Source organism: Stenotrophomonas sp. P2112 (assembly GCF_041897515.1).
Taxonomy (GTDB): Bacteria; Pseudomonadota; Gammaproteobacteria; order Xanthomonadales; family Xanthomonadaceae; genus Stenotrophomonas; species Stenotrophomonas sepilia.
Genome location: NZ_CP169216.1, coordinates 3,250,255 through 3,307,032, shown reverse-complemented (window position 1 = coordinate 3,307,032; position 56,778 = coordinate 3,250,255). Strand labels below are relative to the sequence as shown.

46 protein-coding genes and 1 riboswitch (2 of these 47 cut by a window edge) are annotated in these 56,778 nt (G+C 67.2%); of the genes, 29 read left to right on the top strand and 17 right to left on the bottom strand.

Annotated features, from left to right (window positions below):
• The 4 genes from mrcB to tsaB all read left to right on the top strand — a co-directional run.
• Window positions 1-2,400: the 3' portion of a penicillin-binding protein 1B gene (gene mrcB / locus ACEPA4_RS15325; RefSeq protein WP_053500600.1), read on the top strand. The gene continues 27 nt to the left of window position 1, outside the view; only the last 2,400 of its 2,427 coding nucleotides appear in the window; the start codon falls outside the window, past its left edge; the stop codon is at window positions 2,398-2,400.
• Entirely contained in the window at window positions 2,397-2,933 is a 537-nt protein-coding gene (locus tag ACEPA4_RS15320; protein ID WP_050562713.1) for a hypothetical protein, read from the top strand. The genes mrcB and ACEPA4_RS15320 overlap by 4 nt, the downstream gene beginning before the upstream one ends.
• Window positions 2,934-3,530: 597 nt before the next feature.
• On the top strand, window positions 3,531-5,588 hold the full coding sequence (locus ACEPA4_RS15315; RefSeq protein WP_262090289.1) for an ATP-dependent DNA helicase: 2,058 nt from the start codon (window positions 3,531-3,533) through the stop codon (window positions 5,586-5,588).
• A gap of 9 nt (window positions 5,589-5,597) precedes the next feature.
• Complete coding sequence (tsaB, locus tag ACEPA4_RS15310; RefSeq protein ID WP_053501251.1) at window positions 5,598-6,311, top strand: tRNA (adenosine(37)-N6)-threonylcarbamoyltransferase complex dimerization subunit type 1 TsaB; 714 nt, start codon at window positions 5,598-5,600, stop codon at window positions 6,309-6,311.
• Window positions 6,312-6,884: 573 nt separating this feature from the next.
• Here tsaB and ACEPA4_RS15305 read toward each other — a convergent pair.
• Window positions 6,885-7,769 (bottom strand): energy transducer TonB, encoded by an 885-nt coding sequence (locus ACEPA4_RS15305; protein ID WP_065178182.1) that lies wholly within the window; start codon window positions 7,767-7,769, stop codon window positions 6,885-6,887.
• Window positions 7,769-8,716, bottom strand: a complete 948-nt coding sequence (gene gshB, locus ACEPA4_RS15300; RefSeq protein WP_065196658.1) for a glutathione synthase — start codon at window positions 8,714-8,716, stop codon at window positions 7,769-7,771. Before gshB ends, ACEPA4_RS15305 begins: the two co-directional genes overlap by 1 nt.
• A gap of 240 nt (window positions 8,717-8,956) precedes the next feature.
• Here gshB and pilG point away from each other — a divergent pair, with 240 nt between their 5' ends.
• The 7 genes from pilG to ACEPA4_RS15265 all read left to right on the top strand — a co-directional run bounded on the left by pilG (window position 8,957) and on the right by ACEPA4_RS15265 (window position 20,946).
• Window positions 8,957-9,358, top strand: a complete 402-nt coding sequence (gene pilG, locus ACEPA4_RS15295; protein WP_005418455.1) for a twitching motility response regulator PilG — start codon at window positions 8,957-8,959, stop codon at window positions 9,356-9,358.
• 18 nt (window positions 9,359-9,376) lie between these two features.
• Complete coding sequence (locus ACEPA4_RS15290) at window positions 9,377-9,739, top strand: PleD family two-component system response regulator (protein WP_005410717.1); 363 nt, start codon at window positions 9,377-9,379, stop codon at window positions 9,737-9,739.
• Window positions 9,739-10,269, top strand: coding sequence for a chemotaxis protein CheW (locus tag ACEPA4_RS15285; RefSeq protein WP_065178184.1), 531 nt, complete (start codon window positions 9,739-9,741; stop codon window positions 10,267-10,269). The genes ACEPA4_RS15290 and ACEPA4_RS15285 overlap by 1 nt, the downstream gene beginning before the upstream one ends.
• Before the next feature lie 41 nt (window positions 10,270-10,310).
• Window positions 10,311-12,347, top strand: a complete 2,037-nt coding sequence (locus ACEPA4_RS15280) for a methyl-accepting chemotaxis protein (protein WP_049415562.1) — start codon at window positions 10,311-10,313, stop codon at window positions 12,345-12,347.
• Between the two features lie 100 nt (window positions 12,348-12,447).
• Window positions 12,448-19,161, top strand: a complete 6,714-nt coding sequence (locus ACEPA4_RS15275) for an Hpt domain-containing protein (RefSeq protein WP_262090292.1) — start codon at window positions 12,448-12,450, stop codon at window positions 19,159-19,161.
• Complete coding sequence (locus tag ACEPA4_RS15270; RefSeq protein WP_095379270.1) at window positions 19,148-20,485, top strand: chemotaxis protein CheB; 1,338 nt, start codon at window positions 19,148-19,150, stop codon at window positions 20,483-20,485. The genes ACEPA4_RS15275 and ACEPA4_RS15270 overlap by 14 nt, the downstream gene beginning before the upstream one ends.
• A complete protein-coding gene (locus ACEPA4_RS15265; RefSeq protein WP_065178187.1) occupies window positions 20,482-20,946 on the top strand; it encodes a chemotaxis protein CheW in 465 nt (154 codons plus the stop codon). The genes ACEPA4_RS15270 and ACEPA4_RS15265 overlap by 4 nt, the downstream gene beginning before the upstream one ends.
• A gap of 88 nt (window positions 20,947-21,034) precedes the next feature.
• Here the strand turns inward: ACEPA4_RS15265 and ACEPA4_RS15260 are convergent, their stop codons facing one another.
• A complete protein-coding gene (locus tag ACEPA4_RS15260) occupies window positions 21,035-21,772 on the bottom strand; it encodes a 16S rRNA (uracil(1498)-N(3))-methyltransferase (protein ID WP_065178188.1) in 738 nt (245 codons plus the stop codon).
• Window positions 21,763-23,154: an adenosylmethionine--8-amino-7-oxononanoate transaminase gene (gene bioA / locus ACEPA4_RS15255; protein WP_065185422.1), complete on the bottom strand. Its 1,392-nt coding sequence runs from the start codon at window positions 23,152-23,154 to the stop codon at window positions 21,763-21,765. Before bioA ends, ACEPA4_RS15260 begins: the two co-directional genes overlap by 10 nt.
• Before the next feature lie 77 nt (window positions 23,155-23,231).
• Between bioA and nudE the strand changes: the two genes are divergently transcribed.
• The 7 genes from nudE to gcvH all read left to right on the top strand — a co-directional run bounded on the left by nudE (window position 23,232) and on the right by gcvH (window position 27,974).
• Window positions 23,232-23,795, top strand: coding sequence for an ADP compounds hydrolase NudE (gene nudE, locus ACEPA4_RS15250; protein ID WP_005418435.1), 564 nt, complete (start codon window positions 23,232-23,234; stop codon window positions 23,793-23,795).
• Window positions 23,792-24,595 (top strand): 3'(2'),5'-bisphosphate nucleotidase CysQ, encoded by an 804-nt coding sequence (gene cysQ / locus ACEPA4_RS15245; protein ID WP_053499520.1) that lies wholly within the window; start codon window positions 23,792-23,794, stop codon window positions 24,593-24,595. The genes nudE and cysQ overlap by 4 nt, the downstream gene beginning before the upstream one ends.
• A 13-nt stretch (window positions 24,596-24,608) precedes the next feature.
• The gene (gene mazG / locus ACEPA4_RS15240) at window positions 24,609-25,448 is read left to right on the top strand and encodes a nucleoside triphosphate pyrophosphohydrolase (protein ID WP_065185423.1); all 840 of its coding nucleotides are present in this window, start codon (window positions 24,609-24,611) and stop codon (window positions 25,446-25,448) included.
• Window positions 25,445-25,774 carry a YnfA family protein gene (locus ACEPA4_RS15235; protein ID WP_053499515.1) on the top strand — a complete coding sequence of 110 codons (330 nt, stop codon included), beginning with the start codon at window positions 25,445-25,447 and terminating at the stop codon, window positions 25,772-25,774. Before mazG ends, ACEPA4_RS15235 begins: the two co-directional genes overlap by 4 nt.
• A 136-nt stretch (window positions 25,775-25,910) precedes the next feature.
• The gene (locus tag ACEPA4_RS15230) at window positions 25,911-26,213 is read left to right on the top strand and encodes a DUF962 domain-containing protein (RefSeq protein WP_065178192.1); all 303 of its coding nucleotides are present in this window, start codon (window positions 25,911-25,913) and stop codon (window positions 26,211-26,213) included.
• Between the two features lie 159 nt (window positions 26,214-26,372).
• Window positions 26,373-27,485, top strand: coding sequence for a glycine cleavage system aminomethyltransferase GcvT (gene gcvT / locus ACEPA4_RS15225; protein WP_005418427.1), 1,113 nt, complete (start codon window positions 26,373-26,375; stop codon window positions 27,483-27,485).
• Window positions 27,486-27,578: 93 nt separating this feature from the next.
• Window positions 27,579-27,974 (top strand): glycine cleavage system protein GcvH, encoded by a 396-nt coding sequence (gene gcvH / locus ACEPA4_RS15220; protein WP_005418426.1) that lies wholly within the window; start codon window positions 27,579-27,581, stop codon window positions 27,972-27,974.
• 292 nt (window positions 27,975-28,266) lie between these two features.
• Here the strand turns inward: gcvH and ACEPA4_RS15215 are convergent, their stop codons facing one another.
• Complete coding sequence (locus ACEPA4_RS15215; RefSeq protein WP_139727521.1) at window positions 28,267-28,638, bottom strand: hypothetical protein; 372 nt, start codon at window positions 28,636-28,638, stop codon at window positions 28,267-28,269.
• Window positions 28,639-28,749: 111 nt separating this feature from the next.
• Here ACEPA4_RS15215 and ACEPA4_RS15210 point away from each other — a divergent pair, with 111 nt between their 5' ends.
• The gene (locus ACEPA4_RS15210) at window positions 28,750-29,256 is read left to right on the top strand and encodes a hypothetical protein (protein ID WP_032954412.1); all 507 of its coding nucleotides are present in this window, start codon (window positions 28,750-28,752) and stop codon (window positions 29,254-29,256) included.
• A gap of 64 nt (window positions 29,257-29,320) precedes the next feature.
• Here ACEPA4_RS15210 and ACEPA4_RS15205 read toward each other — a convergent pair whose 3' ends face one another.
• The gene (locus ACEPA4_RS15205; protein WP_005418424.1) at window positions 29,321-30,235 is read right to left on the bottom strand and encodes a LysR family transcriptional regulator; all 915 of its coding nucleotides are present in this window, start codon (window positions 30,233-30,235) and stop codon (window positions 29,321-29,323) included.
• A gap of 114 nt (window positions 30,236-30,349) precedes the next feature.
• Between ACEPA4_RS15205 and ACEPA4_RS15200 the strand changes: the two genes are divergently transcribed.
• Entirely contained in the window at window positions 30,350-31,108 is a 759-nt protein-coding gene (locus tag ACEPA4_RS15200; protein ID WP_139727519.1) for an SDR family NAD(P)-dependent oxidoreductase, read from the top strand.
• 146 nt (window positions 31,109-31,254) lie between these two features.
• Here ACEPA4_RS15200 and ACEPA4_RS15195 read toward each other — a convergent pair whose 3' ends face one another.
• Window positions 31,255-32,655, bottom strand: a complete 1,401-nt coding sequence (locus ACEPA4_RS15195; RefSeq protein WP_065185425.1) for a serine hydrolase — start codon at window positions 32,653-32,655, stop codon at window positions 31,255-31,257.
• Between the two features lie 285 nt (window positions 32,656-32,940).
• On the opposite strand from ACEPA4_RS15195, the gene ACEPA4_RS15190 reads away from it, so the two are divergent.
• Both ACEPA4_RS15190 and ACEPA4_RS15185 read left to right on the top strand, forming a co-directional pair.
• Entirely contained in the window at window positions 32,941-34,269 is a 1,329-nt protein-coding gene (locus ACEPA4_RS15190; protein ID WP_005418421.1) for an NTP/NDP exchange transporter, read from the top strand.
• A gap of 42 nt (window positions 34,270-34,311) precedes the next feature.
• Window positions 34,312-34,662 carry a DUF1304 domain-containing protein gene (locus tag ACEPA4_RS15185; RefSeq protein WP_005418419.1) on the top strand — a complete coding sequence of 117 codons (351 nt, stop codon included), beginning with the start codon at window positions 34,312-34,314 and terminating at the stop codon, window positions 34,660-34,662.
• A 509-nt stretch (window positions 34,663-35,171) separates the two neighbouring features.
• Here the strand turns inward: ACEPA4_RS15185 and ACEPA4_RS15180 are convergent.
• The 3 genes from ACEPA4_RS15180 to ACEPA4_RS15170 form a co-directional block, all read right to left on the bottom strand.
• Entirely contained in the window at window positions 35,172-35,639 is a 468-nt protein-coding gene (locus tag ACEPA4_RS15180) for a hotdog fold domain-containing protein (RefSeq protein ID WP_262090299.1), read from the bottom strand.
• A gap of 76 nt (window positions 35,640-35,715) precedes the next feature.
• Window positions 35,716-38,193, bottom strand: coding sequence for an acyl-CoA dehydrogenase (locus ACEPA4_RS15175; RefSeq protein WP_005418415.1), 2,478 nt, complete (start codon window positions 38,191-38,193; stop codon window positions 35,716-35,718).
• Window positions 38,190-39,107 (bottom strand): alpha/beta fold hydrolase, encoded by a 918-nt coding sequence (locus ACEPA4_RS15170; RefSeq protein WP_164093665.1) that lies wholly within the window; start codon window positions 39,105-39,107, stop codon window positions 38,190-38,192. The genes ACEPA4_RS15175 and ACEPA4_RS15170 overlap by 4 nt, the downstream gene beginning before the upstream one ends.
• A 153-nt stretch (window positions 39,108-39,260) precedes the next feature.
• On the opposite strand from ACEPA4_RS15170, the gene ACEPA4_RS15165 reads away from it, so the two are divergent.
• Window positions 39,261-39,863 (top strand): TetR/AcrR family transcriptional regulator, encoded by a 603-nt coding sequence (locus ACEPA4_RS15165; protein ID WP_005418411.1) that lies wholly within the window; start codon window positions 39,261-39,263, stop codon window positions 39,861-39,863.
• A gap of 141 nt (window positions 39,864-40,004) precedes the next feature.
• On the opposite strand, the gene ACEPA4_RS15160 is transcribed toward ACEPA4_RS15165, so the two are convergent.
• The 3 genes from ACEPA4_RS15160 to ACEPA4_RS15150 all read right to left on the bottom strand — a co-directional run bounded on the left by ACEPA4_RS15160 (window position 40,005) and on the right by ACEPA4_RS15150 (window position 45,124).
• The gene (locus tag ACEPA4_RS15160) at window positions 40,005-42,893 is read right to left on the bottom strand and encodes a TonB-dependent siderophore receptor (RefSeq protein ID WP_053496147.1); all 2,889 of its coding nucleotides are present in this window, start codon (window positions 42,891-42,893) and stop codon (window positions 40,005-40,007) included.
• A 372-nt stretch (window positions 42,894-43,265) separates the two neighbouring features.
• Window positions 43,266-44,114 (bottom strand): hypothetical protein, encoded by an 849-nt coding sequence (locus ACEPA4_RS15155; RefSeq protein ID WP_005418409.1) that lies wholly within the window; start codon window positions 44,112-44,114, stop codon window positions 43,266-43,268.
• 116 nt (window positions 44,115-44,230) lie between these two features.
• Window positions 44,231-45,124, bottom strand: coding sequence for an Hsp33 family molecular chaperone HslO (locus ACEPA4_RS15150; RefSeq protein WP_005418408.1), 894 nt, complete (start codon window positions 45,122-45,124; stop codon window positions 44,231-44,233).
• 77 nt (window positions 45,125-45,201) lie between these two features.
• Between ACEPA4_RS15150 and mtgA the strand changes: the two genes are divergently transcribed.
• From mtgA to ACEPA4_RS15130, 4 genes are all read left to right on the top strand, one after another.
• The gene (gene mtgA, locus ACEPA4_RS15145; RefSeq protein ID WP_005418407.1) at window positions 45,202-45,951 is read left to right on the top strand and encodes a monofunctional biosynthetic peptidoglycan transglycosylase; all 750 of its coding nucleotides are present in this window, start codon (window positions 45,202-45,204) and stop codon (window positions 45,949-45,951) included.
• Between the two features lie 61 nt (window positions 45,952-46,012).
• Window positions 46,013-47,032, top strand: a complete 1,020-nt coding sequence (locus ACEPA4_RS15140; protein ID WP_065178200.1) for a glycosyltransferase family 2 protein — start codon at window positions 46,013-46,015, stop codon at window positions 47,030-47,032.
• Entirely contained in the window at window positions 46,992-47,423 is a 432-nt protein-coding gene (locus tag ACEPA4_RS15135; protein ID WP_005418405.1) for a CBS domain-containing protein, read from the top strand. The genes ACEPA4_RS15140 and ACEPA4_RS15135 overlap by 41 nt, the downstream gene beginning before the upstream one ends.
• Window positions 47,424-47,793: 370 nt before the next feature.
• Window positions 47,794-48,708, top strand: a complete 915-nt coding sequence (locus ACEPA4_RS15130; protein ID WP_065185430.1) for an IS110 family transposase — start codon at window positions 47,794-47,796, stop codon at window positions 48,706-48,708.
• A gap of 187 nt (window positions 48,709-48,895) precedes the next feature.
• On the opposite strand, the gene ACEPA4_RS15125 is transcribed toward ACEPA4_RS15130, so the two are convergent.
• From ACEPA4_RS15125 to ACEPA4_RS15110, 4 genes are all read right to left on the bottom strand, one after another.
• Window positions 48,896-50,869: an AsmA family protein gene (locus tag ACEPA4_RS15125; protein WP_262090300.1), complete on the bottom strand. Its 1,974-nt coding sequence runs from the start codon at window positions 50,867-50,869 to the stop codon at window positions 48,896-48,898.
• An 82-nt stretch (window positions 50,870-50,951) separates the two neighbouring features.
• Complete coding sequence (locus tag ACEPA4_RS15120; RefSeq protein WP_005418403.1) at window positions 50,952-51,590, bottom strand: hemolysin III family protein; 639 nt, start codon at window positions 51,588-51,590, stop codon at window positions 50,952-50,954.
• Window positions 51,591-51,749: 159 nt separating this feature from the next.
• Complete coding sequence (locus ACEPA4_RS15115) at window positions 51,750-53,354, bottom strand: peptide chain release factor 3 (RefSeq protein ID WP_005418402.1); 1,605 nt, start codon at window positions 53,352-53,354, stop codon at window positions 51,750-51,752.
• Window positions 53,355-53,420: 66 nt separating this feature from the next.
• Window positions 53,421-54,305: a M23 family metallopeptidase gene (locus tag ACEPA4_RS15110; protein ID WP_005418401.1), complete on the bottom strand. Its 885-nt coding sequence runs from the start codon at window positions 54,303-54,305 to the stop codon at window positions 53,421-53,423.
• A gap of 147 nt (window positions 54,306-54,452) precedes the next feature.
• Window positions 54,453-54,571, top strand: a riboswitch (SAM riboswitch).
• 76 nt (window positions 54,572-54,647) lie between these two features.
• On the opposite strand from ACEPA4_RS15110, the gene ACEPA4_RS15105 reads away from it, so the two are divergent.
• The gene (locus ACEPA4_RS15105; protein WP_005418400.1) at window positions 54,648-55,679 is read left to right on the top strand and encodes a homoserine O-succinyltransferase; all 1,032 of its coding nucleotides are present in this window, start codon (window positions 54,648-54,650) and stop codon (window positions 55,677-55,679) included.
• Window positions 55,676-56,778, top strand: the 5' portion of a protein-coding gene (locus ACEPA4_RS15100; RefSeq protein WP_065185433.1) for an O-succinylhomoserine (thiol)-lyase. The gene runs 133 nt beyond the window's last position; the window shows 1,103 of its 1,236 coding nt (coding positions 1-1,103); the start codon lies at window positions 55,676-55,678; its stop codon lies off the right edge, out of view. Before ACEPA4_RS15105 ends, ACEPA4_RS15100 begins: the two co-directional genes overlap by 4 nt.

Genomic DNA, 56,778 nt, shown 5'->3' with positions numbered 1-56,778 from the left:
ATCGACGATTTCGACGACGACCAGCAGGACAGCGGTCCGCTGTGGCGGCGCCGGCTGATCACCTGGAGCATGGCTGCGGTCGCATTGGGATTGGGTTTCCTCATTCCCTATACGCTGTACCTGAACCAGCAGGTGACCCAGCGTTTCGGCGAGCTGCGCTGGCAGATTCCGACGCGCGTGTATGCGCGCCCGCTGGTGCTCACCCCCGGCAAGGCGATGGATGCGTCCACGCTGAAGACCGAACTGGCCGCCTCCGCCTATCGTGATGACGGGCAGGGCAAGGAGCCGGCCACCTATGCGGTGAACGGCGGTCGCTTTGTGATCTCCAGTCGTGGCTACAACGACGTCGATGGCCGGGTGGCGCCGCGCCGGGTGGAGCTGTCGCTGGCCGATGGCGGCGTGGCCTCGCTGCGCGACGCCGACAGCCGCAAGGCACTGAAGGCCGCGCGGCTGGATCCGGCGCGCATCGCCACGCTGTACGGCCAGAAGCAGGAAGAACGCCGCCTGATCCGCATGGACGAGGCGCCGGACCTGCTGGTGACCGGCCTGCAGGCAGTGGAAGACAAGGACTTCAACCGCCATCACGGCATCGACCTGTCAGGCATCGCGCGCGCGGTGTGGGTGACGATCCGTTCCGGTGGCCAGAGCCGCCAGGGCGCTTCGACGCTCACCCAGCAGCTGGCCCGCAGCGGCCTGCTTGGCATCGGCAAGGAACAGACGCTCACCCGCAAGTTCAATGAGGTGCTGTACGCGCTGATCATGGAAGCGCGCTACGACAAGCGCACGATTTTCGAGGCGTATCTCAACCAGGTGTACCTGGGCCAGCGCGGCAGCCAGGCGATCCATGGCATGTCCTCCGGCGCCGAATTCTGGTTCGGGCGTGACCTGCAGTCGCTGGAGACCGAGCAGATCGCCCTGCTGATCGGCCTGGTCAAGGGGCCGTCCTTCTACGACCCGCGGCGCAACCCGGAACGCGCGCTGGATCGCCGCAACTTCGTGCTGGGCAAGCTGCACGACGCCACGCTGATCGACGATGCCGAGTACCAGCGCGCGCTGAAGGCTCCGCTGGGCGTGCCCAAGACACCGGGCCTGGTGGCTGCCAACCGCTTCCCCGCCTACGTCGACCTGGTCCGCCGGCAGCTTGCGCATGACTATCCGGAATCTGCGCTGCAGGGCGCGGGCCTGAGCGTGATGACCGGCATGTCGCCGTCCGCGCAGGCCTATGCCGAAGGCGCGGTGACCCGCACCATCAAGTCGCTGGAAAGCCAGCGTCGCCCTGAGCTGCAGGCCGGCATGGTGCTGACCGACGTGCACAACGGCGACGTGCTGGCGGTGATCGGCAGCCGTGAGGTGTCCGAGGTCGGCTTCAATCGTGCGATCGAGGCGCAGCGCCCGGTCGGTTCGCTGCTCAAGCCGTTCGTGTACCTGCTGGCCCTGGCGCAGCCTGACCGCTATTCGCTGGCCAGCTGGGTCGATGATTCGCCGGTGACGGTGCAGCTCGGCCGCGGCCGCAACTGGAGCCCCGGCAACGCCGACAACCGCAGCCACGGCACGGTGCGCCTGATCGATGCGCTGGCGCATTCGTACAACCAGGCGACGGTGCGCTTGGGCATGCAGGTCGGCCCCGAGCGCGTGACCCAGCTGATCCATGTGCTGGCCGGCATCAAGGCCGAGGCCAATCCGGCGGTGATCCTCGGCTCGACCGACCAGAGCCCGTATGCGATGGCGCAGCTGTACCAGTTCCTCGCGTCCGGTGGTGAGATCCAGCCGTTGCACGCCGTGCGTGGCGTGCTCGATCCGCAGGGCAAGCTGCTCAAGCGCTACGACAAGACCCCGGCACCGGCACAGGAAGGCGATTCGATTGCCGCCAACCTGATCAGTGTCGGCCTGCAGCAGGTCGTCGCCAGCGGTACCGCGCAGCGGCTCAATGCTGATGGCCTCGGCCGTCTGCAGCCAGCCGGCAAGACCGGCACCACCAACGATGGCCGTGACAGCTGGTATGCCGGCTACACCGGCGACCACCTGGCGGTGATCTGGATCGGCAACGATCAGAACCAGCAGGCCGGCCTGTATGGCGCCACTGGCGCGATGCGGGTCTGGTCGGGCATCTTCCAGCGCCTGCCGAGTGCGCCATTGCGGGTCAGCAACAAGGGCCTGGATTGGCAGCCGGTGGCTCCCACCGGTCTCAACAGCACCGATGAAGGCTGCCCCGGCGCGCGCCGTTTCCCGTTCGTGGTGGGCTATGCGCCTGCCTATGCGCCGTGCGCGCCGGCCGCGTCGCCCGAGGGGCAGGGCGAGGCTGAAGGCGAGGGCGGTGGCTGGCGCAGCTGGTTCGGCCTGGACCGCAAGCCGGAAGCACCCGCCGAACCTGCCGCCACCCCTTCTCCCCCGAGCCGATGATGCCGATGAACATGCGTACCCTGCTGCAGCCCCTGGCCCTGACCGGCCTAAGCCTGGCCCTGGCCGCCTGCGTGAGCAGCGCGCCGCCGGTAGTCAAACCGGTCGACACCACCACGCCGGCGCAGCGCCTGGCGGCCGTGGATGCTGCAGCGGGTCCGGACGACAAGGAACTGTCGGTGCAGCCGCTGCGTGATTCGCAGGTGGAAGACCTGAGGCTGGCCGCACAGGCGCAGCGCCAGGCCAACGACCTCGCCGGTGCCGCCAGCAGCCTGGATCACGCGCTGGAGATCGTGGCCGGTGACCCGGCGGTGCTGCAGGAGCGTGCCGAACTGGCGCTGCTGCAGGGGCAGTGGGCACAGGCGGAGACGTTCGCGCGCAAGGCCGTGGATCTGGGCTCGAAGACCGGGCCGCTGTGCCGCCGGCACTGGGCGACGATCGAGCAGTCGCGGCTGGCGCGGGGCGAGAAGGAGAATGCGGTGTCGGCGCATGCGCAGATTGAGGGCTGCACAGTGCCGGGGATCAAGCGTTACTGAGTTTTCAGCCAACGGCACAGCCCCTCGTGGCTGGCTGCTTGGCCGAGTAAAGCAAAAGCCGCGCTTGGCCGGGCGGGGTGGGTTCGCGGGGGACGCCGTGAACCCGTCCCTGGGGGCTTAGCCGCGGCATCCATGCCGCGGACACCCCCGCGAACCCACCCCGCCCGGCCTCTGACAGTTCCCGTGTGCGTCCAGCCACGGAAAAGAAAAAGAAAATCAAAAGCGGGTCGCGCCCTGCGCGCACTCGTTGTGGGGTCGGATCCGTTTTCCGCAGGAAAACGGCTCCGACCCCTTCTTGTTTCCGTTCGACCCACCGCTTCTGAATCAGTCGAGCAAGCGCGACGCCACGAAGCACGTCCATCCGTCACCGGGAAACTGTCGAAGGCGGGGCGGGAGGGGCAGGCAGGACCGTTGGCGCCATGGATGGCGCCATCGAGCCCCCATGGACGGGTTTACGGCGTGTCCTGCCTGCCCCTCCCGCCCCGCCAAACACGCAGCAACCCAGAGCCATGAACCACGCTGTTGCTGTTGCTTTTGCCTGCGCTCTGGCTTGAAACGGGTGCCGGGCAGCGCCCTGCCGGGTATCCTTTCCCTCTGATGTCCGACCTTCTCCATGCCAGCCGCGAAGCCCTCAGCGAAGGCGGCGCGCTCGCCTCGCATCTGGATGCCTTCGTCCCGCGTCCGGCACAGCTGCACCTGACCGCTGCCATTGCCGATGCGCTGCAGCAGCGGGACCTGCTGCTGGCCGAGGCCGGTACCGGCACCGGCAAGACCTTCGCCTATCTGGTGCCGGTGCTGCTGTCCGGGCTGCGCACCATCATCTCCACCGGTACCCGCGCGCTGCAGGACCAGCTCTACCACCGCGATCTGCCGCGCGTGCGCCAGGCGCTGGGCGTCGGCCTGCGCAGCGCGCTGCTGAAGGGGCGCGCGAACTACCTGTGCCGCTATCGACTGCAGCAGGCGCGGGGCGAGCCGCGGTTTTCCAGTCCCGAACAGGCCGCGCAGTTCCAGCGCATCCTGGCGTGGTCCGGCCGCTCGGAGTTCGGTGACATCGCCGAGCTGGAGGGCCTGGCCGATGACTCGCCGCTGCTGCCAATGGTCACCTCCACTGTCGACAATTGTCTGGGCACCGATTGCCCATTCTGGGACGACTGCTTCGTGGTGCGCGCACGGCAGCGTGCGCAGGCCGCCGACGTGGTGGTGGTCAACCACCACCTGCTGCTGGCCGATCTGGCACTGAAACAGGACGGCTTCGGCGAGTTGCTGCCGGGGGCGCAGGCCTTTGTCATCGACGAGGCACACCAGCTGCCCGAACTGGCAGCGCAGTTCTTCGGCGAAGGTTTCGGCATGCGCCCATGGCAGGAACTGGGTCGCGACTGCCTGGCTGAAGCGCGCGGCGTAGGGGGCGCACAATCGGCGCTGCAGGAGCCGGTCGACCAGTTGCAACAGGCGTTGCTGGCGTTGCGTTCGGCGATGGAGGGGCTGCCGCCGCGTGGTACGCAGTGGCGTGCGCTGGCCATGCCACAGGTCCGCGACGGCTTCGATACGGTGATGGCCGGCCTGGTGGCACTGGAGCAGGGCCTTCAGCCGCTGCGCGAATCGGCGGCGGGTCTGGACGCCTGCCATGCGCGGGCGCGCGAGGCGGTGTCGCGGTTGCAGCGCTGGCTGGGCGATGATGAACCCACCCTGGATTTCGATACCGATCCGGCGGACCACGCCAGTGCCGCCGATGTGCTCTGGTACGAGCTCACGCCGCGGGGTTTCCGCTGCCAGCGCACGCCGATGGATGTGTCCGGCCCGCTGCGCGAGCATCGCGAGCGCAGCCGCGCGGCATGGATCTTCACCTCGGCCACGCTGACCGTGGGCAATGGATTCGACCACATCGCCACGCGCTTGGGCCTGGACGATCCGCATACCCTGGTCCAGCCGAGTCCGTTCAACTGGCCCGAGCAGGCGTTGTGCTACCTGCCGGAAGGCCTGCCTGATCCGGCCGCACGGGGCTTCGGAACCGCGCTGATCCAGACCCTTCGGCCGGTGCTGCAGGCATCGCAGGGCAGGGCATTCCTGTTGTTCGCCTCGCACCGTGCATTGCGCGAGGCCGCCGAGGCACTGCGCGACGGGCCATGGCCGTTGTTCGTGCAGGGTGAGGCACCGCGCGCGACGCTGCTGCAGCGCTTCCGTGAATCGGGCAATGGCGTGCTGCTGGGCTCGGCCAGTTTCCGCGAGGGCGTGGACGTGGTCGGCGAAGCGCTGAGCGTGGTGATGATCGACAAGCTGCCGTTCGCGGCACCGGACGATCCGGTGTACGAGGCACGCCTGGAGGCGATCCGCAGCCAGGGCGGCAATCCGTTCCGCGACGAACAGTTGCCGCAGGCGGTGATCGCACTGAAGCAGGGTGTCGGTCGCCTGATCCGCAGCGAAAGCGACCGTGGCGTGCTGGTCCTGTGCGATCCGCGCCTGCTCAACCGTGGCTATGGCCGGGTCTTCCTGGATTCACTGCCACCCTTCCGCCGCACCCGCAGCCTGGCCGATGTGCAGGCCTTCTTTACGCCACAATGGGGGCCCGTGGCTGATGATCCGGCTGATCCGGCTGACCCGGCCGCTGTCGCGCCGGGCCCGGAGCCGGCTCCCGGTGCCACGTTCCCCCTGTTCTGACCTGATCTGATGAAACTGCTCGCCTTTGAAACCGCCACCGAAGCCTGCTCCGTTGCACTGCATGTCGATGGGCAGGTGCTGGAACGCTTCGAGATCGCCCCGCGCCGGCATGCCGACCTGAGCCTGCCATGGGCCGAGGCGCTGCTCGCCGAAGCCGGCATCGGCCGTCGCCAGCTCGACGGCATCGCGCTCAGTCGCGGCCCGGGGGCGTTCACCGGTGTGCGCCTGGCGATCGCCATCGCCCAGGGCATCGCGTTGGCGTTGGACCGCCCGCTACTGCCGGTTTCGACGCTGCAGGTGCTGGCGCTGCGGGCACCGGTGGAAGAAACGCAGATCCTGTCGGCAATCGATGCCCGGATGGGTGAACTCTACGTCGCGCGCTTCGAACGCGTCGACGGCCTGCCGGTCGCGCGCGATGCCGAGCGCGTCTGCGCGCCCTCCGTGGTGACGTTGCCGGAAGGAATGTCGGCCTACGGTGTCGGTACCGGTTTCGGCGCGGGCGACGGCGCGCTGGTGGCACAGTTGGGCAGTGGCCTGCGCGGTTTTGATGCCGCGGCATTGCCGCGGGCGTCGGACGTGCTGGCACTGGCGGTGCCGGCGTTCGCGCGTGGCGAGGCGATTGCACCGGAGAAGGTCGAGCCGGCGTACCTGCGCGACAACGTGGCATTGACCCTGGTCGAGCAGCAGGCCGCGCGCGAGGCGAAGGCGAAGGCCAACGGCTGAGCCCCTCGTGGCGGGGTTGGTTGATCGCATAAACCAAAAGCCGCGCTTGGCCGGGCGGGGTGGGTTCGCGGGGGACGCCGTGAACCCCCAGTCCGGCCCAGCCGCTGGCGGCTGGGCGTTCGGGCGCTTGCGAAGCAATGCTTCGCAAGCGAAGCGCCCTCACCCATGGGGGCTTGGCCGCGGCATCCATGGTGCGGATACCCCCGCGAACCCACCCCGCCCGACCTCTGACAGTTTCCGTGTGCGTCCGCCACGGAAAATCAAAAGAAAATCAAAGTCAAAAGCGGATCGCTTCGCTCGCATCCACGCGTGGCGTGGATGTGTGTCGACCAAGGTCGACACCTACCCAAGCAATGGTGCGCCGTGATCTGTCAGAGGCGGGGCGGTGTCGGGCGGCGGGGTATCCGCGGCATGGATGCCGCGGCTAAGCCTACACGGACGTACTTGCGGCGTCCCCGCCGCCCGACACCGCCTCGCCACGCTTCAGTACACCAACCGCCGCTGTTGCTGTTGCTGTTGCCGTTGCTCTAGCCTTTCAGCGGGTCCCGGGCCGCAGGCCCGGGCAACAAACCCCTACCGGTCGTCGTGCAGGGTGCCACCCGGCAGGAACACCCAGGTACGGGTGACCTGCAGGATGTCGATCTCGTCCTCGGTCTTCGGCAGCGGCGGGAACGGCTGCGCCAGCTGCACCACCCGCAGCGCCGCCTCATCCAGCAACGGCGTCCCGCTTGAACGCAGGATCCGGCTGCTTTCCACGCTGCCATCGCGGCGCACGCCGACGCTGATCACCACCTGGCCGCCGAGCCGGCGCTGCCGGGCCTCGTCCGGGTAGTTCAGGTTGCCGACGCGCTCGGCGCGGTCGACCCAGGCGCGCAGGTAATTGGCGTAGGCATATTCGCGCGTGCTGGCCGACACGAACTTGCGGTTCGGGCGCTTGGCGTACTGCGCCGAGCGCAGATGCACCTCGGCCGCCAGCCGCGCCATCTCGGCATCACGCTGCTCGCGCGCGCTCAGCGGCGCATCCGGCTCAGGCTGTTCCGGCGTTGGACGGGACTGCGCCTGCGCCACGGTGTCCTCCCCATTGCGGCTGCTGACCACCCGTGCCTGCGGCGGCGGAACCGGCGCGGCCGATTGCTGTTGCTGGGGAACCGGGCTGAGTCCGGATTGCGCCTGCGGCACGATGCCGGCCTGGTTGTCGCGCGGACGCTGTGCGCGGTCGTGCTCGCCACCGCCTTCCTGGTTGGCGGCGGCCAGGAAATCAGCCTGCTTTGGCGTCAGTGCGGTGCGCGTCTGGCTGAAGATCACTTCCAGCGTCGGCACCAGCGGAGCATCGCCTTTCACGGCGAAGCCCACGCCCAGGATCAGCAGGGCGTGGACCAGCACCGACAGTGCGATGGTGGCCCCCAGCCGTTGCGCTTCGCGTGGCGGCGGGGGCAGAACGGCAGGTGCGGACGGCATCAGCGCAGGCCGGCCTCGAGCGCGTCGAACAGGGTGCCGGCAATGTTCAGGCCGTACTGCGCGTCGAGCTCGCGCACGCAGGTCGGGCTGGTCACGTTGACCTCGGTCAGGTAATCGCCGATCACGTCCAGGCCGACGAAGCGCATGCCACGACGCTTCATCTCCGGGCCGACCTGGCCGGCGATCCAGCGGTCACGCTCGCTCAACGGGCGCCCTTCGCCACGGCCCCCGGCCGCCAGGTTGCCGCGGAACTCGTCACCCTGGGGAATGCGCGCCAGGCAGTAATCGACCGGTTCGCCGTCGACCAGCAGGATGCGCTTGTCGCCGGCGCTGATGTCGGGAATGAATTTCTGGGCCAGCGCCAGCTTGCGGCCGCCGTCGGTCAGTGTCTCCAAAATCACGTTCAGGTTCGGATCGCCCTGGCCGCTGCGGAAAATCGAGCGGCCGCCCATGCCGTCCAGCGGCTTCAGCACGGCCTGGCCGTGTTCGAGGGCGAAGGCCTTCAGTGCCTTGGCATCGCGGCTGACCAGGGTCGGCGGGCAGCACTGCGGGAACAGCAGGGCAGCCAGCTTCTCGTTGTAGTCGCGCAGGCCCTGCGGGTTGTTGACCACGCAGGCACCGGCAGCGGCGGCCACGTCCAGCACCTGGGTGTCGTAGATGTACTCGGCGTCGACCGGCGGGTCCTTGCGCATCAGCACGATCTGGCCGGGTCCGAACTCGGTACGGCTGAACTCACCCAGCTCATACCAGCCGGCCGGGTCGTCGCGCACCTGCAGCGGCGCGGTCTGGGCCACCGCCACGCCACCTTCCAGGGCCAGTCCCCCCGGCCGCACGTAGTGCAGGGCATGGCCGCGGCGCTGGGCTTCCAGCAGCATGGCGAAGGTGGTGTCCTTGGCGATCTTGATGTGGGCGATGGGGTCCATCACCACGATGACGTTCAACGGCATGGTCGCACCTGTCAGGCAAGGCGTTGATGGTAGCGGCAACGCCGGTCGCGCGCCTCCCTGCCATACTGCAACGCAGCGTCCGCCCGGCGGTCGCGCACTCATTGCGAAACCCGTCACGTTCAGGAGGGGGCCATGCCCCGCGCCGTGGGGCGGCCTTGAAGCGGGCGCGGAAAGTGCGATATAGATACGCTTTCGCAGCGGCCCCCGCCAGAGATCGGGCCGTGCGCTTGGGGATAGGCAATGACTGAAAACACGACTGCGGGCGGGGAACTCGCAGGACTCCGGGTGATGGTCATCGATGATTCGAAGACCATCCGCAGGACTGCGGAAACGCTGCTCAAGCGCGAAGGCTGCGAGGTGGTCACCGCCACCGACGGCTTCGAAGCGCTTGCCAAGATCGCAGACCAGCAACCGCAGATCATCTTCGTCGACATCATGATGCCGCGCCTGGACGGGTACCAGACCTGCGCGCTGATCAAGGGCAACCAGCTGTTCAAGGCGACCCCGGTCATCATGCTGTCGTCCAAGGATGGCCTGTTCGACAAGGCGCGGGGACGCATCGTCGGCTCGGAGCAGTACCTGACGAAGCCTTTTACGCGTGAAGAACTGCTGGGTGCCATCCGCACATACGTCAACGCCTGACCAGGGGGGAAAGGCACAATGGCTCGTATCGTTCTGATCGAGGATTCACCGACCGACCGCGCGGTGTTCACCCAGTGGCTGCGCCGTGCCGGCCACGAAGTGCTGGAAGCGGACAACGCCGAGGATGGCCTGCAGCTGGTCCGCGACCAGGTGCCGCAGCTGGTGCTGATGGACGTGGTCCTGCCCGGCATGAGTGGCTTCCAGGCGACCCGTGCGATGGCCCGTGATGCGGCGATCAAGCACATCCCGGTGATCATCGTCAGCACCAAGGCGATGGAAACCGACAAGGCCTGGGGCCTGCGCCAGGGCGCCGCCGATTACATCGTCAAGCCGCCGCGCGAGGATGAACTGATCGCGCGGATCAACGAACTGGTGGCCTGATGCGCTCGCCCTTCGACATCCTTGAAGCCTATGAACGGCGCAGCCTGGCCCATGCGGTGCAGCTGCCCGGGAAGCAGTTTGCCCAGGACCTGTGGCGTGGCGTGGGTTTCCGCGTCGGCCAGCGCCGGCTGGTGTCCGATTTCCGCGAAGTGGTGGAAATCGTACCGATGCCGCCGGTGACCCCGGTGCCCTGTGCGCAGCCCTGGCTGCTGGGCGTGGGCAACCTGCGCGGCAACCTGTTCCCGGTGGTCGACCTGAAGTACTTCCTGGAAGGCACGCGCACCGTGCAGCAGGAAGGCCAGCGCGTGCTGATCATGCGCCAGGCCGGCGGCGACGTCGCACTGACCATCGATGAACTGTTCGGCCAGCGCAGCTTCGAGCTGGACCAGCAGATCGAAGCGGGCACGTTGGCCGATGGCCGCTACGGGCATTTCGTCGATCGTGCTTTCCATGCCGACGGCCATGACTGGGGCGTGTTCTCGCTCTCGCTGCTGTCGCGCACCCCTGAATTCCGGCAAGCCGCGGCCTGAGGCCGGGCATCGCCCCCTGCATTGAAGATCGAGGTTGAACGATGAGTACTGCTTCGGACGCCACCAAGACCGGCAAGCTGCGGCTGGGCGGCAGCAACCTCTGGCTGTTCCTGCTGCTGGCATCGATGATCCTGTTCGGCGTCAACACCGGCGTCGCCACCTGGCAGGGCAGCCGCCTTGCCGACGCCGGCTCCAAGGCCGCCGACCTGCAGGTGCTGTCGCAGCAGCTGGCCAACCAGGGACGTGACGCGGTCGGCGGCAACGCCCAGGCCTTCACCGCCTTCAAGGCCACCCGCAACGCGATCGAGCAGAACGTGTCGACCCTGCAGGGACGCTACGGCAAGGAGCCGGGCGTAGCCGGTGCCATCGCCACCCTCGGCGAGACCTGGGCGCCGCTGGGCAAGCAGGCCGGGCAGCTGGTGGCCAGCGAACCGGCCGTGCTGGCGCTGGCCGGCAACGCGAACAACTTCACCGGCGCAGTGCCGGGCCTGCAGGCCCAGCTGAACGAGCTGGTGCGTGCGATGTCCGCTTCCGGCGCGCCCTCGTCGCAGGTGTACAGCGCGCTGCAGCAGGTCGTGGTGGCCGGTTCGATGGCCCGCCGCGTGACCGAAATGCGTGCCGGTGGCAGCGCCGCGGCGACCTCCGGCGATGCGCTGGCACGTGACATCACCGTGTTCTCGCAGGTGCTCGACGGCCTGCGCAACGGCAACGAGGAACTGGGCATCACCGCCGTGCGCGGTGCCGCCGCCGTGGCCGCGCTGGAACAGTCGCAGCAGAAGTGGGAAGCGATGAAGCAGGACGCCGACGCGATCCTGGCCAGCTCGCGCCAGCTGTTTGCGGCGCAATCCGCTGCCACCGCGCTGGGCCAGGGTTCGGCCCACATGCTGGATGACAGCCGCAAGTTGTTCGACGCGTTCTCCTCGTTCGGCTCGGTATCCGACACCCGCCTGTTCCCGAACTTCTGGATCGGCGTGGTGTCCGGTGCGCTGTCGCTGATCGCGATCATCGGCTTCGTCTCCACCAACGTGCGCAGCCGCTCGCGCGAGCAGGAACTGCGCTACCAGACCCAGGTGGAATTCAACAGCCGCAACCAGCAGGCGATCATGCGGCTGCTGGACGAAATCTCCTCGCTCGGCGAGGGCGACCTGACGGTGAAGGCCTCGGTGACCGAGGACATGACCGGCGCGATCGCCGACGCGATCAACTACGCGGTGGACGAGCTGCGCCACCTGGTGACCACCATCAACGACACCTCGGCCAAGGTCGCGATGTCCACCCAGGAAACCCAGGCCACCGCCATGCAGCTGGCAGAGGCCGCGGGGCACCAGGCCAACCAGATCACCTCGGCTTCGGACCGCATCGGGGAGATCGCGGCGAGCATCGAGCAGGTGTCGCGCAACTCGGCCGAGTCGGCCGACGTGGCACAGCGTTCGGTGGTGATCGCCGCCGAGGGTGCCGGCGTGGTGCGCGAGACCATCCAGGGCATGGACCAGATCCGTGACCAGATCCAGGAAACCTCCAAGCGCATCAAGCGCCTGGGCGAGTCGTCGCAGGAAATCGGCTCGATCGTGGAACTGATCAACGACATTTCCGAGCAGACCAACATCCTGGCGTTGAACGCGGCGGTGCAGGCCGCGTCGGCCGGTGAAGCGGGCCGCGGTTTCGCGGTCGTGGCCGACGAAGTGCAGCGCCTGGCAGAACGCACCTCGGGTGCGACCCGACGCATCGAAAACCTGGTCCAGGCCATTCAGGCCGACACCAATGAAGCGGTCACCTCGATGGAGCAGACCACGGCCGAAGTGGTGTCTGGTGCGCGCCTGGCCGAGGACGCCGGTACCGCGCTGACCGAGATCGAACGCGTGTCAAACGCGCTGAACACCCTCATCAAGAACATCTCCATCGCCGCCCAGCAGCAGTCGGCTGCCGCCTCGGACATCACACGCACCATGGGCGTGATCCGGCAGATCACCGGGCAGACCTCGCAGGGTGCCGGACAGACCGCCGAGTCGATCGGCCACCTCGCGCAGCTGGCGGCGGACCTGCGCCGTTCGGTCGCCGACTTCAAGCTGCCGGCGTGACACGGGCAGGGCGGCGAGCAAGGAACCAGTCGATGAAGCATTTCCATTCCCCACGCCAGAACTCGCGCGGCCACCGCGCGGCGGCGAACGGAGCGCGTCCATGAGCAGTCTGCGCGATGCGATGAGCCACGCAGCGCTGGGCTGGGTCAAGCCCGAGCTGGACGAGACCCTGCGCCAGGTGCGCAACGAGGTCGAGTACTACGCCGAAGACCCGACCGATGCCAGCCGCATGCGCATCTGCGCCGGCTACCTGCACCAGGTGCAGGGCACCCTGCGCATGGTCGAGCTGTATGCCCCGGCGATGGTGGCCGAAGAGCTGGAGCAGCTGGCCAACGCCATCGGCGCCGGCCGCGTGGCCGACCGTGATGAAGCCTGCGCAACCCTGATGCGTGGCAGCGTGCTGCTGCCCGACTATCTGGAACGCCTGCAGAACGGCCATCGCGACATTCCGATCGTGCTGATGCCGCTGCTCAACGAGATCCGTGCGTCGCGCGGCGAAGAAGGCGTCACTGACAGTGTGCTGCTGGCCTTTGCGCCGGACAGCGTCACCGCCACCGAGGCCGAGCTGGACCATGCCCGTGGCAGCCTGAGCGGGCGTAATCGCGAGCTGCTCGACACGGTCGGCAGCGCGGTGAAGGAAGAACTGCTGCGCATCAAGGATGCGCTTGACCTGCACCTGCGCACAGGTGGTGCGCCGGAACAGCTGCAGACCCAGGCCAACGAGCTCGGCGCCGTGGCCGATACGCTGGGCATGATGGGCCTGGGCGTGGCCCGCGGCGTGGTCGTGCAGCAGCGCGATGCGCTGCGCGGCGTGGTCGAAGGTCGCCAGCAGATCGACGAGAACCTGCTGCTGGATATTGCCGGTGCACTGCTGTACGTCGATGCCTCGCTGGACGACCAGGTTGCCCATCTGGGCGCCGGCGGCAGTGGCGAGGACGACCCGAGCGCGGTCGAGAACCGGCGAACGGTGGAGGTGCTGGCGCATGAAGCCATCGCCAACTTCGCCGCTGCCCGCGAGCATTTCGTCGCCTTCATCGAAACCAGCTGGAACCATGCCGAGCTGCAGGATGTGCCACGCCTGCTGGGCGATGTGTCCGGCGCGCTGCGCATGCTCGACCTGGGTACCGCCGCCGATTACCTGCGCGGCGTGCAGCAGTACATCGAGGCCGAACTGATCGGCCGCCAGCGCGTGCCCAGCGGCCGCCAACTGGACACCCTGGCCGATGCCATGGCCAGCCTGGAGTACTACCTGGAAGCCCTGCGCGACCGCCGCCCGGGCCGAGAGGACATCCTCGAAATCACCCGCAGCAGCCTCGAGGCACTGCGCTACTGGCCGCTGCCGGAGCACAATGCCGTTGCGCCGGACGCGCCGGCACTGCTGCCGGTCGAACGTGAGCCGGTTGCGTTGCAGGCCGAGCCCCTGCAGCCGGAGCGCATCGAGGTTCCGGTGCAGCCTGCGGCGCCCGCTGCCGGCGACGTGCCGGTGCCACTGCCGGACTTCACCTTCGATCCGCCGCCGGCCTCGCCGGCGCCGATGGTGTCCGACAACCGCCTGATGTTCGGCGCGCTGGGCACCGTGGCAGCCGTGGCCGCCAGCACGGCTGATACCGGTGCTCCGCCGTTGCCGACGCACGACGATGCGGACGCATCGCTGGTCTTCGCGGCGTCCAGCGCACCTGCGCCGGATGTCCCGCAGTGGGAGCTGGCGCCGTTCCATCCGGAGGCCGACGCCATCGTGCCTGCCGATGACGAGCGCAGCCCGACCTTCGCCAGTTTCGATCCGGTCAGCTTCGAGCTGGCCGAGGGTGATCACTCCGGTGCGCCGCAGTGGTCGCTGTCCGGGGCGCCGCAGATGCTTGAGGAAAGCGCAGCGCCTGTGATCGATGAGAGGAAGGACGCGGTGGATTCCTCCGCGACCGCTTTCGATGCTGCACCGGTGTTCGACCCGGTGGCGGCCGAACAGGATGCGGCTGCCGTGGCCGACGACGTGGTGTTCCGCTTCGATGCCGACGCGCTGGACAACGCTGACGACGTGCTGTCGCTGCATGCGATGGAAACGCTGTCGCTGGACGATGACGCCGCGTTGCATCCGTCGCTGGAGATCGTCGATGCCGTCGTTCCGCCGCTGGCCGGGGTGGATGAGGCCCCGGATGACCTGCCGGTACCGTCGATCACGTCGCCGTTGATCGATGCGGCGGCTCCTGCGGCGGATACGTCCGCTCCGGCCGTGTCGGTGATCGATATCGACACCATCGCGCCGATCGATTTCAGCGAGGCCGACGCCCAGTTCTTCGCCGAGTTGAGTGCGGCCGCTGCCGGCTTCAATCCACAGGCGATGGCCGCTGCGGCAGCGCCGGAGGCGGTGGATTCGGCCGTTGCCGGGACCGACGCCGACACCAATGCGGGCTTCGACGCCGGGTTCGACGACGATGCCGAGAACATCGACGAGGACATCCGCGAGGTGTTCCTGGAAGAGTTCGACGATGAGCTGGCCAATCTCGGCACGCTGCTGCCGGCATGGCGCATGCAGCCGGACAACATGGACCGGCTGCGCCCGATCCGCCGCATCTTCCATACCCTCAAGGGCAGTGGCCGCCTGGTCGGCGCACGCACCCTGGGTGAGTTCGCGTGGAAGATCGAAGGCATGCTCAACCGCGTGCTGGATGGCAGCCGCGCCGCATCTCCCGCCGTGCTGGCGATGGTCGACAACGCGCATGCGGCGCTGCCGCAGCTGAACGCGGCGCTGCGCCATGGCCACCGCATCAGCGTCGACCTGCAGGCCATGCAGGCCATCGCCGATCGTGTCGGTGCAGGCGAGGAGACCTACTACGTACCCCTGGCTGGGGCCACTGCATCGGTTGCACCGGTGGCCGAAGTCGAGGGCGAAGACGAGATCATCCGCATTCTCGACGCCGAGGTTGCCGCTTCGGCGCTGGCCGATACCGCCGAGAAGGCCGAAGCCACCGGCACGCCGGCCAACATCGACAGCGTGCTGCGCGAGATTCTCGAGGCCGAGGTGGAAGTCCATCAGGCCACCCTGCAGGACTGGCTGCGTTCGGCGCAGCAGGCACCGCAGCCGGTCAGCGACGCACTCCTGCGTGCAGTGCACACCATGAACGGCGCCTTCGCGATGACCGAAGTGCCCGAGATCACGGCTGTAACCGGCGGTGCCGAGTCCTACATCAAGCGTGCACTGGCCGCCGAAGTGGTGCCGGGTGATGAGGGCGTGGCCGCGCTGGATGCGACCGCGCAGGCGATCACCGCCACCATGGAAGCGCTGCAGGCCGAACAGCCGCGTATCGCACCGCAACAGGTACTGGCACAGCGCCTGCAGGCGCTGGCCAGCGAGTTGCCGGAAGCGCGCTGGCCGATGGTGGGCCTGGAGGACGACGAAGCTGAGCTGGCGCTGGATGACGAACCGACGGCGGAATGGGATGCGGACGCCCCGGCAGCCGTCGCGCCTGAAACCGATGCGGTCCCGCTTTCGTCCGTCGCGGCGGAGCAGGAACCACAGGCAGTTGCCGATGTCGCCGAAACCCCGGTCGAGGATGCCGCGATCGAGGGCGAGGGCGGGCTGGAGGTCGGTGAGCTGACCGCCAGCGACGATCTTTCGCGCTACTTCGATGCCGGATGGCCGTCGGTACCAGGTGAGGGAGCGGCGTCGCTACCGGTGGTCGAATCGATCCAGGTGGCCGACGACGTTCCGGGCGTTGAGGTAGACGGTGTCCAGGCGGAGGCCGAATGCGCGCCGCTGTTGGCCGACGATGCCGGTTTGACCGTCGTGGACGATCTGTCGCCGTACCTGGATGCCAGTGCGCTGCCGGTCGACGACCGCGATGCCGAAGAGATTCCGGATGCTGTCGAAGCCGTCGCATCTGACCTGAATGCGTCCTCGTTCGATCACGTGCACGTCGCGGACGCTGAGGCATTCGAGACGCCTGCTGCACTGCCACTCGACAGCGAGCTGTCGAGCCTGCAGGATGAAATGGCTGCGCCGGGGTTTGCAGAACCGGTCTCGCTGGACGCCGCGCTCGAGGCCGGCCTGCACGTGATCGACGAAGAGCAGCCCCTGGCCGACGACGGGCAAAGGTCCGTGCTCGGCCTGCAGGCCAGCGAACTCGCGCCGGGCGAGGCGGAAGCCTTTGCCGAGGATGCGGACGTCGGCGGGGAGGCGGCGATCGGTGAAGGAGAGAGCGCCGATCAGCCGTCCCCGGCGACGGTGAATGAGGAGATCGCGGAGGCCGCGACGCCGGCCACCGCCGAACCGGTGCGGTTCTTCGAACTGGAAGACGCACCGGGCCAGGTGGAAGTCCACGCCGAAGCTGCCGATGCCGATGCCGTATCGGATGCCCCGGCCGTTGGAGCGCCTGACGCCGACGTGGTTGAAACCGTGGCACCCGACGTCCTTGACATCCCGGTGCCGGAAGACAGCGCCGATACGCTCGACTTCAGCGTCTACGATCGCGAGCTGGTCGACATCTTCGTCGAGGAAGGCAAGGACCTGCTCGACCACTGTGATGGCCTGATCAGCGAGCTGCGCGATGCGCCGCAGGACCGCGAGGTGCTGGCCGGCCTGCAGCGTGACCTGCATACCCTGAAGGGTGGCGCACGCATGGCCGGCATCAACGCCATCGGCGATCTTGGCCACAGCATCGAATCGTTGCTGGAAGCCGTCGCCGCTGGTCGCACCGAGATCGAACGCCGCGATGTGCAGTTGCTGGAGCGCGGATTTGATCGGCTGCACCAGCTGCTCACCCGCACCGGCGACCACCGCGTGGTGGAACCGGCGCAGGACCTGGTCGACGCGTTCGAAGTGCGTACCACCACCGATATCGCTGCGGCGGCTGCTGCAGCCGCAGCCGCAGCCAACGTGGCGAGCGTCGCAGAAGCCACTTCGGCACCGGTTGCCAGTCCGGCATCGGCACCGGCACTGCTTGATGCGCCACTGTCGGCACCGCTGCCGGCCGAAGGCGTGGTCGATGAAGATCCGCTGGCACGCCCGCAGCAGGAACAGGTGCGCGTGCGCGCGGATCTGCTCGACCGCCTGGTCAACCATGCCGGTGAAGTGGCGATCTACCGCTCGCGCCTCGAGCAGCAGCTCGGCGCGTTCCGTGGTGCGATGGGCGAGCTGGAGCGCACCAATGCGCGACTGCGCGACCAGCTGCGCCGGCTCGACCTGGAAACCGAAGCGCAGATCGTCGCCCGCTACCAGCGTGAGCAGGACCAGGCAGACCAGAAGTTCGATCCGCTGGAGCTGGACCGCTTCTCCACGCTGCAGCAGCTCAGCCGTGCGCTGAACGAATCGGCGGCCGACCTTGGCGGCCTGCAAGGGGTACTGGACGATCTGTCGCGCCAGTACGATTCGCTGCTGCAACAACAGTCGCGCGTCAGCTCCGAGCTGCAGGACGGCCTGATGCGCGCGCGCATGGTGCCGTTCGATGGCCTGGTGCCGCGCCTGCGCCGCGTGGTCCGCCAGTCCGGCATGGATACCGGCAAGCAGGTCCACCTGACCCTGGAAGGTACCCACGGGGAACTGGACCGCAATGTTCTCGATCGCATGGTCGCGCCGCTGGAACACATGCTGCGCAACTCCGTGGCGCATGGCCTGGAAGCGCCGGAACAGCGCCGCGCCGCCGGCAAGCCGGAGGAGGGCGAGATCGCCATCCGCCTGCACCGCGAAGGCTCGGAAATCGTGCTGGAAGTGGCCGACGACGGCGCCGGCCTGGACCGCGAGGCGATCCGCCGCCGCGCCATCGACCGTGGCCTGCTGGCTGCCGATGCCCAGCCGAACGAGCAGGAACTGGACAACCTGATCTTCGCCTCTGGTTTCACCACCGCTGACCAGGTCAGCCAGCTGGCCGGCCGTGGCGTGGGCATGGACGTGGTGCGCAACGAAGTGCGCCAGCTGGGCGGTTCGGTCGATATCCAGTCGGTGCGCGGCCAGGGCGTGCGCTTCACCCTGCGCCTGCCGCAGACGCTGGCCGTCACCCAGGCGGTGTTCGTGCAGATCGGCGAGACCACCTTCGCCGTGCCGGTGGCCTCGGTCAGCGGTATCGGCCGCCTGTCGCGCGAACGTTTCGAGGCCGCCGACAGCAGCTACCGCTACAGCGGCGAAGACTATCCGTTGTATGACCTCGGCAGCCTGGTCGGGCAGGCCCCGGCGCGTGCCGATGGCCAGGACCAGGTGCCGCTGTTGCTGGTCCGCGCCGGCGACCTGCGTGCAGCCGTGGCGATCGATCAGGTGCTGGGCAACCGCGAAATCGTGGTCAAGCCGGTGGGCCTGCAGATCGCATCGGTACCGGGCATCTACGGTGCCACCATCACCGGCGATGGCCGCGTGGTGGTGATCCTGGACGTCGCGCCGCTGGTGCGCCGCTTCCTGGCCAATCCGACGGCACCGGTGCTGGCCAATGCGCCGCGCGACGAACGCCAGGTGCCGCTGGTGATGGTGGTCGATGACTCGCTGACCATGCGCAAGGTGACCGGTCGCATCCTCGAACGCCACAACTTCGAAGTCAGTGTCGCCCGCGATGGCGTGGAAGCACTGGAGCGGTTGGAAGAGCGCGTGCCGGACCTGATGTTGCTGGACATCGAGATGCCGCGCATGGACGGCTACGAGCTGGCCACTGTGATGCGTGCCGATCCGCGCTACAGGGATGTGCCGATCGTGATGATCACCTCGCGCAGCGGCGACAAGCACCGCCAGCGTGCCTTCGAGATCGGTGTCCAGCGTTATCTGGGCAAGCCGTACCAGGAACTGGACCTGATGCGTAACGTGTACGACCTGCTGGGGATCGCCCGTGTCCGTGAGTGAAACCCATCCGGCCCCGGCCGTCGCCCTGCTGGCCCGCCCCGGTACGGCGCGTGAACGCCTGCGCGAGGCGCTGGCGCATGCCGATGTACAGCTGGTCCTGGAAGATGATCCGAACGGCCTGGAGCCGCAGGTCCTGCAGGCCGCGGCCCCGCAGTTCGTGGTGATCGCGCTGGAAGCTGCCATCGAGGACGCACTGGAACGGTTGGAATCCGTGCTCTCGGCACCGGGGCTGACCCTGGTGTTCGATGAGGCTGAGCTGGCCGCCCGCCGCGACGGCTGGGAGGCGCAACGCTGGGGGCGCCACCTGGCCGCCAAGCTGCACGGCCACCAGCAGGTGTTGCCGCCGGGCGCCGAAGAAGAGCCCAGCCTGCAGCTGGAGCCTGGCCATCCGGCGCCCGCGCCGGCGCCGCAGGAAGAAGCCCTGCGCCCGCACCTGGAACAGGCGCTGAGCTGGGCCGATGACGTTCCGGCCGACGGCCTGTATTCGCCACCGGCAGACCTGCACGAACCGATCGCGCTGGAGCAGGCCCTGGCGGCGCTGCAGCCGGTCGTGCCCGAGCCTCTGGATCCGCCTTCGGCGCCGCAGGCACTGGCCGAACCGGCGACGCCTGCGACACCGCCGGTCTCCTTCGATCACACCGCCTGGTCGCTGGTGGAAGAATCGATCGAAGCACCCGTATCGGCAGAAGCCGTGGCGCCGGTCGTCGCGCCGCAGCCCTCGTTCGATACCGATCATTTGAGCCTGGTCGATCTGGATGCCGTCGCCCCGGCCGGTGCGCGTGCCGCATCGCTGCTGGTGCTGGCCGGCATCGGTGGCCCGGATGCGTTGCGTCGCCTGCTCGGCGCACTGCCCGCGTCGTTGAGTGTGCCGGTCCTGGTGCACATGCGTCTGGATGGTGGCCGCTACGGCAACCTGGTCAAGCAGATGTCCCGCGTTTCGCCGTTGCCGGTGCAGCTGGCCGAGGCCGGCCAGCACGCGGTGCCGGGCGAGGTGCACGTGCTGGCCGATGATATCGGCGTGCGCGCGGCCAGCGATGGCCTGCATTTCCAGAGCGATGCCAACGGTATTTCGCTCGCTTCGCTGCCGGCCGAACACACCGCGCTGGTGCTGCTCAGCGGTGCCGACCTGGCCCACGTAGGCCCGGCGCTGGACCTGGCGGCCGCCGGTGCGTGGGTGGCCGGGCAGGTGGGCGAGGGCTGCTATGACCCGGCGGCGGCCACCGCCGTGGTGGCTGCCGGCATGGTGGCCGGTGAACCGCAGGAACTGGCGCAGGCGATTGCCGCGCGCTGGGGTGAGCAGGACGACAACGGAGACGCACCATGAGCTACGCCAGCAATGACGAAATCCGCGGCGTCCTGATCCAGGCCGGCAACGAGCGCGTGCTGCTGCCCAATGCCACCGTGGCCGAAATGATGTCGCGCGTGCCGGTGCAGCCGGTCTCCGATGCGCCGCGCTGGCTGGTCGGCGAGATCGGCTGGCACGGCTGGCAGGTGCCGCTGGTGTCGTTCGCACGCCTTTCGGGGCTCGGCGAAGAGACGGTGGCCGGCCACAACAAGGTGGTGGTGCTGAAGTCCCTCAGCGGCAACGTGCAGCGCCCGTACTACGCGCTGCTGACGCAGAACTTCCCGCAGCTGATCTCGGTGCCGCGCGACGGCCTGCTGGCCGACGCCTCCGAAGAAACCCTGCCGCAGACCGTGCACATGCGCGTGCTGCTGGGTGAGCAGAGTGCGCTGCTGCCGAACCTGGACGCGTTGGAAGCGGCGCTGGATTCGCTCGCCGCCTGATCCACCAGACCGGTAGTGCCGGCCGCTGGCCGGCAACCTCATGATCCCGTGGATGCCGGCCAGCGGCCGGCACTACCACGAACCTGTCTTATCCCAGGTCGCCCAACCGCGCCTGCAACGCCGCGATCGCGGCCAGTCCGGCCGTTTCCGTGCGCAGGATCCGCGGGCCCAGCTGCAGTCCCTGGAACCCGGCCGCTGCCAGCTGGTCGCGGTCGCGCGGGGACCAGCCTCCTTCCGGGCCGATCGCAAGCACGAGGCCCCCTGCCGGAGCGGCCGTCAGCGTCGACAGGCGATGTGCGCCCCGCGGGTCCAGGGTCAGCCGCAGCGTATCGGCCGGCAGTACCGCCGCAGCCTGCGCCAGCGACAGCGGCGAACCCACCTGCGGGATGCGCGCACGCCCGGACTGGCCGCAGGCCGACGTCACCACGTTGTTCCAGTGCGCCACGCGCTTCTCGGCCCGTGCTGGATCGAGCTTCACCTCGGTGCGCTCGGCGTTGACCGGAATGATCGCCGCCACGCCCAGTTCGGTGGCCTTCTGCAGGATCAGGTCCATCTTCTCGCCACGGGCGATGCCCTGCAGCAGGGTGATCGCCAGCGGTGATTCATTGTCGATGGCCTGCACAGCATCGATGCGGACCTGTACCTCGCGCTTGCCGGCCACGGTCAGTGTCGCGCTGTAGTCGTTGCCATCGCCGTTGAACAGCACGCACGTATCGCCCTCGCGCAGGCGCATCACCCGCACCAGGTGGTTGGCCGTCTCTTCCGGCAGGGTCACGGTCTGGCCGCTGTGCAGCGCCAGGTCGATGGGGCAGCGGGTCACGCGCATGCAATCGCCTCGTCGATGGCCGCCAGCGTGGTGTGTGCCAGCAGCTCCAGTTGTTCGTCATCCACGCAATAGGGTGGCATCCAGTACAGCACGTCGCCCAGCGGGCGCAGCACCACGCCGCGCTTGAGGGCGGCCTTGTAAGCGTGCAGGCCCAGCCGCAGGCCCGGATCGAAAGGCGTGCGCCTGTTGCCGTCGCGCGACAGCTCGAACGCCACCACCATGCCGGCCTGGCGCACGTCGGCCACGTGCGGATGGTCGGAAAATGGCGCCGCCAGCGTGCCCATCACCGACGCGATGCCCCGGTTGCGGGCGATCACATCGTCGTCGCGGAAGATGTCCAGCGTCGCCAGTGCTGCCGCGCAGGCCAGCGGATTGCCGGTGTAGCTGTGCGAATGCAGGAAGGCGCGCTCGCGCGAGTCGTCGAGGAAGGCGTCGTACAGCGCCTGCGTGGACAGCACGGCGGCCAGCGGCAGGAAGCCGCCGGTCAGGCCCTTGGAAAGGCACATCAGGTCCGGCATCACCCCTGCCTGCTCGCAGGCGAACAGGGTGCCGGTGCGGCCGAATCCGGTGGCGATCTCGTCGGCGATCATGAACGCGCCATGGGCATCGCACAGTTCGCGCACGCGCTGCAGATAGACCGGGTCATGCATGCGCATGCCGCCGGCACACTGCAGGCGCGGTTCCAGGATCACCGCGCAGATCTCGCCCGGATGCTGGTCGAACAGCGTGGCCAAGCCGTCGGCAGCCTGCCGTGCGCGATCTGCCGCGCTCTGGCCCGGTTCGGCCAGGTAGGCATCGGGCGATGGCGCGAACAGGCCTTCGGCCAGCAGCGGTGCATAGACGCGGCGATACAGCGGAATATCGCCCAGCGCCAGCGCACCCAGGGTCTCGCCGTGGTAGCCGTTTTCCAGCGCGATGAAGCGCGTGCGCCGTGGCTCGCCGCGGTTCTGGAAATACTGGAAGGCCATCTTCAGCGCCACTTCCACGCCGGCCGAGCCGTTGTCGGCGTAGAACACTTTGGCCAACGGCGCGCGGCCGGGCTGGCGTGGCGCCAGCGCCAGCAGGCGCTCGGCCAGGGTGATCGCCGGTTCGTGGCCGAAGCCCGCCAGCATCACCTGTTCCAGCTGCCCGGCCTGCGCCGCGATGGCGCCGCCGATGCGCGGCTCGGCATGGCCGAACAGGTTGGTCCACCAGCTGCTGACGGCGTCCAGGTAGCGGTGGCCGTCGTGGTCGATCAGCCATGCGCCTTCACCGCGGGCGATCGGCACCAGTGGCAGGGTGTCCGGATGCTCACGCATCTGCGTGCACGGGTGCCACAGCACCTGCAGGTCGCGTTGCCGCCAGTGCTGGGCCAGCGGGGAGGGGGTTGGGTCTGCTAGCATTTCGGGCTCATGAACATGTTGCTGCCTGCACATTCTATCGGCCCCGGCGCTGGCGCCGGCCGCCGCGGAGATTCCGCATGAACGATGACCGTGCCGGCCGTCGCTTGCCGATCATCCATCGGATCACCGATGAGGAGAACGGCCCCTTCCAGCGCCAGCATCTGGACCTGGAATTCTCCAACGGTGAACGTCGCCGGTTCGAGCGCCTGGTCAGCCGTGGCCACGGCGCGGTGGTGGTGGTGCCGATGCTCGACGATGAGACCGTGCTGCTGGTGCGTGAATACGCCGCCGGCATGCACCGCTACGAACTGGGCCTGGTCAAGGGCCGGATCGACGCCGGCGAAACCCCCGAGCAGGCCGCCGACCGCGAGCTGAAGGAAGAAGCCGGTTACGGTGCGCGCCGGGTCGACGTGCTGCGCGCAATGACCCTTGCCCCGACCTACATGAGCCACCAGTCGTGGCTGGTGGTGGCGCGCGACCTGTACCCGGAAAAGCTGGCCGGCGACGAGCCGGAAGAACTGGAAGTGGTGCCGTGGAAGCTGGCCGAACTGGACCAGCTGATGTTGCGCGAGGACTTCTCCGAGGGACGCTCGCTGGCGGCGCTGTTCATTGCCCGCCAGTGGCTGCAGGGAACGCGATGATCAAACTGACCACGGACCTGCGCGAGACCGCCATCGCCATCGCCCAGCAGGCCGGCCAAGCCATCATGCAGGTGTATGCCGATGGATTCGAGGTCCAGATCAAGGACGACAACAGCCCGGTCACCGCGGCCGACCTGGCGGCCAACCAGGTCATTGAGCTGGGCCTGCGGCAGCTGACACCGGACCTGCCGATCCTGTCCGAGGAATCGGCGCAGGTGGGCTGGGAGCAGCGCCGCCATTGGGGCGCTTACTGGCTGGTGGATCCGCTCGACGGTACCCGCGAGTTCGTCAAGCGCAACGGCGAATTCAGCGTCAACATCGCCTTGATCTACCAGGGCGCGCCGGCCTTTGGTGTGGTGCTGGCGCCGGTCACCGGCATCGTCTGGCATGCCATGCGCGGCGAGCTGGCCTATCGGCGGCAGGGCCTGCATGACACCGTGCTGCGCACCCGCACGCCGGCCACGGCTCCGCTGCGCGTTGCCGCCAGCCGCTCGCACCGCTCGCCGGAAACCGAGGCGCTGCTGGCGCGCATGGGCCGCATCGAGACCATCGCACAGGGCTCGTCACTGAAATTCTGCCGGATCGCCGAAGGCGGCCTGGATGTCTATCCGCGGCTGGGCCCGACCTCCGAATGGGATACCGCCGCCGGCCAGTGCGTGCTGCATGCCGCCGGCGGCGCGGTGCTGTCGGCGGCGACCGGCAAGCCGTTCCGCTACAACCGCCGCGAGACACTGTTGAACGGCGATTTCATTGCCCTTGGTGATACCAGCCTGCCATGGCGCGACTGGTTGTCCGACTGATCCTGGAGGCCCCATGAGCGCGCACGACACCCCCACCACCGGCAGCGCCGCAAGCAGCGAACTGGAGCGCCTGCTGGCGATCATGGCGCGGCTGCGTGACCCGCAGGGCGGCTGCCCGTGGGATCTGGAGCAGAACTTCGCGACCATCGCCCCCTACACCATCGAGGAAGCCTACGAAGTCGCCGATGCGATCGACCGGGGTGACCTGGACGATCTCTGCGACGAGCTCGGCGACCTGCTGCTGCAGGTGGTGTTCCACGCACGCATGGCCGAGGAGCAGGGCGCGTTTGCCTTCGCCGAGGTCGCCCGTGCGATCAGCGACAAGATGCAGCGCCGCCACCCGCACGTGTTCGCCGATGTCAGCGTGGACGATGCCGACGGGGTGACGCGCAACTGGGAGGCGATCAAGCGCGCCGAGCGTGCCGCCAAGGGCGAGCAGGACACCTCCGCACTGGCCGGTATCTCGCGCGGCCTGCCGGAATGGCAGCGGGCGGTGAAGCTGCAGTCGCGCGCGGCCAAGGTCGGATTCGACTGGCCGGGTCCGCTGCCGGTGCTGGACAAGGCCGCCGAGGAGCTGCAGGAGCTGCGCGAGGAGTTCGAACGTGGCGATGTCGCGGGCAACAAGGCGCGCCTGCAGGAAGAACTGGGCGACCTGCTGTTCGTCTGCGCGAACCTGGCGCGTCATGCCGATATCGATCTGGGCGCTGCACTGCGTGGTGCCAACCACAAGTTCGAGCGTCGCTTCCGCGCGATGGAAGCGCAGGCCGACGCACAGGGTGACGCGTTGGCCGAACTGGACCTGGATGCGCAGGAAGCACTGTGGCATCAGGCCAAGGCAGCAGAGAAGGCGTGAAAACGCTCGGCCTGTTCCTGCTGACCGCGCTGGCCGAGATCGTCGGCTGCTACCTGCCATGGTTGTGGCTGCGCAAGGGAGGCAGCGTCTGGCTGCTGCTGCCGGCGGCGGCCAGCCTGGCCGTGTTCGCCTGGCTGCTGACCCTGCACCCGACGGCCAGTGGACGGGTCTATGCCGCCTACGGTGGCGTCTACATCGGCACCGCGCTGTTCTGGCTGTGGCTGGTCGATGGCATTCGTCCCAGCCGCTGGGACCTGCTGGGCGCAGCGCTGTGCTTGGCCGGCATGGCGGTGATCATGTTCGGGCCGCGCACTTCATCAGTGTAGAGCCGAGCCATGCTCGGCTGCTCTTCCTTCCGGCCGCGCTGGCACGCGCAAGCCGAGCATGGCTCGGCTCTACAAGGGCAGCGCTGCCTTCCGGAAGGCGCATGATGTGGGCGACCCTGGTCCCCGGAGCCTGCTCATGTCCCGCTTCGCCAGCTTCCGCGAGTTCTATCCGTTCTATCTCAGCGAGCACCGCCACCCGGTATCGCGGCGGCTGCACTTCATCGGCAGTTGCGGGGTCCTGCTGCTGGTCGCCACTGCCTCGCTGCGCGGCCAGCCGCTGTTCCTGCTTGGCGCCCTGTTCTGCGGCTACGGGTTCGCCTGGGTCGGCCATTTTTTCTTCGAGAAGAACAGACCGGCGACGTTCCGCCATCCGCTGTACTCGTTCATGGGTGACTGGGTGATGTTCCTCGACATCCTGCGTGGGCGGGTGCGCCTGTAGCGGGCGGCTGCGGCGCCTTGCGGGCATTGCCTCGCCGGCAGAGGAAAGGGCGGGGCGGGTTGCACTTCCGCTTGCATGAACCGCTGCGCTGCGGCACGCCTGCGGGCGACCGATCTGGGATAATGGGGTTTCCTGTTTCCTCTGCTGCCGGACCCGGTCATGACCCAGAAGACGCTGCTCAACGATACCCACCGCGCCCTTGGCGCCAAGATGGTCGATTTCGGGGGTTGGGACATGCCCATCCACTACGGCTCGCAGCTGGACGAGCACCATCTGGTGCGCCGTGAGTCCGGCGTGTTCGACGTCAGCCACATGACGGTGGTCGACCTGCGCGGTGACCAGGTCAAGCCGTTCCTGCGCCGCCTGCTGGCCAACTCGGTCGACAAGCTGAAGGTGACCGGCAAGGCACTGTACTCGTGCATGCTGAATCCGCGCGGCGGCGTCATCGACGACCTGATCGTCTACTACCTGGGCGACGACTTCTTCCGCATGGTGGTCAATGCCTCTACCCGCGAGAAGGACCTGGCCTGGCTGCGCGAGCAGGCTGCGCCGTTCGGCGTCGCCGTCGAGCAGCGCCCGGACCTGGCCATCCTCGCCGTGCAGGGCCCGCAGGCGCGCGACATCGTGATCGGCCTGGCCCGCGAAGCCGACCGCGCAGCGTTGACCAAGCTGGGCCGCTTCGCCGCCCTGCAGGTGCAGTCCGATGACGGCGTCGAGCTGTTCGTCGCGCGCACCGGCTACACCGGTGAAGATGGTTTCGAGATCCTGCTTCCGCAGGACGCCGTGGTCGCCTTCTGGAACCGCCTGCTGGCGGCGGGCGTGAAGCCGGCCGGCCTTGGCGCGCGCGACACCCTGCGCCTGGAAGCTGGCATGAACCTGTACGGCCAGGACATGGACGAAGAGATCAGCCCGTACGAAGCGGCGCTGGCCTGGACCGTGTCGCTGGACGAAGGCCGCGACTTCATCGGCCGCGACGTGCTGGAGGCGCAGAAGAGCGCCGGCACCGCGCGCCAGATGATCGGTCTGGTGATGGACGAGAAGGGCGTGCTGCGCCACGGCCAGACGGTCACCACGGCCAGCGGCCAGGGCGAGATCCTGTCCGGCACCTTCTCGCCGACGCTGGCCAAGGGCATCGCCTTCGCCCGCGTGCCGGCCGGTGAACTCGGCGAGGTCACCGTCGACATCCGCGGCCGTCAGGTGCCGGTGCGGGTGGTCAAGTTCCCGTTCGTTCGGGAAGGCCAGGCGCAGCCCGGCGTGCTCACCGACGCCTGATCCGTACGTGCCGGTCGTCACTGACAGCAGTGGCGGCCGGTTGGTTACACTAGCCCCGTTTTTTCCACCCCTGCATATCTCTGGAGCAGTCCCATGAGCGAGATCCCCGGCGACCTCAAGTTCCTCAAGTCCCATGAGTGGGCCCGTGTCGAAGGCAATGGCCGCGTCACCGTCGGTATTTCCGACCACGCCCAGGGCCTGCTGGGTGACCTGGTCTACGTCGAACTGCCGGAAGTCGGCGCCGACGCCAAGGCTGGCGAGCAGATCGCCGTCGTCGAGTCGGTGAAGGCCGCCTCGGACGTCTACAGCCCGATCAGCGGCAAGGTCGTCGAGGTCAACTCGGCCCTGTCCGACAAGCCGGAAACCATCAACGAAGATGCCTACGGCGAAGGCTGGATGTTCGTGGTCGAACTGACCAACGCCGATGAGGTCAACGAGCTGCTGGACCCGGACGCGTACGCCGAAGCCCTGGAGAACGAAGACCACTGAGTCGTCGTTTCCGGATTCTGGAACGGCCACCTTCGGGTGGCCGTTTTTGTTTTGGCGACTGCACCGGACTCATGACGCGGGGTTCGCTGCGCACCCTCGGCGTGGCATCAGCCGACAGGCGAACGGTGCCGATGGGCGTGCGCAGTTTTGCGCAAATCCGCGTTTCAGCCCCGCGCCGACGCACTCGGATGTGAAAACTTTTCGCCCCCTGTTGCGGCGCTGTTGTGCTGGCGTTGGTGGCGGCGCCGGTGACCATCGACGTCGCACGCGCGATGCCGTTGCGAGTCTGTGTCTAGATGCGCGGAGTGCTTATTTCAAGTGCTTTTTGTTCAACGTATGCATCGATGCCGGTGCATGCAGCACGCTTGCGCGACGCTTCAACCGCCATGGCGGGCCGCGTAGAGCAGTGGCGCCGACGGCACTCGGAAAGGCGCGGATGTGAAAATTTTTCGCGGGGGTTGTTGACAGTAAAAAAAACCGTGATTAGGTTTCGCCTCAGCAGACCTTGCCTGCCCAACCGAGTGCGCAGAATCAATCGTCCGATGCGAAGCAGCCCCTTCAAGACCACCGCGACCCTGATGACGGTGGACACGGCCCCGCTTCCCCCGGAGAAATGCAAGGCACCTTCCGTTCCGATGTCCGCTCCGCCGATCGAGGCGGGCATCGCCGCATCCGTAACGGCGCGCTTGACGCGCCGGCGGCCCCCGCACGCAGCATCCGCGGGTTTGATCCAACTGGGCGTTTCAACTCCCTATCACTGACGAGGAGCCATCCCATGGCAACCAAGAAAGCTGCGAAGAAGAAGCCCGCCGCCAAGAAAGCGGTGAAGAAGGTCGCGAAGAAGGCCGCTGCCAAGAAGGCAGTGAAGAAGGTCGCGAAGAAGGCGACTGCCAAGAAGGCAGTGAAGAAGGCGGCGAAGAAGGTCGCCAAGAAGACCACTGCGAAGAAGGCAGTGAAGAAGGCGGCGAAGAAGGTCGCCAAGAAGTCCACTGCCAAGAAGGCCGTCAAGAAGACCGCGAAGAAGGCGGCCAAGAAGGCCACCAAGAAGACTGCCAAGAAGGCTACGGCCCGCAAGCCGGCCAAGAAGGTCGCAAAGAAGGCGACTGCCAAGAAGGCCGTCAAGAAGACCGCCAAGAAGGCAGTAAAGAAGACCGCGAAGAAGGCCACCAAGAAGGCTGCCCCGAAGAAGGCAGCGAAGAAGGTTGCCAAGCGCAAGCCGGCCGCCCGCAAGAAGAAGGCCGCTCCGGTCGCTCTGCCGGCAACCCCGGCGCCGCTGATCTAAGTACTTCCCGATAGCCGCATCCTGAAACCCCCTTCCCTGGCTGCCCAGCGGGGAGGGGGTTTTTTTATGGGCGGCTTCGGTCGCCTGGTTGGGCGATTGCCGGCGGGAATCGTTCCACCAGGAAGTCGAGGAAGCTGCGCAGGCGGGTGGAATGGTAACGATCGTGCGCATAGACCACATGCATCGGCCGACCGGCCTGGCCGTGCCCTGGGAGCAGCTGCACCAGTCGCCCAGCCTCGACATCGGCTGCCAGCAGCAGCGTCGACTGCAGGATGATGCCCAGGCCATGCAGCGCCGCCGAACGCAGCGCTTCGCCATTGTTGATCTGCAGCCGGCCGTCGGGCACGTGGTCGAGCTCGCCAGCGTCGTCCTGCAGCCACTGTGCAAGTGCACTCGGTTCGAACGACAGGCATTGATGGCCGGCAAGTGCATGCACGCTGTCTGGCGTGCCATGCCTGGCCAGATACGCCGGCGAGGCGCACATCATCAGGCGATAAGGGGCCAGGGCTCGCGCCACCAGCACGCTGCTGTCGGCCAGCGTGCCGATCCGCAGCGCCGCTTCGAAGCCCTCTTCGGCGAGGTCGACTACGCGATCGGTCAGCGTCGCTTCGACCCGGACATCCGGATGGCGCGCCATGTACTCGGCCAGTGCCGGTACCAGTGCATGCGTACCGAAGATCACCGGTGCACTGATGCGCAGCGTGCCCGCCGGTGCCAGGTGCTGGTGCTGCGCCTGCGCATCGGTTTCGTCCACCAGGCGCAGGATCTCCCGGCAGCGCGTGTAGTAGTCCTGGCCGAACGGCGTCGTGTGCTGGCGCCGGGTGGTTCGGCTCAACAGCTGCATGCCCAGCCGTGATTCCAATGCACGCAGATGCTTGCCGGCCATCGTCGCGGAGATGTCCATCGCCGCAGCTGCAGCACTGAGGCTGCCCTTGTCCACGATCAGCACGTAGACCTGCATGCTTTCCAGCAGGTTCATCTGACACCCCGGGTGTTGAATGCTGAAACCTGCGCGGAGTTTATCAATCAGGGGTGATCAAACAGCATGTCGTGCAAGGGCTGGATTGGCCGGCCATGCGGACAGGAGAACACCATGGACTTGAATCTTGCAGGCCGCACCGCTTTGGTGACGGGCGCGGCCAGCGGCATCGGTGCCGCCGTCGCCAGGCAGCTGGCGGCCCAGGGCGTGCGCATTGCCATCACGTCACGGCAGCGGGCACCGCTGCAGGCGCTTGCGGCGCGGATCGAAGCCGAAGGCGGCGCGGCACCGGTCATCGTGGCCGGCGATGTCACCGTGGCCGGTGACGTCCGGTACATCGCGCAGGCATCCCGGGAGGCATTGCAACGCGTCGACATCCTGGTCAACGCCGCAGGTGGCTCCCGGCCGACCACCGTCGATGCCGATGATGATGTCTGGGAGGAAGCGATCGCCCTGAACTTTTCCGCCGCGCGGCGGATGACCCAGGCGCTGTTGCCTGGCATGCAGGCGCAGGCATGGGGACGGGTGATCAATTTCAGTGGTTCGATGGAACCGCGTGCGGTGAACGCGGCCACTGCGGCGAAGGCGGCGCTGCATCTGTGGAGCAAGGGGCTGTCGTCGGAGGTGGCCGGGCAGGGCATTACGGTGAATGCGATTGCACCGGGGCGCATCAACAGCGCGCAGATCCTGGAACGCCTGCATCCCACCGAGGAATGCCGACGTGCGTTCATCGCCAGCAACATCCCGATCGGACGCTTCGGTGAACCCGAGGAAGTGGCGCCACTGGTGGCGTTCCTGTCCTCGCCGCTGGCCGGCTACATCACAGGCGCGGTGATTCCGGTGGACGGCGGCATGCACTACTTCGCGCACTAATGCTGCGGAGCTGTAGAGCCGAGCCCATGCTCGGCCACCTTGCGCCAGGATTCCGCTCAGCCGAGCACGGCTCGGCTCGGCCCTACACAACAACAAAAAGGGCGGCCCGCAGGCCGCCCTTCGCACACCCGATCGAGCCCGCCTTATCAGCGCGGCGACGCCACCGCACGATTGCCCGAGGCGCCCTTGCCCTTGCGCTTGTCCTGCTGGGCCGGGCTGGCGCCCTCGGCCATCAGGTTGTCGCTGCCGAAGTCGGTGTCCACGTCCAGCCAGCGCTGCGCCGGCAGGCCGAGCGCGGAGTCGAGCACGGTCGGCAGCAGGCCGCTGGGCAGGCTGCTTTCGCCATTCCACATGATGGCGATGCCCAGATCGCGTTCCGGCACCAGCGCGACCAGGCCGCGATAGCCCTGCACGGCACCGGCATGGAACACCACGTCGTGGCCGGCGTAGTCGAAGGTGCGCCAGCCCAGGGCGTAGCCGGCCGAGTGCAGGCGCTCGCGGCGCCAGCCAGAACGCATCTCGCCGGGGGTGCTGATCAGGCTCGAATGCAGGGTGGCCAGCAGCGGTGCCGGCAGCACGTCGGGGCGGTGGCCGGTGTGGGCGAGCAGCCACTGCGCCATGTCGCTGGCGCTGGCATTGACGCCGGCCGCCGGGGCGACCCGGTAGTAGGTCGGCTTCGGCGTCAGCGAGACCCAGCCGTTGCGGCCGCGCACATGCGGACGCGCCCAGCGCGAGCTGGCCTGGATGCCGGCCAGGCCGAGGCTGGCATCGTTCATGCCCAGCGGCTTGAAGATGCGGCGCTCGACCGACTGCTCGTAGAAGCTGCCGGAGGCCGCGTAGACGACATCGCCGATCAGGCTGAAGGCTACGTTCTGGTAGGCATAGCAGTCGCCCGGCAGGCACTTCAGGCTGGTGTTGGCCAGTTTCTGGGTCAGCGCGTAGTACTCGGCGTTGCCTTCGATGTCGCGGTCGTAGGCGTTGTAGGGCAGGCCGACGCGATGGCTGAGCACGTCGGCCACGGTCAGGCGATCAGTGGCTTCCGGCGAGTTCAGGCGGAAGCCCGGCACATAGTCGGTGACCTTGCTGTCCCAGCGCAGCGTGCCGTCGTTGACCAGCAGGCCGGCCATGGTGCCGGCGAAGGCCTTGGACAGCGAGGCCAGGCGGAACACGGTGTGGGCATCGACCGGCAGCGGGTTGTTGACGTCGGTAACGCCATAGCCGCGCGCGCTGAGGATGCGGCCGCCCTGCACGATCGCCACGGCCATGCCCGGCACGCGTTCGCCATAGGTGAGCTGCTGCGCCATCGATTCGATGTTGGCGACGTTGAAGCCGGGCGCCGGGGCCTGCACGCGCGGCACCAGGCCGGTGCGGTAGGCCGCCGGCTGGGTGTGGGCGACAGTGGGACCCGCAGCGGATTCGATGTTGGTCGGCATCGGCGGCAATGCCGGCGGTGTCTGCGCGGTGGTGGACAAGGCAACGGGCATCAGCATGCCCAGCAAACCGGTGGCCGCCGAACGGATCGGGCGACGCAGGCTGTTCTTTTTCATCGGTTGGACCCGTGCGCGACTGCTGATGGCGATTCTAGCGCCGCTTTTCCCTTGTGCACAAACAAAGCGAAGATGAATGCGCATCTCGTTGAAAAATTTGGAATTTGAGGCGCTGGAAGCATGTATCGGAACGTGTCATCCCGGGCTGATCAGCGGGGCTGATCCGCCCGCAGGAAGGCGCGTCGCGCTGGCGATGTTGCGGTGCATTGGCTAACGTACGCGTTTCATCGCCCCGGAGCCTGCCATGCCGCTGTCCAACCGCCGTCTTCAGGCGAGGGACACCGCGTGAGTGCGGTACGGGGGAAGGGGCCGCTGCAGGGCCTGACGGCGGCACTGCGCGAGTCGCCGGCGCTGTGGTGGTCGTTCCTGTACTTCTTCTGCCTGCTCAGCGGCTACTACGTGCTGCGCCCGGTGCGTGAGGCCATGGCCGCCTCGGCAGACCTGGAAACGGTGTTCCCGCCCGTGCTGATCGCCTGGTTCGCCAACCACGGCGTCGCGTTGAAGGACTTCGTGCTGCAGTTCCTGTTCTCCTGCGTGTTCGTGATCATGCTGGTGCTGCAGCCGGTGTACGGCTGGCTGGTCAGCCGCTTCCCACGACGGGTGTTCCTGCCGGCGGTGTATGGCTTCTTCATCGTGACCCTGCTGGGCTTCTACATGATGTTCGATAGCGGCGTGCCGGGCCGCGGCATGGCCTTCTTCTTCTGGATCACCGTCTTCAACCTGTTCGCGGTGGCGGTGTTCTGGAGCTTCATGGCCGATGTGTTCTCCAATGTGCAGGCCCGGGCCTTCTATGGATACATTGGCGCGGCGGGCACCGTCGGTGCCTTCCTCGGCCCGTTGATCACCAGTGCGCTGGTGCAGCGCGTGGGCATCGCCAACCTCATGCTGGTCTCGGCGGGATTCCTGGTCGTGTGCCTGTTGTGCATCTGGCGGCTGCGGCACTGGGCGGTGCTGCGCGAACGCGAGCAGCAGCTGGTGTCCGGCGAGCAGCCGATGGGCGGCAGCGTGCTGGACGGCCTGAAATTGATCGTGCGCGAGCCGCTGCTGCGCTGGCTGGCGGTGATGGTGGTGTTCGGGGTGGGCGTCGGCACGCTGCTGTACAACCAGCAGGCCAGCATCGTGCGCGCGGCCTTCACCGACCCGGCGGCCAGTACCGCGTTCTTCTCGCGCATCGACCTGGCGGTGAATGCGCTGGCGCTGTTGATGCAGCTGGGCCTGACCCGTTGGTTGCTGTCGCGCCACGGCATCGCGCCGGCACTGCTGATTCCCGGTTTCGCGATCCTGATCGGCTTTTCGGTGCTGGCGGCCTCGCCGATGCCGCTGATGGTCGCGGTGGTGCAGGTGATGACCCGGGCCAGCGAATTCGCACTGGCCAAGCCGGCGCGCGAGACAATCTACACGCGCGTGGACCGGCAGTGGCGCTACAAGGCCGGCGCAGCGATCGACACCGTGGTCTACCGCGGTGCGGACCTGAGCTTTGCCTGGGTGCACAAGGGCCTGTCATTGTTCGGCTCGCACGTAGTGTTCATCGGCGGCATGCTGGTGGCCGCGTGCATGACCGCAGCCGCGTTCGGTGTACTGCGCGAAGAAAAGAAACTGCCGCGCGACCGATGATTTCCCGGGCTCCGAGCCCCATCCCTGTCCAAGGAACCGCCCATGTACTGGATCGCACTCGCCCTGACCTTGCTGGTCGCACTGCTGCACGTCTATTTCCTGGCGCTGGAGATGTTCCTGTGGACCCGCCCGCTGGGTCTGAAGACGTTCCGCAACACGCCGGAGAAGGCGGCGACCACGCGCGTGCTGGCGGCCAACCAGGGCTTGTACAACGGCTTCCTGGCAGCAGGCATCGTGGTGGGACTGGTGATCGGGCAGCCGGTGCTGGTGACGTTCTCGCTGGCCTGCGTGGTGGTGGCGGGGTGCTATGGGGCGTACAGCGTGAGCCGCCGGATCTTCATGATCCAGGCGGTGCCTGCGATCCTGGCGTTGGTGTTTCGCGCGGTAGCGTAGTTTCCAGCCAACGGCGCAGCCCCTCGTGGAGTGGTCGCGTAAAGCGGGTCATGTGTTGGGTGTGGCGGGTGGGCCGTGCAGGGGACGCTGCAAGTACGTCCATGTAAGCTCGATGGCGCCATCCATGGCGCCAACGCCCCTGCACGGCCCACCCGCCCCACCCCTGACAGTTTCCGTGGGCGGCCAGCCCACGGAGAAGAAAAAGAAGATCAACAGCAACAGCGGATCGCTGCGCTCGTGGGTTCTGCGCGCATGAAAAAAGCGGCCGGTGGGCCGCTTTTGCTTTTGCTTTTGCTCTTGCTCTTCTTTTTTCTCTTGCGTGGGTGGACGCCACAGAGATCTGTCAGAGGTCGGAGGGGTGGGGCCGGGCGGGGTATCCGCGCCATGGATGGCGCGGCTAAGCCTACACGGACGTACTTGCGGCGTCCCCGCCCGGCCCCACCCCTCCGGCCAGCCTATAAACCGCATTTCGCGACCCACCCACGAGGGGCTGCGCCGTTCGCGGGAACTTACTTCGCCGGCGACATCCACATGTCGATGACCGCGCTGAACACTTCCGTCCCCGCGCGGTCGCGCACGCTGACCGTCACCGGCAGCGCATAGCCCTCGGCCGCGACCACAATCGGCTGTGCCGGCAGCGCCACCGCCTGCAGCGTGCCACGCGCCTTGGCCAGGTACTGCACCTGCATCCCCTTCGGGATCCAGCGCATGCCCTTCGGCAGCGATGCATCGACCATCAACCCGGCGGTCAGTTCGGCCAGGTTGCACATCGCGATCGCGTGCACCGTGCCGATGTGGTTGCGCACCCTGCGGCGGTCGGCCAGCGTGCCTTCGCAGCGGCCGTGTTCCAGGCGGGTGATGCGTGGCGCGATGCTGGCGAAGTAGGGCGCCTTGAAGCACACCGCGCGCGAGAACAGCCAGGTGCCGGCGGGCCAGCGCTGCAGGCGTTTGTAAAGCGAGAGCAGGGGCGTGGACATGAGGGGTATTCCGTTCGGCGGATAACGCGACGGCGGGCCGAGGCCCGCCGTCGAAGGCAACGCGTGTCGCGGGCGATCAGGCCGCCTGCGAATGCGGATCCTTGTGCTGGCGGTCGTAGTAGCTGGCCGCGCGCAGTTCGTGGGTGTCGAAGTCGTCCACGGTGATGGTGTCCAGGGTGAGCGTGCGCAGCTCTTCCAGCAGGCTGCGCTCATCCTGAGTGATCACGCCCTCGGCCACGGCTTCGTCCAGCTGCGCCTTGAAGTCCAGCGCCTCGATGCCCTTGCTCTTCAGCGCCTTGAGGAACTTGCGCTCCACCGGCTCGGCCATGATCGCCTTGCTCAGGTAACTGTTGATGCGGCCACCCGGGTTGTTCTCGCACGGGGTCAGGAACACGCCATTGGCGAGACGGTCGCGGGCTTCATTCGGTGCCATCAGCAGGGCGGCGACGCGGCGGCTCAGGCGATCACCCGGAGCCTCGGCACGACGGCCCAACGGGAAGATGAGCGCCCACATCAGCCAGCCGATCGGACGGATCGGGAAGTTGCGCAGCGCGGCCGACAGCGACTCTTCGATCTTGTGCACGCTGTCATGGAAGGCCCAGGCCAGCAGCGGCTGGTCGGCCTGCGGTGCACCTTCGTCGTGGTAGCGCTTGAGCATGGCGCTGGTCATGTAGACATGGCTCAGCACGTCGCCCAGGCGACCGGACAGCGATTCCTTGAACTTCAGCTTGCCGCCCAGGGTCATCATCGAGATGTCGGCCATCAGCGCCAGGTTGGCCGAGTAGCGGTCCAGCTTGCGGAAGTAGCGGCGGGTATAGGCGTCGCCCGGGGCGGCACCGAAGCGCGCGCCGGTCAGGCCGAACCAGAACGAACGCACGGCATTGGAGATGCCGAAGCGGATGTGGCCGAACAGGCTGCGGTCGAACTCCTGCAGGCCGGCACGGGTATCCGGATCCTGCGCGGCCTTCATTTCCTTCAGCACCCACGGGTGGCAGAGGATCGCACCCTGGCCGAAGATCAGCAGGCTGCGGGTCATGATGTTGGCGCCTTCCACGGTGATCGCGATCGGCGCGGCCTGCCAGCTGCGGCCGGCGAAGTTGCGCGGCCCCAGGATGATGCCCTTGCCGCCGATCACGTCCATCATGTCCGAGATCACTTCACGGCTCATGGTGGTGCAGTGGTACTTGGCGATCGCCGACGGCACCGACGGCACATCGCCGCGGTCAACCGCAGCGGCGGTGGCCTGCGACAGCGCACTGATCTTGTACGCCTTGCCGCCGATGCGGGCCAGCGCTTCTTCCACGCCCTCGAAGCGGCCGACCGACAGGCCGAACTGCTTGCGGATGCGCGCATAGGCGCCGGTCACGGCGGCACCGGCCTTGGCACCGCCGCTGGCGGTGGACGGCAGGGTGATCGAGCGGCCCACCGCCAGGCACTCGTTGAGCATGTTCCAGCCCTTGCCGGCCATGGCCGCGCCACCGATCAGCTGGGTCAGCGGGATGAACACATCCTTGCCCCGGATCGGACCATTCTGGAAGGTCGAGTTCAGCGGGAAGTGGCGACGACCGATCTCCACGCCGGCTGTGTCGCGCGGCAGCAGGCCCAGGGTGATGCCGATATCGCGGGTATCGCCGATCAGGCCATCGGGATCGTACATGCGGAAGGCCAGGCCGATCAGCGAGGCGACCGGTGCCAGGGTGATGTAGCGCTTGTCGAAGGTCAGCTTGACGCCGAGCACCTGCTCGCCGTTCCACTCGCCCTTGCAGACGATGCCGTAATCGGGAATCGAGGTGGCGTCGGAACCGGCGAACGGACCGGTCAGGCCGAAGCAGGGCACTTCACGGCCATCGGCCAGGCGCGGCAGGTACTGGTCCTTCTGTTCCTGGGTGCCGTAATGCACCAGCAGTTCACCCGGGCCCAGCGAGTTGGGTACGCCGACGGTGGAGCTGACCACCGAGGACACCGAGGCCAGCTTCTGGATCACCTTGTGGTGGGCCAGCGCGGAGAAGCCCAGGCCGCCGTACTCCTTCGGGATGATCATGCCGAAGAACTTGTTCTTCTTGATGAAGGCCCACAGCTCCGGCGGCAGGTCGGCGTGGACGTGGGTGATTTCCCAGTCGTTGACCATCGTGCACAGCTCTTCCACCGGGCCATCGAGGAAGGCCTGTTCTTCAGCAGTCAGCTGCGGCTTGGGGTAGTTGAGCAGGATGTTCCAGTCCGGATCACCGGTGAACAGTTCGCCCTCGAAACCAACCGAACCGGTTTCCAGCGCGATGCGCTCGGTCTGCGACAGCGGCGGCAGCACCTTGCGGAACACCTTCATCATCGGGCCGGTCAGCAGCGGCTTGCGGATGAACGGCAGCAGCAGCGGCACGGCGATCACCGCCAGCACCGCCGCAGCGACGATGGTGGCGGTCTGGTTGACGTAGGGAATGAACCAGCAGGCGGCCAGCAGGGCCACGCTGATCAGCGTCCAGGTAACCAGCCGCATGCGGTGGTAGGCGACGAAGGCGCCTGCCAGCAGCAGGGCGAGGAAGGGAAGAACGATGCTCATGAGCGTGCTCCGGTAACGTGCTCGTTTGTGGCGGACGAAGCCGCAGCGTCCGCTGCGGGCAACACGTCCAGATAGTCCAACACAGTAGCGGTAAAGGCGTCGTTGTCATCGCCGGCGACCATGTGGGTCGCTTGCGGCAGCTGTACATGGCGCGCATGCGGCGCCAGCGCCAGGAATTCGGCCACGGTCTGCGGCGTGACCAGGTCGCTGCGGCCGCCGCTGACCAGCAGCAGCGGGCACTTCACCTGGCGTGCGGCCTCGGCCAGTGCGTCCTGGTGCTGTTCGCTGTCGCGGGCCAGCTCGGCCACCAGGCGTGGGTCCCAATGCCAGCGCCAGCGCCCGTGGCCGTCCTCGCGCAGCAGCGCACGCAGCGACTGCTCGGATTTGCGCGGCCGGTGCGGCATGTAGGCCGAGATCACGTCGGCGGCCTGGGTCAGCGAGGCGAAGCCGTCGGGATGGGCGGTCATGAAGGCGAGGATGCGCTCGACACCCGCGGTATCCCAGCGCGGGGTGATGTCGACCAGCACCATGGCCGAGAACAGGCCCGGCCAGCGCGATTCGGCCAGCAGGCCGAACAGGCCACCCATCGAAGCGGCAACCAGTACCGGCGGGCGCGGCTGTTCGCCGGCCAGCACGATCAGGTCGTCGGCGAACTGTTCGCCGTGATAGGGCAGATCGGTGCCATTCCAGTCGGAATCGCCATGGCCGCGGGCGTCGTAGGCCAGCGTCTGCAGGCCGGCCGCGTTCAGTGCGCGGGCAGTGGCGTTCCAGGCATGGCGGGTCTGGCCGAAGCCATGGGCGAACAGGACCCGGCCGCGCCGGCCATGCTCGCTGGCGGTCGCCGCCAGGCGGGCGCCATGGGCGGCGTCCAGGCGCAGGTCATTGAACGCAGCGGGAGTTGGGGACATAACCATACTTGCTAGTATGGAGAGCTTCGAGGGGAAGTCAATACTGCACGGTATGGTGCGTTGCAGAATGCGCGTGGAGGGACCCTTCCGAGGGGCCTGCGACGGTTTCGACCGCAACCGCGTACTGCAACGAACCCCGGCGTATGGTTAAATCAGCCCATGAATCAACCTGACGCTTCCGCCGGCGAACCGCGCGCCGGCCGCAACAGCCGCCTGAGTGCCGAAGACTGGGCCCAGGCGGCCCTCGATCTGATTGCTGAACAAGGTGTCGGCGCCGTCGCGGTAGAGCCGCTGGCACGGCGGCTCGGCGTTACCAAGGGCAGTTTCTACTGGCATTTCCCTTCGCGCGATGCATTGCTGCAGGCGGCGCTGGAACGCTGGGAACTGTTCGAACAGGAACAGGTGTTCGGCAGCCTGGAAGACGTACCGGATCCGCGTGTGCGCCTGCGCCAGCTGTTCCAGATGGTGGCGCATGAAGTGCAGCCGCATATCATCTACAGCGAGCTGCTGAAGGCATTGGATCATCCGATGGTGCGGCCGGTGATCGACCGGGTCTCGCAGCGTCGCCTCGACTATCTGGTCGCCTCGTTCCGCCAGGCCGGCCTCAGCTCGACCGATGCGCGTCATCGCGCACGCCTTGCGTACGCCGCTTATGTCGGCTTCCTGCAGTTGTCGCTGCAGCTGCAGCAGCCCAAGCAGGCGCGCGAGGATTTCGAAGCGTACGTCGAGCATCTGATCGAGACGCTGATTCCGAACGGATGAGCGCCCGGAAATGATATCGAAGGAAGGCCGCAGCGATGCTGCGGCCTTTTTTGTTGTGCGCTGGCCAGCGCCCGTCCATGGCGCACAAAGAACAACGGCCCCTTTCGGGGCCGTTGCTGCATCAGCTGATCAGGTTCCCGATCAGAACTTCTGCTTGTACTGCATGTACATGAAGCGACCGATGTCGTAGCCACCGTAGTAGGAGTACTGCGAGTTCGGCGCCGAGTACATCTGCGGGCCGTAATGGTCGAACACGTTACGCGCGCCCACGGCGATGGTTGCATTCCACGGTGCGTTCCAGGAGACCTGGACGTCGTGGAAGGTGGTGGCGCCACGGCGGTTCATCGGCTGGTCGCGTGCCGGATCCGGCGAGCCGAAGTCAGGCAGGCTGCACTCGGTCGAGAAGTAGCACTGTTCCTTCACGCTGGAGAAGTAGCGCGTACCCCAGGTGATGCCCCAATCGCCGTATTCCCAGCCAAGCACCAGGTTCGAACGCAGGCGGAAGTTGCTGCTGAAGCCGTTGAGGATCGACACCGGCACCTGTTGCGCGTTGGTGGTCTTCAGCACGTTCTTGCTGACGTAGGTGTTCTGCAGGTTGGCGTTGAAGCTGCCCCAGCTGCTGGTTTCGAAGCGATAGGCCACATCGAAGTCGAAGCCTTCGGTTTCCTGGTAACCGGCATTACGTGGTGCGTAGGTCAGGTTGGTCACGATGCCGCGGGTTGCGTCGCGGGTGAACGAGTTGCAGCGGTCGGCGATGCCGAGTACGTAGCAGTCGTTGAGCTGGGTGGTCGGATCGTCGGTGACGATGGTGTTGGTGATCTTGATGTTCCACCAGTCCAGGCTCATGTTCAGGCCCTGGGCGAAGGTCGGGCTCCACACCAGGCCGACGGTCTTGGACTTGGACTTTTCCGGAGTCAGGTTCGGGTTGGAGACGGCGTTGAACGGCACCGGGCTCTGCTCATCCTGACCTTCCGCCGGGACGTAACCCTGCTTCAGCTGGCGGAAATTCGGGGCCAGCGCGCCCAGGGCGGCGGCGCAACGCTGGGCGGTGGCCGGATCGCTGGCAGCCAGGCCGAAATCGGTATCGCACGGATCGGTGAAGTAGGCGAAGGTCTGCGAGCTGCCACCGTACAGATTGTCGATGGTCGGTGCGCGGAAGCCCTCGGCATAGGTGGCACGCACCAGCAGCTGGTCGATCGGCTTCCACTTCAGGCCGAACTTGTTGTTGGTGGTGTTGCCGAAGGTGTTGTACTTCGAGTAGCGCGATGCGGCGTTGAAGCTCAGTTCCTTGGCACCCGGCAGGTCGGCCAGGATCGGAACGTTCAGCTCCAGATACACTTCGTTGACGTTGTAGCCACCACCGGTCGGGCCGGCCGCCAGATCGGTCGAGTAGCCCGACTGTGACAGCGCATCCGGAACGTAGGTGCCCTTGTCTTCGCGGTACTCGTAACCCAGCGCGAAGCCCAGGTCGCCGGCTGGCAGGGTGAACAGGCTGCCGGCGATGTTCGCGTAGTAGGTCTTGGTGGTGACTTCACCGGTGTTCTTGGTGGTCGGGAACAGGAACTGCTGCAGGGCAGGGTTGCCGGTCAGGCCGCCGTCGCCGGTACGGCCGTACGGAATGGCCGGATTCCACGGAATGCAGCCGCCGGGGCCCGGGCCATAGATCGGGTTGGTGCCCGCGGCCAGGCCGGCGGCCGTGCCGCACTCGACGCGGCCGGTGGCCGGATTGAGGAACGACGCTCCGGTGGCCTGGGTGACCGCCAGCATGTTGTAGTTGCCGGTCTGGGTCTGCAGGTTCTCCGAGTTCTGGTAGATGTAGCCGGCTTCCCAGTCGAAGTACTTGTCATTGAACTGGAAGCTGCCCTGCAGGGCGCCAGTGAAGCGGAAGGTGGTCAGCTTGTTGGTCGACAGGCGCGGCACTTCCCAGCCACGGCGGATGAAGCCCATGTCGGTGCCGAACGGGTTGTAGTAGCTGTCCTGCGAGAGCACGGTACCCAGCTGACGCTCATAGTCGGCCGACTGCAGCGGATAACCGGCGACCTGTGCCTGCGACTCGCGACGGGTGTACAGCAGGTCGGAGACGAAGCGGATGTTGTCGGTCAGGTCGTACTGTACGTTGGCGAACACCGAACGACGCTTGGTCGGCGTCAGCAGGTGCATCTGCTCGTTGGAGTTGCTGACGTCACCGGTGATCGGGGTGAGGTCGGTCTCGTGATAGGCGTTCGGATCGAACGGATTTCCACCACGGTTCAGCGTCAGCAACGGCGCATTCGGATCATTGACGTCATAGACCGCGCCCCACTGGCTGACCGGGGTCCAGCCGCGGTCCGGGTGGCGATCCGTGCGCTGCGACTTGCTGAACCAGCGATTCTTGGCCCAGACGGCCTTTTCTTCGGCGTATTCCGCACCGATGGTGACCGAACCACGATCACCGGTGAAGCCGGCCACGAAGTCGAAGCTGCTCTTCTGGCCGTCGCCTTCGCCGTACTGGCCGACGTAGGCGTTGGCTTCCAGGCCCTGGAAGTTCTTGCGGGTGATGATGTTGATCACGCCGGCGATCGCGTCGGAGCCGTAGATCGACGAGGCGCCGTCCTTCAGCACGTCGATGCGCTCGACGATGGCCGACGGAATCTGCGACACGTCCTGCAGGCCGCTGACGCTGGCGCCGAGGCGCTTGCCGTCGACCAGCACCAGGGTGCGCTCGGCACCGAGGTTGCGCAGGTCGATGTAGAAGCCACCGACGGCTTCGCCGGAGGACAGCGGCTCGGAACGGCTGATGGCCGGGCTGCCGGCGGCAGAGATGTTCTGCAGGACGTCGGCAACCGTCTTGAAGCCGCTCTTCTCGATCGAAGCGCGGCTGATGCTCAGGACGGGCTGGGCGGTTTCGGTATCGACCTGACGGATGCGCGAACCGGTGACCTCGATACGGTCGAGGTTGGTGGCTTCCTGGGCGTGGGCCGTCGCGGTGGTGGCACCGGCGACAAGCGCGATCACAACTGCGTCACGCAGCTGGCTGGACTTGAGTTTCATTGGCTCTCTCTCTCCAAGAAATCTTGGCTGGGGTTAATGCCCGGCGGGGGAGCGAAAAAGCGCTCCCAAATCGCGAGGCTGACCCGATAGTAACGGGCGTTCGCCAAGAATTAAAGCTGTGTTAATGAAGTCTGTGATTTTGGTAAAAACGCGCTTTTCCCAGTCCAATCAACGGGTTGCTGGCATGGTCGTGCTGATCTGCCTCGTTTGTTAACGCAGAATGATGAAAAAAGTTTCGACTGATATGTATCCCAATATGTCGATACGCTCTGCGGTCGATACCGCTCATGCAAGTGCGAGCCAGGCACGCAGATGCAAAAAAGGCGCCTTTCGGCGCCTTCGGGAATATCGTTGCTGAACCTGATAGGGGGATCAGAGATCCTGTTCGTAACGCACGTACGGCACGGTGCCGTCGTCGTTGCTTTCGTTGCGCGGGGAGAATGGATTCTTGCCGCGGCTGATCACGTTCTCGGCGCCGACGGTCAGCTGGCCGGACCACGGGGTACGCCAGGTCAGGCCGATGCCCAGGCCTTCCCACTTGCCGGGCTTGCCCGGCACGTCGACCACGCGGCCGATGATGCTGCCGGTGAAGTTGCCGTAACCGGCACCGATGCTCAGGCTCTTGCTGTCCCAGCGATCGACGATGGCCGGCGAAGCGTCGGCCAGCGGTACCAGGCGTGCCTTGGCGTAGGTACCGGCGATGGAGACGAAGCCTTCGCGGCCGATGTTCTTCTGCGCGAACACGGTCAGATCGTTCTGCTCGGCGCGCAGCGAGGGCGTCTTGTTCGGGCCCGCCAACCAGGCGGGCAGGGTTTCACGGCCGGTGCCGGCGGTGATGCCCAGGCGGCTGTTGCCGCGGTTCAGCGCGGCGGTACCACTGAAACGACGGCTGTTCAGATCATCCTCGTCGCCCAGGCTGGCCAGCATGCAATGGCTGGCCAGGCCGCTGATGCTGGTGCCGCTGCTGCTGTTGCAGAGCAGGCCCAGCGAATCGCCGGAGGACAGGCCAAAGGCCGCGTCCAGCGAATTGCGGCCGAAATGCCAGCGGGCGCCGGCTGCCTGTTCGCCGGTCGGCTCCAGGTACAGCAGCGCCTCGACCTTGCCGCTGCCCTTGTTCCATACCGGCAGCACGGTGCGGGTGTCCTTGCTCTGCGCATGCACGCCCGTGATCGCGCCAAGGGCGATCAGCAGGGCCAGCGGTAGACGCAGGAAGGTACGCATCGGACCAGTTCAGACAGGGACGGACAACGGAAGTTCCCGTGGGGACGGGAACTCGATCCTAGGGTGTTTATGAATTCTTAACAAGCCTTGATCCTCCCCAGGTACAAGACTGCCGTTTACTGAAGTCGTTCAGGCGCCGCTACAGCCCCCTGGGCGCCGTGGAACAGTATGCCGAACTCCGTCAATGGAAAGTGATACTCACGCCCGCAGAATTCGCAACGCACCTCGACGGCGCCGGTGGCCTCGGCGGCCGCGCGGGCCTCCTCTTCCCCCAGCGACTGCAGCATGCCGGCCACCCGCTCGCGCGAGCAGGAGCAGGCAAAGGACAGCGGCTTGCCGCCCAGCAGTTCCGGCCGCTCCTCGTGGAACAGGCGGTGCAGCAGCTGCTCGGCCGGGGTCGCCAGCAGTTCGGCCTTGCCCAGGGTTTCGAACAGGGCGCTGGCGCGGGCCCAGCCATCCTCGTCGCCTTCGTCGCCCGGCAGCTTCTGCAGCAGCAGGCCGGCGGCACCGTTGCGGTCGGCCGCCAGCAGCAGGCGGGTTGGCAGCTGCTCCGACTGGCGGAAGTAGTCCTCGAAGGCCTCGTCCAGTTCCGGCGCAGTCAGCGCGACCAGGCTCTGGTAGCGCTGCGGCTCGCGCGGGTCCAGGCCGGGGTTCTCGATGGTGATGGCGAGGATTGCGTCATCACCGAGGCGGGACAGGTCACGCGGTGCGTCGCCACCCTCGCTGAGCTGGGCGATACCGCGCAGGGTGCCGGCGGCGGTGCATTCGGCGAACAGGGTGCGCAGCGCGGTGCTGCTGCGCAGCTGCACCGACAGGCGCCCGTCGATCTTGGTGTGGCCGGTGAACAGCGCCGAGGCGACGCAGGCCTCGCCAAGCAGTTCGGCAGCGGCGTCCGGGTAGGCGGCATGGGACAGGATTTCCTGCCAGGTGGCCTGCAGGTGCACATGCACGCCACGCACGCCGGCGTCGGGGAGCAGGAAACGGATCAGGGAATCGGGGTTGGCGGTCATCGGCTCACATCGCGCGTAAACGGGGGCGGTTGCCGGATAATGCGCCGACAACCAGACAGAAGAAGGATGCACCAGTAATGGGGGCAGCGGGAGAGCAGCACAAGGTAGAGGCCGTGGTCGCCGCGCCGCGCCGGCGACGCTGGCGCTGGAAGCGGCTGCTGTGGCTGCCGGTGCTGCTGGCCGCCTTCAGCTGTCTGCAGGTGCTGGTGCTGCGGTTCATCGACCCGCCGGTGTCCATGGTGATGCTGTGGCGCTATGGCGAGGCGCTGGGCGAGGCCGACTGGTCCTATCGGCTGCATTACCAGTGGCGCGACCTCGACCAGATGGCACCGAGCCTGCCGATCTCGCTGGTGGCGGCCGAGGACCAGCGCTTCCCCGACCACAACGGCTTCGACCTGCAGGCCATCGAAAAGGCGCGCGACCACAACGCCAGGGGCGGGCGCCTGCGCGGCGCCAGCACGATCAGCCAGCAGGTGGCCAAGAACCTGTTCCTGTGGCAGGGCCGCAGCTGGATCCGCAAGGGCCTGGAAGTCTGGTACACGGTGCTGATCGAGGCGCTGTGGCCAAAGGAGCGGATCCTGGAGATGTACGCCAACATTGCCGAATTCGGTGATGGTGTGTATGGCGCGCAAGCGGCAGCGCAGAAATTCTGGGGCAAGGACGCGGCCCGGCTGAGTCCGGCCGAGAGCGCGCGCCTGGCCGCGGTGTTGCCGGCACCGCGTCGCTACAACGCGGCAAAGCCTGGGCCGTATGTGCAGCGGCGGGCCGCGTGGATCCAACGCCAGGCGCGCCAGCTGGGTGGTGCGTCCTATCTGTCGGAGGACTGAGCCCGGCGCTGCAATTGGCAGGCGACGGGCCGGGCGCCTGCCGGCAACGTACAATCCGGCCATGACCCGCGAACGGCTTACCTTCGTCATCGCCGCCTACAACGAGGCCCTGGCACTGCCGCTGCTGCATCCACGGCTGTGCGCGGTGCTCGACGGCATGCCCGACATCGACGGTCACATCCTCTATGTGGACGACGGCAGCCATGACCGCACCTGGGAAGTGATCGCCGGGCTGGCCCAGGCCGATGCACGCGTATCGGCGCTGAAGCTGTCGCGCAACTTCGGCAAGGAAGCGGCGCTGACCGCCGGCCTGGATCTGGTGCACGAGGGTGCGGCGATGATCCTCGATGCCGACGGCCAGGACCCGCCGGAGCTGGTGCCGGAGTTCGTCGCGCGCTGGCGCGAAGGTCATGACAACGTCTACGGCACGCGCATGGCCCGCGATGGCGAGGCCTGGATCAAGCGCGCCACGGCAGCGATGTTCTATCGGGTGATGGGCCGCCTCTCGCGGACACCGATTCCGGCCGATACCGGGGACTTCCGCCTGCTGTCACCGCGCGCGCTGAACGCCCTGCGCGGGATGCGCGAGCGCCACCGTTTCATGAAGGGGCTTTTCAGCTGGGTGGGATTCAAGCGGATCGCCGTGCCCTACCACCGCCACGCGCGCGTGGCCGGCACCAGCAAGTTCAGCCTGTGGCGGCTGTGGAATTTCGCCCTCGAAGGCATTACCGGGTTCTCGACCGTGCCGTTGCGGGCGGCGACCTACCTCGGGCTGGCAACCGCGGCCGTCGCTTTCCTGTTCGGCCTGTGGGTGATCGTGAAGGCGGCGCTGTATGGCGACCGGGTGGCGGGTTGGCCGACGATGATGGCGGTGATCCTGTTCCTGGGCGGCGTGCAGCTGATCGCGCTTGGCCTGATCGGCGAGTACCTGGGGCGGCTGTACGAGGAGTCCAAGCAGCGGCCGTTGTACCTGGTTGACGCCTGGCTAGCATCGTCCGTGGCAGACTCGGTCCCGCAACCCACCCTGGGAGGGCAGGCAGATGACCACGGTACGGCAACTGTTGGACGGCAAGTCTCCTGAAGTACATGCGGTCGCGCCGGATGCGGCGGTGATCGATGCGATCCGGTTGATGGCGGAAAAGGGCATCGGTGCGGTGCTGGTGATGGACGGCCCGCGGCTGGTGGGAATCCTGTCCGAGCGTGATTACGCGCGCAAGATCGTGTTGCGTGATCGCTCTTCGCGCGATACGGCGGTGGCAGAGATCATGACGTCGCAGGTGGTGACGGTGTCGCCGGGCGAGCAGGTGGAGCATTGCCTGCAGTTGGTGACCGATTATCGCATCCGCCATCTGCCGGTCGTGGAGGGCGCGCAGGTGCTGGGGGTGATCTCCATCGGCGACCTGGTGAAGTCGGTGATCGATGCGCAGCGGCGGGAGCTGGATCAACTGCAGCAGTACATCGTCGCCGGGTGAGGGTGTCGCTGGCGGGCCTGCGGCCCGCCGGCCCGCTTTTCGAAGCTGAAAGCCACAGCCAAAGCCAAAGCAGCGCCTTCCTGACACGTTGGGAGACGGAGGGTGCGGCTGGGCAGGACACGCCATAGACCCATCCATGGGGGCTCGATGGAAATCTGTCAGCGTAGGTGTCGAGAGCCGGCGTGGGCCGCCGTACGAGCCTGGATCTCGACGATCCGTAGCCAGGATCGCGACGATCGCCCTGTAGCTTGGCGCCCACGCCGGAATCTCCCTTGATCCGCCCGAACAGTTGCTGGAGCGACCACTCGAAGCGATAAGACTGGGCAAGCGGGGGAGCTCTCGACCCTACCAGACTATACGGAGTCAGGTGATGAACGGGATCGGGATTGATGTCAGCAAGCGTCAGCTGGATATCGGTACGACGGACGGACAAACTCTGCAGGTCAGCAACAACCGGTCCGGGTTTTCTGAACTGGATGTTTGGCTGAAGAAGCGTCCGACCAGCCAGATCGTGCTTGAAGCCACAGGTGGCTATGAGCAGCCGGTGCTGGATTTCCTGCACAAGGCCGGTCATCCGGTGGCCCGTGCCAATGCCTTGCGCGCCCGGAAACTGGCTCAGGGGTTGGGTCAGATTGCCAAAACCGACCGTTTGGATGCCCATGCGTTGGCGCAGATGGCCTCCCTGGTGAAGCTGCCTCCCTATCAGCCGCTGCAGTCTTGGCAGCAGAAGATGCGGGAGTTCGTTCGGGCACGTCGGCAGGCGATGGACGCCCTGACCATCGCGCGGCAGCAGCAGGAAATGGTGCTTGATCGTGAACTGCGCCGACTACTGCAAGGCAACATCACCCGCCTCCAAACGATGGTTGAGCGTCTGGGCAAGCAGATCGCCGAGCAGGTTGGTCAGCAGCCTCAACTGAAGACGCTGAAGTCGATGAAGGGCGTAGGGCCTGCGCTGCAGGCAGTTCTAGCCAGCTATCTGCCAGAGCTTGGCAGGATCACTGGCAAGCGCATCGCCAGCTTGGTCGGGGTAGCCCCGATGTCCCAAGACAGCGGCACGATGAGAGGAAAACGAAGCATCCATGGTGGAAGAGCCGAAATCCGGCAAGTGCTCTACATGGCGGCAATGTCGGCCATGCGGCATGAACCTCGGTTGCGCGATTTTTACCAGTCGCTACGAGCCCGTGGCAAGGAAGGCAAGGTGGCCATCGTGGCAGTGATGCGGAAGATGCTGGTGATTCTCAACGCCCGCGTGCGCGACGCTCAAGGCGGATCGATCCCCGCCTGAAGCCAGCCTGCGCGTGTCCCAAAAGGCTGCCGGCCAGCGGCCGGCACTACCGTGCCCGTCTCATGGAGGGGCCAGGCCCCTCCGTCAACACAGTTGCTACAGGGACGTACTTGCGGCGTGTCCTGCCTGCGTCACCCGTCCCCCTCAAGCCACCATCAATGCAGGCGCCGCGAACAACGCTGTAACCCTACTTCGCATACTGCCCGCCGCAGTCGGCGTCCTTGCCCGGCCCCAGCTCGATCGTCGCCAGCAAGGCCGCCGGCGGGGCGATGCTGCCCAGCGCCAGGGCCACCGCACCGCGGATGCCCAGCGCCTTGAAGTCCGGGCGGAACGACGGGTCCTTGAACGTGCCGGCAATGTGCAGCGGCGAGCGCAGTACCAGGATGCTCTTGTCCTTCGGGCGCGGCTTCAACAGCAGGTCCAGGGTTTCGTCGCGCAGGCTGACGGTGCCTTCGCCGATGAGGATCGTGTCGGTGGTGTCCACCGCCAGCGCCTGGCTGGTCATCAGGCCGTCGCGCACACCGAAGTCGGCGAAGGCGCAGCGCAGGGGAATCTGCTTGTCGCCGGTCACCAGGAATTTCAGCGATTCGGTGATATCCAGGCCGGCCAGCTCCATCACCAGGTTGCCGACATGGCCACGGCCCATCGCCAGGCCGACCTTGCCGCTGCTGCTGCCGAGCATCGCGGCGATCGAATTGCCGCGGCCACTCAGGTCCACCTCACCGCCGATGCCGCCCTTGGCCTGTTCGGCCAGCTTGGCATCGGGGAACAGCTGGCCCAGCTGAACGCCGCGCACGCTCGCCTTCAGCGCAGTGCTGATCTGCGGCTGGCGTGCGTCCATGCGGATGGTGCTGCGGATATCGCCGCCGGCGACGCCGAAGTTCAGTGGTGCCAGCCGCAGCACCCCGTCATCCAGCAGCAGATGGGCATCCATGTCGTCCAATGGCAATGACGGTGCATTGATGCGGTGGGCCTTCCAGCGCACATCGGCATCCATCGCACGCAGCTTGCCGAGGTTGTAGGGCGTGTCCGGAAGCACGCGCGCGCGCGCGGCCACCCGCGCGGCCTCGGCCTTCTGCTCCGCATTGGCGGTTTCGCCGCCGCCGGTCTTCGGTGGCGCGCCGACGAAGCCGGCCAGGTCATCGAAGTCCAGGCGCTTGGATTCCAGCGTCGCGGTCAGCCGCGGACGGTCGCGGCCCACCTCGAACTGAAGACTGCCACCGAGGTCGCTGTCGCCCACCTTGCCGGTGAAACCGTCGTAACGCCAGACGTCGTGGTCGCGCTTCAGGCGTCCGTTCAGCGCGTAGGGCGGGGACGGCGGAATGGCGATGCCGAGCAATGGGTAGAGATCGGCCAGGTCCTGGCCACTGAGCGCGAACTGCAGGTCGAACACGCGCAGCTGGAACGGATTGGTCAGCGTGCCGCTGGCCACCGCGTGGGTGGCGCCGGCGCGGCCGTCGAGGTGGATGCGGAACGGGTGGTCGCTGTTGGTCAGTTCCAGCGGTGATTCGGTTCCGCCCTGCAGGGTGAACGGGTTGCCCTGCCAGTGGCCCTTGCCCTGCACCAGCAGCGGCGGCGAGGCATCGGCCTGCTTCGGCTGGCCGCTGCGCACGCCCACGCGGATATCGGTACGGCCCGGTGCGTCGAGGAACTGCAGTCGGCCGTCGTCGATGCGCAGGCGCTTGAGCTGCGGGCTGGTGCCGCCAGCGCTGTCACCGAGGAAGTCCCAGTTGCCCGGCTCGCCCTGGCGTGGGGCGGCTTCCAGCAGCACGTCCGGTCGGGTCAGGCGCACTTCCGGCAGCTGCACGCTGCCGCGCAGCAGGGGCCATACGCGCACGTCGATCTCGACGCGGTCGGCCGTGGCCATGTTCGGCTGCTTGGCCCAATCGGCATTGGCGAAGGTGATCGCATCGGCACGGATGGTGCTGGTCCGGCCGAGGTCGACATCCAGATGGCCGATGTGCAGTGCACGGCCGGTACGGGCCTGCACGGCGCGCTCGACCGGGCCCTTGAACCAGTTCCAGTCCCACAGTGCGATCAGTACCAGGATCGCTGCGAGCAGGAAGATCAGCAGCGTCAACCAGCGCCGGCCTCGCGGGCCGGGGCGGCGGAGGCGCCAGCGGTTCGTGCGCTTTGCGGCAGGAGAGGCGGCGGCATTCACGCTGCCATGGTTGCCCCCTCATCGTGGACGGGGCGCGAAGCGTCCATGTGCGCGGCGTGCACGCGCCGCGCACGGGCCAGTGCTACAGCACCTGCATGGTGACCGCGACGAAGTGGCAGACGCTGCCACCGATGACGAACAGGTGCCAGATCGCATGCGAATAGGGAATCGATTCGCGGTGGTAGAAATAGGTGCCCAGCGTGTAGGACAGGCCGCCGGCCAGCAGCCAGCCCAGCGTCCAGCCGTCGATCGAGGCCAGCATCGGCTTGACCGCCACGATCACCAGCCAGCCCATGGCCACGTAGATGGCAGTGGACAGGCGCTTGAAGCGACCGGTGTAGAACAGCTTGAACACCACGCCGGCCAGGGCCAGGGTCCAGATCGCGGCGAACAGGCCCCAGCCCCACGGGCCGCGCAGGCCGATCAGGGTGAATGGGGTATAGGTGCCGGCGATCAGTACGTAGATCGCGCAGTGGTCGAACACTTTGAGCCGGCCCTTGGCGACCGGGTGCTGGATGGCGTGGTACAGGGTGGACGCGGTGTACAGCAGCAGCAGCGCGATGCCGAACACGATGGCGCCGGCCAGCTGCCAGCCATCGCTGTAGATCGCGGCCAGGGTGATCAGCACCGCACCGGCGCCCAGGGCGAGCACGGCACCGAGGCCGTGGGTCAGGGCGCTGGCGATTTCTTCGCGGATCGAAGCAACGGAAGTCGTGGACATGGCGTAGGCATCGTTCGCGGGGAGGGGGACCCGCACCCCTCTATCATCGCCGCGATGGGCGGCACGTGCACGCCCGTCACCGTATGGTGGGTGAATCCCTGCGTTGCGACGGCGGGGTCAGAGCCCTTTCCTTGCGGAAAGGGATCCGACCCCGTGGCATCAGCCTGCCGAAACGGTGTGCGCCGCTTCGCGTGTGGCCGAGAAACGCACATCCGGCGAGCGTTCCTGGGCCAGCTGCAGGTTCACTCGGGTCGGAGCGAGGTAGACCAGGTGACCGGCCGCATCCAGGGCCAGGTTCAATGCGTTCTTCTCGCGGAATTCTTCCAGCTTCTTCTCGTTGCTGCAGTGGACCCAGCGCGCAGTGGTCACGCTGACCGGCTCGAAGGTGGCTTCCACACCGTACTCGTCCTTCAGGCGGTAGGCCGCCACGTCGAACTGCAGCACGCCGACGGCACCCAGGATCAGGTCGTTGCTGGTCAGCGGGCGGAAGAACTGGGTCGCGCCTTCCTCGGACAGCTGGGCCAGGCCCTTCTGCAGCTGCTTGAGCTTGAGCGGATCACGCAGGCGTGCGCGGCGGAACAGTTCCGGGGCGAAGTTGGGAATGCCGGTGAAGGTCACCGCTTCGCCTTCGGTGAAGGTATCGCCGATGGAGATGGTGCCGTGGTTGTGGATGCCGATCACATCGCCGGGCCACGCTTCGGCTGCGATCTCGCGGTCGCTGGCCATGAAGGTCAGCGCGTTGGCCAGCTTCATTTCCTTGCCGGTGCGCACGTGGAAGGTCTTCATGCCGGCGCTGAAACGGCCCGAACAGACCCGCATGAATGCCACGCGGTCACGGTGCTGCGGGTCCATGTTGGCCTGGATCTTGAACACGAAGCCGGTCAGCTTGTTCTCTTCCGGTGCGATTTCGCGGCCGGTGGTGGTTCGCGCCTGCGGCGACGGCGCATGCTCGACGAAAAAGTCCAGCAGCGGCTGCACGCCGAAGTTGTTCACGCCCGAGCCGAAGAACACCGGGGTCTGCTTGCCGGCGCGGTAAGCGTCCAGATCGAACGGATGGCTGGCGCCCTGCACCAGTTCCAGTTCGTCGCGCAGGTCGGCCAGCATCTGTGCACCGATCTTCTCGGCCAGGCCGGGCGCATCGATGGACGGGAAGATGGTCGAGTCCTGGCGGGTGAAGTTGCGACCCGGTTCGTACAGGTGCACTTCGCCGGTCAGCAGGTGAACCACGCCCTTCAGGCGCTGGCCCATGCCGATCGGCCAGGTGACCGGCGCGCACTGGATGCCGAGCACGGTCTCCACTTCATCCAACAGCTCGATCGGGTCCTTGCCCTCGCGGTCGAGCTTGTTGATGAAGGTCATGATCGGGGTGTCGCGCAGGCGGCACACCTCCATCAGCTTGATGGTGCGCTCTTCCACGCCCTTGGCTACGTCGATCACCATCAGCGCCGAGTCCACTGCGGTCAGCACGCGGTAGGTGTCCTCGCCGAAGTCGGCGTGGCCAGGGGTGTCGAGCAGGTTGACGATCTTGCCTTCGTACGGGAACTGCATCACCGAGGAGGTGACGGAGATGCCGCGTTCCTTTTCCAGCGCCATCCAGTCGGAGGTGGCGTGGCGGGCGGCCTTGCGGCCCTTGACCGAACCGGCCATCTGGATCGCGCCTCCGAACAGCAGCAGCTTTTCGGTCAGCGTGGTCTTGCCGGCGTCAGGGTGGGAAATGATGGCGAAGGTGCGGCGACGCGACGCTTCGGTGGCGACTTCGGACATGGCAGTGGCGCCCGCCCGGGGCGCTTTTCAAAGAGATAAGCGCCCGATTATACCGGCCGGGGCCGGTCAGCGCCCGATACCGCCGTCGGCCTCGCCGTGGCGGGCGAACTGCAGCTGGCCCTGCCCGGCGAAGATGCGCACCGGCACCGAGCGCAGGCCCATGCCGCGGTTGACCTGCACCACGAAGTGCAGGTGCGGCGCAGTGCTGTAGCCGCTGTTGCCGGACAGGCCGATCGGTTGCCCGGCTCCCACCGCCTGGCCGCGGCGCACGCGCATGCCGCCGGCCTGGAGGTGGCCGTACAGGGCCATGCTGCCGTCGCTGTGCAGCACGCGGACGAAATTGGCACGGGCACCATCGCGCTCGCGGTCCTGGCCGTTGCCACGGAAGCCATCCTGGATCTGCATCACCGTGCCCTCGCGCGCGGCCAGCACCAGGGTGCCCTCCGGCAGTGCGAAGTCGACCGCGTCGCGGTTCTCCTCGTCGTCATGGCTGAATCGCCCCTGCGGCGCCTGGTCCACACGCAGGCGGGCCGCATCGAACGGCAGGCGATAGCCGACATCTTCGGCCTGTGCGGCAGGGTTGCCCGGCACCGACTGCAGGCGCAGATCCAGCATGCGGCCATCGATCGGGGCGGGCAGGTGGCCGACCACCAGGCTGCTGTCGCCCTGGATCAGCGACTCGACCGGGAGGCCTTCGACCGGGTGTCCGGGGGCGGCGCGCAGCTGGATCTGCAGCGGCCCTGCCAACCCGTTGTCGATCCGCGCCTGCCATTGCGTACCGACCGGCTGCAGGCGCAACCGGGCCATGGGGGCGGCGCCCTCGGCACTGCCTGCGCGGGTGGCAGGCGCGGAAGGGGGAGCCAGTCCCCAGCCCTGGCGCCAGTCGCCGGCGTGTGCGGTCGCGCTCGCCAGCAGAGGCAACAGCAGGCAGGACAGGGGCAGGCGCGGCATCGGCGTTTCCAGCGAGAGGACCGCCGGGACTGTACCCGATCCTGAACGGGGCGACCGGGACGGCCCTCGCAGACTGATTCTGGAAATATCTATCGCTTTATCCGCATGAAGGGATTGACAGTGCCGGAAAGGGCTGGCATCGTGGCTCCACCATCGAGACCGGCAGAGGGACAGGCCCTTTGAAGCCGGGGCAGCCCGCAGGCGCGCAAGCGTCTGCGTAGGTGCCAAATCCTGCGGGGACCGTGGCGTCCACCGAAAGATGGTTCGAACCATGCACCCCACGTGCATCTCGAACGCGGGCCCGCGAAGGCTCGATGGCCGATTCCCCAACCGGATCCCGCCATGAGCTTCGCTGCCAGTACCGCCATTCGCCCCGAGCCCTTCGTCCCCGTCAGCGTGCCAGTCGCAGACCGCGTGCACGCCGAGCGCGGTGAGTTCGCCGCGGTGCTGTCGATGCGCCATGCAGGCCCCAGCCCGGTGCGCCTGCGCTATGAGTGGGTGGGCCCGGCCAACGCGCCGGTGGTGGTGCTGGCCGGTGGCATTTCCGCCCATCGCCACGTGGCGTCCAACGCACAGTTCAGCGAGAAGGGCTGGGCCGAAGCGCTTGTGGGTACCGGCCGCGCGCTCGACCCGCAGCAGCTGCGCGTGCTGGCCTTCGATTTCATCGGTGCCGACGGTGCACTGGATGTGCCGATCGATACTGCCGACCAGGCCGATGCGCTGGCGCTGCTGCTGGACCATCTCGGCATCCGCACGCTGAAGGCCTTCGTCGGCTATTCGTATGGCGCGCTGGTCGGCCAGCAGTTCGCGATCCGTCACCGCGCCCGCGTGCGCCAACTGGTGCTGGCCAGCGGCGCGCACCGCCCGCATCCCTATGCCGCCGCGTGGCGCGCGCTGCAGCGCCGCGCGGTTGCGCTGGGCCAGCTGCAGTGCGGCGAAGACCACGGCCTGGCCCTGGCCCGGCAGTTCGCCATGCTCAGCTACCGCACCCCGGAAGAATTCGGCGAGCGCTTCGACGCTGCCCCGGAGGTCATCAATGGCCGCGTGCGCGTGGCCGCCGAAGACTACCTCGACGCCGCCGGCGCGCAGTACGTCGCGCGCACGCCGGTGACCGCCTACCTGCGCCTGTCCGAATCGATCGACCTGCACCGTGTCGACCCCGCCGCGATCCTGCCGCCGACCGTGGTGGTGGCCGTGGAGGGCGACCGCCTGGTGCCGCTGGCCGACCTGGTCGGCCTGGTCGAAGGGCTGGGCCCGCGCGGCAGCCTGCGCGTGCTGCGTTCGCCCTATGGCCACGACGCCTTCCTCAAAGAAACCGATCGCATCGACGCGATCCTCGCCACCGCCTTCCGCACCTCTGGAGAGTCCGCATGAGCCTGCACGCCAACGAGCCGTCCTGTAGTCGCACCACTGCCGCCGTCCGTGCGGGCATCGATCGGGACACCGCGCATGGCGCGGTCACGCCGCCGATCGTGCTGTCGTCGAACTTCAGCTTCGAAGGCTTCGGCAACAAGCGCCAGTACGACTACACGCGCAGTGGCAACCCGACCCGCGACCTGCTGGGTGAGGCGCTGGCGGAACTGGAAGGCGGCGTCGGTGGTGTGGTCACCGCCACCGGCATGGGCGCGATCAACCTGGTGCTGAACGCACTGCTGAAGCCGGGCGATACCCTGGTGGTGCCGCACGATGCGTACGGTGGCAGCTGGCGCCTGTTCAATGCGCTGGCCCGGAAGGGCCACTTTGAACTGGTCACCGCCGACCTGACCGATCCGCGCGCACTGGCACAGGCGTTGGCCACCCAGCCGAAGCTGGTGCTGGTGGAAACGCCGTCCAACCCGCTGCTGCGCATCACCGACCTGCGCTTCGTCATCGATGCCGCGCACAAGGCCGGCGCACTCGTGGTGGTCGACAACACGTTCCTGTCACCAGCGCTGCAGCAACCGCTGTCGTTCGGTGCGGACCTGGTGCTGCATTCCACCACGAAGTACATCAACGGCCACAGCGATGTGGTGGGCGGGGCAGTGGTCGCGCGTGATCCGGCAGTGCACGAGCAGCTGGTGTGGTGGGGCAACGCGCTGGGCCTGACGGGTTCACCGTTCGATGCCTTCCTGACCCTGCGTGGCCTGCGCACGCTGGATGCGCGCCTGCGCGTGCACCAGGAAAATACCGCCTCGATCGTTGCCCTGCTGGACCAGCATCCGGCCGTCGGCAGGGTGTACTACCCGGGCCTGGCCGAACATCCCGGCCATGCCATCGCGGCGCGCCAGCAGAGCGGTTTCGGCGCGATGCTGTCGTTCGAGCTTGCGCACTGCGCCGGTGAAGATCCGCACGCGGCAGTGCGCGCATTCGTGGATGGCCTGCGCTGCTTCACCCTGGCCGAATCGCTGGGCGGCGTCGAAAGCCTGATCGCGCATCCGGCGACCATGACCCATGCGGCGATGACCGCCGAAGCACGCGCAGCGGCCGGTATCAG

What these genes read in the sequence shown, in the direction of transcription:
- ACEPA4_RS15320 (WP_050562713.1), top strand. Translation starts at nt 2,397, where the DNA reads ATGATGCCGATGAACATGCGTACCCTGCTGCAGCCCCTGGCCCTGACC.
- ACEPA4_RS15315 (WP_262090289.1), top strand. Translation starts at nt 3,531, where the DNA reads ATGTCCGACCTTCTCCATGCCAGCCGCGAAGCCCTCAGCGAAGGCGGC.
- tsaB (WP_053501251.1), top strand. Translation starts at nt 5,598, where the DNA reads ATGAAACTGCTCGCCTTTGAAACCGCCACCGAAGCCTGCTCCGTTGCA.
- ACEPA4_RS15305 (WP_065178182.1), bottom strand. Translation starts at nt 7,769, where the DNA reads ATGCCGTCCGCACCTGCCGTTCTGCCCCCGCCGCCACGCGAAGCGCAA.
- gshB (WP_065196658.1), bottom strand. Translation starts at nt 8,716, where the DNA reads ATGCCGTTGAACGTCATCGTGGTGATGGACCCCATCGCCCACATCAAG.
- pilG (WP_005418455.1), top strand. Translation starts at nt 8,957, where the DNA reads ATGACTGAAAACACGACTGCGGGCGGGGAACTCGCAGGACTCCGGGTG.
- ACEPA4_RS15290 (WP_005410717.1), top strand. Translation starts at nt 9,377, where the DNA reads ATGGCTCGTATCGTTCTGATCGAGGATTCACCGACCGACCGCGCGGTG.
- ACEPA4_RS15285 (WP_065178184.1), top strand. Translation starts at nt 9,739, where the DNA reads ATGCGCTCGCCCTTCGACATCCTTGAAGCCTATGAACGGCGCAGCCTG.
- ACEPA4_RS15280 (WP_049415562.1), top strand. Translation starts at nt 10,311, where the DNA reads ATGAGTACTGCTTCGGACGCCACCAAGACCGGCAAGCTGCGGCTGGGC.
- ACEPA4_RS15275 (WP_262090292.1), top strand. Translation starts at nt 12,448, where the DNA reads ATGAGCAGTCTGCGCGATGCGATGAGCCACGCAGCGCTGGGCTGGGTC.
- ACEPA4_RS15265 (WP_065178187.1), top strand. Translation starts at nt 20,482, where the DNA reads ATGAGCTACGCCAGCAATGACGAAATCCGCGGCGTCCTGATCCAGGCC.
- ACEPA4_RS15260 (WP_065178188.1), bottom strand. Translation starts at nt 21,772, where the DNA reads ATGCGCGTGACCCGCTGCCCCATCGACCTGGCGCTGCACAGCGGCCAG.
- bioA (WP_065185422.1), bottom strand. Translation starts at nt 23,154, where the DNA reads ATGCTAGCAGACCCAACCCCCTCCCCGCTGGCCCAGCACTGGCGGCAA.
- nudE (WP_005418435.1), top strand. Translation starts at nt 23,232, where the DNA reads ATGAACGATGACCGTGCCGGCCGTCGCTTGCCGATCATCCATCGGATC.
- cysQ (WP_053499520.1), top strand. Translation starts at nt 23,792, where the DNA reads ATGATCAAACTGACCACGGACCTGCGCGAGACCGCCATCGCCATCGCC.
- mazG (WP_065185423.1), top strand. Translation starts at nt 24,609, where the DNA reads ATGAGCGCGCACGACACCCCCACCACCGGCAGCGCCGCAAGCAGCGAA.
- ACEPA4_RS15230 (WP_065178192.1), top strand. Translation starts at nt 25,911, where the DNA reads ATGTCCCGCTTCGCCAGCTTCCGCGAGTTCTATCCGTTCTATCTCAGC.
- gcvT (WP_005418427.1), top strand. Translation starts at nt 26,373, where the DNA reads ATGACCCAGAAGACGCTGCTCAACGATACCCACCGCGCCCTTGGCGCC.
- gcvH (WP_005418426.1), top strand. Translation starts at nt 27,579, where the DNA reads ATGAGCGAGATCCCCGGCGACCTCAAGTTCCTCAAGTCCCATGAGTGG.
- ACEPA4_RS15215 (WP_139727521.1), bottom strand. Translation starts at nt 28,638, where the DNA reads ATGCCCGCCTCGATCGGCGGAGCGGACATCGGAACGGAAGGTGCCTTG.
- ACEPA4_RS15210 (WP_032954412.1), top strand. Translation starts at nt 28,750, where the DNA reads ATGGCAACCAAGAAAGCTGCGAAGAAGAAGCCCGCCGCCAAGAAAGCG.
- ACEPA4_RS15205 (WP_005418424.1), bottom strand. Translation starts at nt 30,235, where the DNA reads ATGAACCTGCTGGAAAGCATGCAGGTCTACGTGCTGATCGTGGACAAG.
- ACEPA4_RS15200 (WP_139727519.1), top strand. Translation starts at nt 30,350, where the DNA reads ATGGACTTGAATCTTGCAGGCCGCACCGCTTTGGTGACGGGCGCGGCC.
- ACEPA4_RS15195 (WP_065185425.1), bottom strand. Translation starts at nt 32,655, where the DNA reads ATGAAAAAGAACAGCCTGCGTCGCCCGATCCGTTCGGCGGCCACCGGT.
- ACEPA4_RS15185 (WP_005418419.1), top strand. Translation starts at nt 34,312, where the DNA reads ATGTACTGGATCGCACTCGCCCTGACCTTGCTGGTCGCACTGCTGCAC.
- ACEPA4_RS15180 (WP_262090299.1), bottom strand. Translation starts at nt 35,639, where the DNA reads ATGTCCACGCCCCTGCTCTCGCTTTACAAACGCCTGCAGCGCTGGCCC.
- ACEPA4_RS15175 (WP_005418415.1), bottom strand. Translation starts at nt 38,193, where the DNA reads ATGAGCATCGTTCTTCCCTTCCTCGCCCTGCTGCTGGCAGGCGCCTTC.
- ACEPA4_RS15170 (WP_164093665.1), bottom strand. Translation starts at nt 39,107, where the DNA reads ATGGTTATGTCCCCAACTCCCGCTGCGTTCAATGACCTGCGCCTGGAC.
- ACEPA4_RS15165 (WP_005418411.1), top strand. Translation starts at nt 39,261, where the DNA reads ATGAATCAACCTGACGCTTCCGCCGGCGAACCGCGCGCCGGCCGCAAC.
- ACEPA4_RS15160 (WP_053496147.1), bottom strand. Translation starts at nt 42,893, where the DNA reads ATGAAACTCAAGTCCAGCCAGCTGCGTGACGCAGTTGTGATCGCGCTT.
- ACEPA4_RS15155 (WP_005418409.1), bottom strand. Translation starts at nt 44,114, where the DNA reads ATGCGTACCTTCCTGCGTCTACCGCTGGCCCTGCTGATCGCCCTTGGC.
- ACEPA4_RS15150 (WP_005418408.1), bottom strand. Translation starts at nt 45,124, where the DNA reads ATGACCGCCAACCCCGATTCCCTGATCCGTTTCCTGCTCCCCGACGCC.
- mtgA (WP_005418407.1), top strand. Translation starts at nt 45,202, where the DNA reads ATGGGGGCAGCGGGAGAGCAGCACAAGGTAGAGGCCGTGGTCGCCGCG.
- ACEPA4_RS15140 (WP_065178200.1), top strand. Translation starts at nt 46,013, where the DNA reads ATGACCCGCGAACGGCTTACCTTCGTCATCGCCGCCTACAACGAGGCC.
- ACEPA4_RS15135 (WP_005418405.1), top strand. Translation starts at nt 46,992, where the DNA reads ATGACCACGGTACGGCAACTGTTGGACGGCAAGTCTCCTGAAGTACAT.
- ACEPA4_RS15130 (WP_065185430.1), top strand. Translation starts at nt 47,794, where the DNA reads ATGAACGGGATCGGGATTGATGTCAGCAAGCGTCAGCTGGATATCGGT.
- ACEPA4_RS15120 (WP_005418403.1), bottom strand. Translation starts at nt 51,590, where the DNA reads ATGTCCACGACTTCCGTTGCTTCGATCCGCGAAGAAATCGCCAGCGCC.
- ACEPA4_RS15115 (WP_005418402.1), bottom strand. Translation starts at nt 53,354, where the DNA reads ATGTCCGAAGTCGCCACCGAAGCGTCGCGTCGCCGCACCTTCGCCATC.
- ACEPA4_RS15110 (WP_005418401.1), bottom strand. Translation starts at nt 54,305, where the DNA reads ATGCCGCGCCTGCCCCTGTCCTGCCTGCTGTTGCCTCTGCTGGCGAGC.
- ACEPA4_RS15105 (WP_005418400.1), top strand. Translation starts at nt 54,648, where the DNA reads ATGAGCTTCGCTGCCAGTACCGCCATTCGCCCCGAGCCCTTCGTCCCC.